The organism is Mucilaginibacter sp., assembly GCF_028288225.1.
In the GTDB taxonomy this organism is placed as follows: domain Bacteria; phylum Bacteroidota; class Bacteroidia; order Sphingobacteriales; family Sphingobacteriaceae; genus Mucilaginibacter.
Map to the genome: position 1 here is coordinate 1 of NZ_JAQBOC010000022.1, position 57,671 is coordinate 57,671.

Below are 57,671 nucleotides of genomic sequence, written 5' to 3' on the forward strand. Positions count from 1 at the left end.
TGGCAAAAAGTATTGCCGGCAGCATTATTAAATGGCAGCGCTTACTGGCGGCAGTATTGAACACACGGATCAACCGGTATTCAAAACAACGGCAGAAATGGCTTTTGGCAATCTTCTGCGGCTTATCAGCTTGCGGGCTGAGCATTTGCCTGGTCATTCCATCCGGACAAATAGCGATGCAGCGGCAAAATTTCCAACCTACGCATATCGGCCTGCCATCCGACCTGCCAGCAAAAACAACCCGTTCCAAACTAACAGATTCATTAACCACTAAAGAATAAACATTATGGAAAATCAACAACAAGGCGGCTTGACGCCGATACACACCGAAGCGTTCCTGAAAAAGCGCAAGTTTTACCTGGCCATACCCCTATTGGTCCTGCCGTTTATGACGATGGCGTTCTGGGCATTAGGCGGTGGAAAAGATGCCGGAAAGTCGGCAACCCTGATACCTGACCGCGGCATTGATATGGTGCTCCCTTCCGCGCAGTTTAAGGACACCAAAGCAAAGGACAAGATGGACATCTACCAGTCTGCCGGAAAGGATACGGCGATAACAAAAGACGGGGTTTGTAAAAGCTTTATCCAGGCAATGGGTTTTGACCCTAAAACGGTTGCACATGCCGATTCCGCCAAGGCAACTAAAACGACAATCCCGGTTTATGGCAACAACGCCGACCAGCAATCGGCAAAGATCGAAGCGAAGCTGGCGCAGCTCAACCGGCAGATCAGCCAACCACAACGGTCTTCTTATGCCAGCCCGGCACCCGACCCCGAGATTAAGCGACTAAATAAAATGATGAAAACGATGAAATCATCGGGCGATGAAGATCCCGAAATGAAGCAGCTTAACAATATGCTGACCAAGATCCAGGCCATCCAAAACCCGGAACTAGCGAAAGCGCCAACGCAGAAAAAAAAAGAAAGTGACAGCGCCTTCAGGGCTATCCCAGCTGTCATCGAGGGCAAGCAAAAAGTAATGAACGGCGGTACCGTACGCTTAAAGCTGACGGATTCTATTAAACTGAAAGGGGTTTTGCTGCCAAAGGGACAATTACTGTTTGGTGCCTGCCAGGTCACTAACCAGCGTCTGCTGCTCAACATCCAAAACATCCGGGTTGGTAAAGACATCCTGCCGGCTGATCTTACCGTCTTCAGCCTTGATGGCATGCCCGGTATCCCCGCGCCGGAGGCAGAACTAACCGACGCTGCCGGGAACGGCGCGGACAATGCCCTATCAAACATGCAGTTCCTGAGCATGGACGGGTCGATCGGCGGCCAGGCAGCTGCGGGCGGCATCAATGCCGCTAAAGGCCTTTTTAGCAAAAAAGTAAAAAAGGTCAAAGTGAAATTACAAGACAATTTTGCGGTCCTGCTCCGCGATAACAGCCGCAAAAAGTAACCATCAAATCAATTTTTAAACAAGTAAATTAAAGTACCATGAACACACAGAATTTAGAATTTTTAAAGAAAAACCTTTTGAACCTTGGATTTGGTGAAAAAGTAAATGCAGACCTGGAAAAGCAGATCAGCAAAAAAGTGCCGGAGTTTGCTCTCCCGGCACAGCATGAATTCAACCAGCAAAAAGTAGATTATAACCTGTATTTCAAGGCTGGTGACAACCAGGAAATGTACTTTTTCAATAAGTTCGACGCCACGCTCAATAAGGGCAAAGAAAAAGAAGAAAATCAAACTTTTTATATCAATAAAGGCAATGGCATTACGGCCAAAGAAGCCTTTAACTTAATGGAAGGACGTGCGGTGCATAAGCAGTTATACAATAAAGAAGGGGAAGGCTACCATGCCTGGCTGCAGCTGGACAATGATAACCTGACGCAAAAAGGCAACAAGGAGATCAAACGCTTCAATGAAAATTACGGCTTTGACCTCGAACAAGTCCTTTCCAACAAAGGCATCAAAGAATTGGCAACTGCCGAAGGCCAGGATAACCTATTCCGCTCGTTAAAAAAAGGCAATCCCCAACAAATCACGGTTGAGCGCAACGGCGAAGAAAAGAAATACTTTATAGCTGCCAGCCCGCAATATAAGACAGTAGATCTTTATGATCACCAAATGAAAAAGATCAAACGGGAAGAATTACTACAACCCGAGCAAAAACAAAGCAATTCTCAAAAACAAGGTAAGCAGCAAAAGGAGGAGCTGCCTGCAAAAAAGCAGTCAAGGAAAAACAAGATGGCTATGTAAAATAGTTTGACCGAACCGCAAGGATGGGTACTCGAAATGAATCTAACCGTCAATCTTTTGATCCTTGGTTCGAGCCCAGGTGGGGCGCACAAAACGGCCTTACGATATCGTAAAGGCCGTTTTTATATTTTATCGATTTTACAATCTACGTTGTAAGCACCTGGACGCACTTTTTGGTTCGAGCACAACAGGGTTGCACATCTTAGAAAAGTCTTTTAACAGTAAAGAGATGATATGATGGATATTTTCCATTTCCGTTCATTCTCAAGTTTCGTTTTACACTATCCGGCATAATTTACCCTGCTTTTTTTATCAGTCTCTCCTGGCATCGGAGCTACTAGTTTGGGGACTTTTATTTATCTTAGCTACTTTACCGACGCTCATGAAAAGATATTATCTGTTGCTGTTTTTTGCCCTGACCTGCACCAGTATCAACGCACAAACCATCAACGCAGCCTATGTCAAAGCGCTGTATAAAAAATATCTTACGCGAAAATCCGATCTCTGTCCTTCCTGTAAGCTTTGGGTCAATCCTTATTATAAATCCGTAGCGGATACTGACCGGCACATGCCTTTGGTGACGTATTACATTTATACCAAAGCGCATCGCCTGGAACAAGAAAACGCAAACGTCCCACGCAACGGTGTTTACGCCGCCTGGCATTCCGCCTACGGACAGTCCGACGAAACCAAAGTATATAAGCAAGCCAATGTAGAATCCCCGGATATGATCGCCAAGGGACATTGCCAGGCCTGGATCTTATTAGCTTATGATGCAGACGGCGCGATATTATCCGATACTTATACTTTTAACGCCGGCATGGAATACCGGGGCCAGAATATTGGGACGGAAATCGCTACCGAAGAACTATGCCGTAAACTCACCAACCAAACCGACAGTGTGCGGATCTGGTGCGGTACTTCTGGCAATCAACGGACGTATACTAAAAATACTGTTACCGTTACCATGCCCAGCCATTATTACAAGATCATAAAGTATAATAATAAATTGCTCTGTTACTGGATGCCTAATCTGCCTACGGAGAAACGGGCATTGCTGACGCAAAGGATGGTTAACCACGAACAACTGGTGGCTAACCTGGGGTTTGACCCAATGATGGTTTTTAAAGAATAAGATTACTGACCATTATAAGCCCTTTGCAACACGGCCAGGTCGATCTTTTTCATCGGCATAAAGGCCTGCGTAACCCGGTCGATCTGTTCACGCGTGCCGTTCTGGAATACTTCCTCCATTAAGGTAGACGACACCTGCCAGGATACCCCATATTTATCCTTCAGCCAGCCGCATTGCTCGTCTTTGGGATCAGCGGAAAGCGCCGAGAAATAATAGTTAATTTCTTCCTGGCTTTCGCAGGAGATCAGCAGCGACACCGCTTCGTTAAATACAAAACCATGCGGATGCGCGCTATCCATAGCGGCCAACCAGGTACCATTGATGTAAAAATCAGCGTACATTAACGTACCTGCTTTATCGGGCCCCATATCCTCCGGGCGCGGCGCGGTCGTACCCCGTTTGCTCTCTTTGAATACGGAACAATAAAAGTCGATGGCTTCATTTGCTTTACCCGCCATTGCTTCGGTGAACATTAACGATGGAACGATCACCGGTCTTTTTTCGCCCTCAGGGTTAGCAAGCATCAACTGCCAGGACACCCCGTATTTGTCGGCCAGCCAGCCATAGCGTTCATTGAACGGATAGTTGTCCAGCGCCATCATGACCTTGCCGCCTTCGACCAGTTGATGCCAAACTTGATCAAGTTGTTCGGCGGTATCAAAATGAACCATAAAGGAAATCGACGGATTGAATTGGAACAACGGCCCGGCGCTGATCGCCATGAACGGCTGCCCGGCTAAAGTAAACTCCACGATATCACAATCGCCCGATGGCGTATGATGCAACTGGCTAACGTAAGTGACCGCCGAATCCGGCAGTAAGCCTGTATAAAATTCGGCAGCTTCTTTGGCCTGGCTGTCGAACCATAAGTGTGGTTTGATCGGTAGCATAGGTAATGATTTTAATTTTTAATACGTAAAGTTAATTAGTTTCGGGAAGTTAAGTCAGGGGCATACGGGACATTTTAGGGATGAATAATGACCTATAGACAATTATAATTCATGCCGATTCAATGAAAGGTAGGATCTACATTCCTTAAATATTATCTGCGCGTCAAATCTAAGATGATCACCCCTAGTTGCTTGGCCCCTTTAAAAAGTAATAACTGGTACCTGAGACTTTAAGCAGCCTGTTTTACTTTTGATTTTCAAATCTAAAAAAATGAAAAACATCTCAGGAATCGCTCAGCTTATTTTACGTCTTGCGCTTGGAATCGGGTTTTTAATGCCCGTAATGGACAGGATAGGTTTAATAGGCCCTTATGGGTCTCATGGAGTTTCCTGGGGTGATTGGAAACACTTCGTTAGCTATACCCATACTCTTGTGCCATTTGCCAGTGGGTCGATTACCAATATTATGGCTTTACTTGCCACAATAGGTGAAGGTGTATTCGCAGTTTGCCTTATCGTAGGTTTCAAAATTAAAGAAGCTGCTTTCGGTGCAGGTATCCTGACAATGGTATTTGGCTTATTTATGGCAATCTTTTTAAATATAAGAGCTCCCTTTGATTACCCGGTTTTTGTTTTTACTGGCGGTGCATTACTGCTTTCAGGCATTGATAATTACAAATGGAGTGTTGATAATTATATCCAGAACAGGAGTTGAATGAAATTTTGTTTTAAATTATAAGAATAATTATGGAATGCAAAAAAGCCATCACCAAATCTGATATCGAATTTTGTAAAGAAGCGATCCTCGAATTTCGACCAAATCTGGATCCCGAAACGGTAGTTGACCAAGTTTTTAATATGATTAGCCAGGAAGAATTTGAACTGGTTTTCCTGCCGAACGCGGACAATACCAAAGCAGGTGCATTTATAAGTTACCGAAAGTTGAACATGCTTCGTACGGGACGTATAATCTATGTTGATGACCTGTTTACGTTTGCGGAATGCAGAAATCAGGGGTATGCCGGCGCTTTGTTAGATTATGTCACTCGCCATGCTACCGATGAAGGAATGAAAAGCATTCATCTCGATAGCGGTTACACGCTGCACCCCGCCCACAGATTATATCTCAATAAGGGTTACTATCTTGCTTGTAACCATTTTGCTAAAGCGATCAATTAATTGAAGTCGACTCAGCGTTTAGAACTTGCAATTATACACTAAGCTTTATTATTGTATTAACCGCAGCAAAAGCTGCGACATGTTTTTGGCCTGTCCGATTTGCATTAAATTCCAAAAATGGTTCATGGCAAGTGCTTTGACCTTTCTTTCGGTCAAAATAGGAATTTCAGAAGGACATAAAACAGGTGGGTTAGCCACTTATTAACGGTACAGGTTTAAAGCCTGTACCGTTTTCTTTTTATTGGTACTTACTAAGCTGTGATCTCACCATTCGAGGCCATTTCGGCTATTTTAGAATAGACATATTTTTTGTTTTGCTCATATACCTGCTGGTCAAAGGCACTTCCATTTAGCGCTATCTGCTGAATGTCACTCAGTCCCATTACGTTAAAAACTGTTTTTAGGTAATCAGTTTGAAAATTCATATGCTCATAGTACTCGCCTTTTTCATAACCCGCGTTTCCTCTGCTTATTAGCAAATAAACTTTTTTATCCTTCAATAATCCTCTATACGGATTTGTCGGGTCGTCCGGACGCATTTTAACGGTTTCATTAGCCCTTATTACCTGGTCTAAATAAGCTTTTAATGCACTGGGAATTGACCAATTATACATTGGGGTTCCTAAAACGATTACGTCGGCGGCTTTAAGTTCAGCAATGTACTTATCGCTAGTTTTTAGTACATTGATCTCATCCTCCGTTCTTAGCTCTGCCGGTTTAAACGCCGCTGAAATCCACAGCTCAGTTACATGTGGTATAACTTCCTGGCCGACTTCTCGATGGTGAATAGTGGAATCAGGATTGGATTCCATCCACTTAGTACCAAACAATTTGGTAAAAGTTCTGGTAATTGAACGCTCGCCTCTTGGACTTGCATCGATGATCAATAAGTTTTTCATTTTTTATATTTATTATTCAAACAAAGGCTCGCCTTTGCAGTATCGCATAATTGGTTCATATGCTGATTGTAATATATTTGTGCACCACAAACTTAAATACGCATCTTCATAGCTTAGGGTACCAGCTTTTCCTAATCAGAGTGACCAGCGCAATTTGATGTTCGGTAATAAAACTTACTTTGATATTTATGCTTCCCTTTAAAACTTTATTAAAGATCGACAAGAGTAACCCCGAAGCCGTGTTCAAGCAACTTGCCTCACAGCTTGTGCTGTTAATTCAAAAAGGAACACTGATGCCTGATATGCAATTACCCAGTACGCGCTTGCTGGCAGCGGACCTAGGTTTGCACCGGAAAACCATAATGGCTGCCTACAATGATCTTATTACAGAAGATTGGATTATCAGTAAAGAAAGAAAAGAGTATAGAGTTTCAACCCTTTTGCCTATTATAAAGCCCCGAAGTTACGCGGACAAAGCTAAATCAAGTTATAAGGCCAAATCGGCAGTTTCGTTTGACAAGCTGGAGTACGTGCCATCATTGACCAAAATAAGCGCGAACTATAAAGTTATTGTAAATGACGGTTTCCCTGATGTTAGTATATTTCCCATCGAACGTGTCTCGGCCGAATACAGGAGACTGCTTACGCTTCAGCATTTAAAAACAGCTTCTGCAAGTTTGAATATTGACGGTTGCCCGGTTTTTAAAGATGCCCTCTCCATATTTTTAAATGATACCCGGGGGCTTAATATTGAGCCCGACAACCTAATGGTTACCAGGGGCGCTCAAATGGCTATATATATTGCCGCGTCAATGATAATAAAACCGGGCGATAAAGTATTGGTTACTACACCCAGCTACTTTTTAGCAGATGCTGTTTTCAGGCAATTGGGTGCTGAGCTGATAACTATCCCGATGGATGATGATGGGGCCGATGTCGATGCCATAGCTGAGGCATTGCAATACAATAAAGTTAAACTACTTTACATTATACCGCACCACCATCATCCGACAACAGTTACACTTAGCTCACCGCGCCGCACAAGGTTGTTAGAGATCATAAACGCTCATCAGCTAACAGTTATTGAGGATGATTACGATTACGATTTTCAATACCAATACAGTCCGTATTTACCCCTTGCCAGTGGCGCACATGGCGGCAATGTGATATATATAGGTTCGTTGACTAAAGTATTGGGCCCTAATTTCAGGATTGGATACATGATTTCAACTCCTGACTTTTTGAGGAGTGCCATTAAATTGAAAACATTAATTGATATGAGGGGTGATGTTTTAATGGAGGAGATAATAGCATCGCTTATGCAAAGTGGTGAGTTTTCAAGGTTTATTATGAAAGCGAACAAACTCTATCGGCATAGGTGTAACTATGCTGCAAACCTCCTAACCAATGAACTAGCCCACCTTGTAGAGTTTAAGAAGCCACAAGGAGGCATGGCGCTTTGGCTGAAGTTTAATGAAAAATATCAGCTTGCCCATATAATTAAGAAATCCGCCGGTCTGGGATTGCAATTTACCGGACGAGGCTATTTTAAAGGCAAAGATTTAACTTATGATGCTATTCGCTTTGGATTTGCCGCGATGAATGAACAGGAAATAGAATTTGCTGTTGATATACTAAAAAAAATCACACGCTGAACACTGAGGTTGTGGCCGGAAACATAAACGCCGGTTCTGTCCTTTGTTTCCCCCAACACTGCGCATTCAATTAATCGTAGGTCGCCACAATCTTTTACAACTGAATTTCAGGCTTTGTGTCCGCTCCCGAAGACGGAAGTGGCTGGCGTCATTTCCAAGGTTCAACAACAGATCAACTGAATAATTTCCGATGCTAACTGCTGGTACAAAGGGCGATACTTTCTGCTCTTTGTAAATGAAATGTCAATAAAGTTCTCAATCCTAACTGGTCCCCGTTACATTTTAAATCTGGTCCGCCAAGCTATTCAACCGGCGGCATAATTTTACCCAACATAAATTATTATCCACTTTACTATTAAAATTATGACCAACGCTGTTATTGACACGATCCTGAGCCGTAGCTCCGCCAAGTACTACGACACTACAGCTACGCTTACCGACGACCAAATCCGCGAGCTGGTGCAAATTGGCACAAGCGCACCAACGTCTTTTCACTTACAAAACTGGCGTTTTATCGCAGTTCGAACGGCTGAAGCTAAAGCGAGATTACGACCGATCGCCTGGAATCAGCCTGCGATCACTGATGCGGCAGTTACTTTCATCGTTATCGGCCAATTGGTTGATACCAGCGTGATACCAAGCCGCCTTGCACCACTGGTGGAATCGGGCGTTATGCCGGAAAGCATGGTACCGGAATGGGAAATTCCTGCACGCGATCTTTACATGCCCTACCCGCAACGCCGGCGGGACGAAGCTATACGCACCGCTACGTTCGGTGCGGCGGCTATCATCTATGCAGCTCGCTCTCTTGGCCTGGGTTCTACACCCATGATCGGGTTTGATTTCGAAGCTGTAGCCAACGAGTTTGGACTTGGCGAGGACGAAGTACCGGTCATGCTATTATCCGTTGGCCCGGAACGCACCGGCAACTGGAAGCAAAAGCCCCGCCGTCCCCTTGAGGAAGTTCTTGATTTAGTATAACTTATATAACAAATAAACTTAAATACGATTACAATGCCTAGAATTGAAGCGCTTAAGCCGGATAATGTGCCGGCTGATTCAAAACCCACTCTTGATGCGTTCACCAAGAATATTGGGTTCACTCCAAATATGATGGCGACCTTTGCGACAAGCCCAATCGCGTTCAACGCATGGGCCGCCCTGTTTAGCCTTATGAATAAGGCGCTCGATGTGAAGACTCGCGATAGCATCGGCCTTGCCGTCTCCGAAGTTAATGGCTGCAACTACTGCCTGACTGTTCATAGTTATACCGCCAAGCATATGGCAAAGCTGGAGGCCAATGAAATCATTCTCGCTCGTAAGGGCCATGCAACCGACCCGAAGCGTGATGCAGCCGTTCAGTTTGCGCAAAAAGTGATCGAGACCCGTGGCAAAGTCAGTGATGCCGATTTTGCGGCAGTACGGGATGCCGGCTACACCGATGCCAACATAATAGAGATTGTTGGCCTTGTGGCGATGTACTCGCTGACGAATTTTATCAATAACGTGTCCGATCCTGAAAGGGACTTTCCGCCGGTAACGCCAGCTGGCTTGATCTGACCGTCAGACTGGAAATCTTATTTCGGACGTTTTATGATAACCGTGAATTCTTAATCTTAAAAAATAAAAACAGTAACTTACAGTAACATCACATCATTAAGCTGGTGTTTGCTGATTAACAAAAAAGGAGGTGTATGATGAAAGCAATTGTTGTAAAAGACCAAAATGCGGGATTAGCAGGAATGAAACTCGTGGAGTTTCCTGAACCGTCGGCAGCAATAAACGATGTAGTTGTTCAGGTTTATGCGGCCAGTATTACCGGGGACGAGCTTTCCTGGCCGTCGACGTGGATCGATCGTGCCGGCGCGGAAAGGACGCCGTCAATTCCCGGCCATGAGTTGGCCGGAGTGGTAACAGCCCTGGGCTATGGCACGACAGGGTTGTCGGTAGGACAACGGGTATTCGGCCTTCAGGATTGGTATCGAAATGGTTCGTTGGCAGAATATGTTGCTATTGAGGCGCGCAATCTTGCGCTATTACCGGACGATATTGACTTCAATGATGGTAATGCGCTCGTGATGCCAGGCTTAACAGCATGGCAGGGGCTGTTCCAGCACGGCCAACTTAAGTCGGGTCAAAGAGTCTTGGTACATGGCGCTGCAGGTATCGTTGGTTCGATGGCTGTTCAACTCGCACGCGAGGCTGGTGCATATGTAATTGGTACCGGACGCGCCGCTCACCGTGAGACCGCACTCGACTTTGGTGTAAATGAGTTTGTCGATTTGGATGGCAAGGCATTAGAAGATATCGACAAGGTCGATGTGGTTTTTGATGTCCTTGGTGGTGATATCGCAAAACGATCTTTGGCTGTAATTCGCGCAGGAGGAAAATTTGTTTCCATTACCGGCTGGAATGAGGAACAAGTTGACGGAGTTCAGAATATTGATTTTGTTGTCGAAGCAGACCGGTCTCAATTGCTTGAGATCGCAAAGACATTCCGTGAGGGCCGTTTGAAAACGAATGCTGGCAGCGTCGTTACGCTTGACGATGCCGTCGCAACATATAACTCGACGGATCGGGTTAAAGGTAAGACGATTGTCCGCGTTCGCCCGTATGCTCGATCTCAATTTATTTCATGACAGAAAAAGACGGTTCTATCTTTACGCGTTTCGTATCAGCGCTGATAAAAATCAAAAATCAGGATTGTCCCTTGATGTAAAACCTAACATCCTCTATACTTAAACTAACAAGACATGAGATTTATAACCAAAAAAATACACGCCTATTTGGATTATCAGGTAGCTGTGGCACTAATAGTATTACCGTTTGTGTTAGGATTGGGAAATGCTAACCCGCTTGCCTTATAACTATCGGCCGGAACAGGCATTGGGGCTTTTATGCTCACATTACTGACTGAACATCAATTGGGAATTTACCGAATTATTCCTTACCAAGGACATTTAGCGGTAGATGCGCTGGCAGGAATTGTTGTTTGTGATTGCACCGTTCCTATTTTCGTTTCAAGGAGTGGATGCCTACTACTATTGGATAATCGGCGGATCGGTTTTAACGGTAGTAAGTTTACCTAAGGCGGAGACAGCAGTAAGTTTGCAAACGCCGGCGTAGGCTGCTTCTAATTATTCGGGTAAATTTCAAACGAAAAGAAAACACTTGAAGCATCAACTTCAAGTGTTTTACGCTTATATAAGATGGACAAAATACTTTCAGAAATTAGAAATTGTACGGTTTGCAAAGAATTTTTGCCTAATGTTCCAAGACCGATTATTCAAGCGAGCAGTATTTCAAAAATTATAATAATAGGTCAAGCTCCAGGGCAAAAAGTTCAAGCTAGTGGTATTCCGTGGGATGACGCCAGCGGTAACAATTTAAGGGAATGGTTGGGGGTCGATAAACAAACATTTTATAATGAAAAGATCTTTGCACTCATCCCAATAGGCTTTTGTTTTCCGGGTAGTGGAAAATCGGGCGACTTGCCCCCGAGACCTGAGTGTGCTCCCTTGTGGCATCAACAAGTTCTAAAATCAATGACCGAAATAAAATTGACCTTATTGATCGGACGATATGCCCAGAACTACTATTTGAAAAACACTGCTAAAATTGCTTTAACAGAAACAGTAAAAAACTACAAAGAATACCTGCCAAATTATATTCCATTGCCTCACCCGTCACCTCGGAACAACATTTGGCAAAAGAAAAATAATTGGTTTAAGGAAAGTTTAATACAAGTGTTACAAGAAAAAGTAATATCAATTCTGGACGACAACGAATTAAGCAAGATGGGTAACATTATATAAACGTAACGTGGATTGAGTTAAAGCAACCTTTTTTTGTATCAGCCTTATGTTCGTCAATGTATAACGATCCCCAGCTGATAATAAACAATTCTTCCATTCAGGAGAATTATATTTGCAATTCAAATTACTGAATACCAAGTGTATATTTACATATTATCTAAGCCTCTCTTTTTTAATGGATATAATTGCCCGAATAAAACCACTTTATGATGACCTTATCGCCATTGGGTTTCCAACCTTGATGGAGGATAATGAATTTATTCGGATCGCCAATGATACCGGCTTCACCAATGAATATGCAGAAGCAATAAATGAAGCCACGTCCAAACAACAAACAAACTGGCTCGGATTAATAGATGGCATTTCATATCAGGATGTTTTAGCTATTTTTTTAAACCGGCTCTATAATGCAGATGCCACCAAATTAACCGAATTGTTGACCCCGGCAATTTGTAAATGCATTGACTTTAGTTATTTTATTACCTCGATTAATAATCTGAAACGAGATCTCCAGCTTTTGGGTGCGACCAAAGAACAATTAGATAAGATAATGGCCGCGTGGGACGAGGTATCCAAAAACTATTATAAAAAGGTTATGGTCTTAAAAAGCCTGCTCACATCGCGGGCAACCGGTGGTGATGGAAACGAGGAATATTTCCAGGTTATTCGCAAAGATTTGCTAGCACACCCGAAGCTAAAAGTTCATGTTCCTGGATATGTTCAAAAAAGCAATAATTTATATGAATACTGGCAATTTATTAAACACCACCTACCATCTTATGCAGAGCGCCGGTTTTTTATTAAAGACACTTTTGAGGGATTGGTCGATGCTTCATTGGAATTAAACGGCCACGCGCCACACGAAACCCATGTCAATGAGGTTGTCCAAACCGTTAACGAGCAATACATTTCAGAAACATGGAATAAGGCTTTGCAGCGAATGCAAGATGATCCTGAAGCCGCTATTACATCCGCAAGGGCCTTAGTTGAAGTGGTTTGCAAACATATTCTTGATTCACAAAATCAGGTTTACGATGATGGTTTGGAACTACCCAAACTGTACAAACAAGTCGCAAGTATATTAAATTTGGCACCAGATCAACACTCTGAATCCATCTTTAAACAAATACTTGGTGGTTGCCAAACTGTGGTTGAAGGATTGGGAGCACTTAGAAACAAATTAGGAGATGCTCATGGAAAAAGTAAAAATAAAGTAAAACCTTCAGCGCGGCATGCGGCATTGGCCGTCAATCTTGCCGGCTCTATGTGCAGTTTTCTTTTACAAACCTACGATCACATACAAGAAACTAGCCCTGAAACAAATTGATATACCGAAATTTTTTGCCATCTATGAAGAATTACGATGACGCGGATGTCGTTATAAAGCCTTTTGCGTAATGTTAACTTATGGGTGATTTAAAATATACAAACCTCGTCATTCCTAATCTTGATACCTTGATCGATGAATTGCTGGAAACGGCCCGTGTAGCCCAGGGGTTGACTTTCGAGCAAATGGAAAAGGCGTTGGCAGATGGTAAAATATTCGAAATGATCGAAGATACCTTGCCAGATTTCATTATCAATCAACATAATCATAAGTATCTTGACAATTGGCTGGGTATTTTCGGGCGCAACCAAAAAAAAATTATTGAAGAACATTCGGCCATGTTCCTGAATTACAATTTATTCGTTCATTCGGCACATAATCTGTTTGACCGTCTGAAGGAATTAATGAATAAAAAAACCGTAGGAATAGCTGATTTGGTGCGGATGACTATGCTCGGAACGCTTTGCCGAATGGCGGATGAAGTGGGTGTTTTACTCTCACATGGCTCGACACGCACAGCTTTGGCTGTTTATCGTTCCGTGTATGAACATGCGGTGGTTGGCGTTTTTCTTATGAAACAAAGCAATGCGGTGTTGTATAAGAAATTTGCTGATTATGGCCATAAAGATACGAGAAAAAAAGCGGACTCGTTAGATAACCTTTCGAAGTACTTAAATTCCCGCCTCTTGAAGCTGAACGCCGACGTGACATTGATAACCGCACAGCTGAGTTAAAACAATTATACGGTAAAGGCTTTTTTGATGACTATGGCTGGGCGAAAGACCATTTGTCTGAACGTCCTAGCTTTTGGGCTATTGAAAAAGCGGCTGGCTTGGAAAAATACCGCCCATTTTATATTTGGGCCAGTCAATTTACGCACCCCAGCTTTCAAACATTAGCTAATATTAAGAACGAAAAAGGGCAAATGATATTGGATAAACTCACGCAACAGACAACGGAGCGAAGTAGCTTTATCGACCCTATGCAGTTAACGACGACAGCCCTATATATTTTCATTGATTTTTTATTATACGAGTATTCAGTTGAACAACAGTATCCCGCTAATATTCTAATGTTTCGAAAAATGCTTGAGCGGCTGATGAAGAGCTTTAATGATGCGAATAATGAAAAAGGAAAATAGTTGCGTGTTATTAACCTCAACCCGTAGATGCTAAAAAGCCTATAACATTATTTAAAACCTAAACTTATAAACTAATGGAACACCACGATTTATCAAGACCCGAATTTTATGCCAGTTCCGCTTGGGGCACCTATTATCCAAATAGATATTATTTTACCATTGCCGTAGATAAGACGCGCGAAGCTGCAGGTTTGTCGGATACAAAACACGACCTGACTATTGCTGAACAGCGTCAACTGCAATGGGAGAATTATCCGGCAATCCTTCATGAGTTTTTACACTACATGCAAGATTTGAGTACAATGGTTGGACAGGCCTGTTTATTTAACCAGGTGTTAATGAAATCGATATTCACCAAATACACTACACCTGGGATGTCTTCTGCCGCTTCCTTGGGAAATCAAAAGAATACTTCTTTTGATAATGATTTCTACAATGCATTTATGTTTAACAGAACACTCGAAGGTGGAGGCGTCTTGATCACCAAAATGCACCAGATATCCAAAATTGAAAATAGTGATGAAGCGATTACCGCCAGGAATGGTAGTCAATTAGTGACAAGAATGTTCTCCATTCCGGAAATCCACTATGTAGAAAAGACAGGTAGCGGTGATATTTCCGCATCTGTAAAATTGGGAAGTTTTTATCTTTTTGAATGTATTGCCCATGAAATCGATCAGTTGGTTAGTAAACGGCAGAATCATATCATGGCGGCCAGCAATTCCCGTAAGGCAACAGAGTATACCGTAGGTCGTATGGTGGCGCAATTTCTTTATCCACATATCGAAATCAAAAACATTATTCGTTTGGCCGTCATGGCCCTGCAATCCATGAATTGCGGCGATGCTTTTATACAAATGGTCAATGAGTTAAAAAAAAATGAATCGAACGGCATCAGCCAAGAACAATCTGTATTATTAATCAAGCAAAAAATACAACAACAAATGAGGCAAAATGAAGCCAATTTTGTTGCCCTGTTGAATGAATATGTACGGATATTTCAAGGCCGTACACAACTTGAAAAAGCTTTTACGTATTTGACCAAAGTAAGTATCGAACTGTATAGGGAACGAATCAAAGACCCTTGCTTTGATATTGAATGGATCTACGATGACAAGATCGATGAATTACTGGATAAAGTTCAGTTGTGTGATTTTCTATATATATTCGATCACACCCTGCCACTCTCTTTAGACCCGGGTTTCAACCGAGACTATATTGGTACTGCATTGCAAGATATGGATACTAGCGTTGCACTAAAGGCTATGGTTGCTTTTGATCATTATTTTTCCATGCACTATGCCCAGACAACCGTATTGGTAGAGCAGAAGATAAAAGACAATTATTGTTGCCCATTTTATAACTGTTGCTCATTACATTACAGGAAAGATCATGCCAATACTTGCCAGACTAAACCGTGGCGTATTTATGAATTGCAATACGCCACTGATCAGGAATATTGTTGGTATGGTAGTGGTGTTTTGGAAACAAAGGGGCTGAGCATACCAAAAAAAATGAGGCCTTAATTGCCTTTTAATATTTATAGTTTCACCTGATAATAGCCCCACCCTCATGAAAGTTTTTAATACCGGATTAAACACATTTTACCGGAAATGCCTAATCAAAAATCCCAACGAAAATGGTTGCAAAATATCGTACAGCAGGGTTTTTTAAAAAAAGGAATTAATCACTTTTAAATTATAACTACCATGAACATCTTATTTTCTCAAAACAGTCATTTGCCAGTACTGGACATCTTACTATTACTTTTCGGCTTATACGTCCGTTATATTATTGGACGGCGCAGGTTTAACCGCAGGGGTATTGCAGGAATACAAGGCTTTAAATCTTACGGTTATGCGTAGTTACCATAACCATTGAAAAACTAGCTAATGTTTTAGCAAAGCTTTGTATCCTATTGGCAATTATTTTATTAATGATAAAATAAGACCGCCCGCCGGGGGCTTAAGTCGCCCGGCGGTTTAATATTGCCTAAACTATGCAAAAAGACCGCCCGGACTACTTTTCTTTGTTCAGGCGCCACAAAGAAAAGTAGCAAAAGAAACCGGCTTAAATGTCAATCACCTAAATGAATTAAATTCCTGAACATATAAGTAAAAAGTAATCATACATTTACTTTGAGCATTTAATTGCAGGAACTCAATACAAGCATGGACAGGATCAATTGGCTGAATTATACTTCTACGGATTTTCAATACTTTTGCAACGCCTTATTGAGCTTTGAAATTTCTAAACAATTTGAACCCTTTGCGGCCCCAGGAAGGGATGGCGGAATAGACGGAAGCTATGAGGGACAATATTCACAATTTATAGGTAAATGGCGGTTTCAATATAAGTTCCATGTTACTGCCAGAAAGCAAGCTTTTTCAAGTATCAAAGCTGAATTAAGACAGGAGTTATTTAAGGTCGTGAACGAAGATATATTCGTTTTACTAACCAATATCGAACTTCTGCCGCAAGAGCATAACGAACTTAAACAAATTGCCCAAGAGGCCATTCTCGATAAACAACAATTGAGAGAGGTTCTGATTTGGGACGGTGCTAAAATATTTACCATTTATCTCAAATATCCTCTTTTAAAAATATGGCTAGAGTCCGGTTTTAATACTGCGCAACTACAGCCATATGCTCTGTTTTACAAATCATTAATTGAAGCGTCAACCAAAGACCCATTTACCCTTAGTAATCATTTCGTAGCAAGGGAAGAACAACTTCAACAATTAGGCGACTTTCTGAAAAATCCTGCTTTAAACGCAGTAATGATAACAGGGGAAGCCGGCATGGGCAAAACCAGGCTCGTTATAGAGTTTTTCAAAAAAAAAATTGACCATAATGAAGATTGGCTGGCGCTGGTCTTGGCAAACTACAGCATAGACTTCGATAAATTAGTCAAGTCTACCAGTGGCGATAAAAATTATATCATTCTTGTTGATGATGCGCATCAATATAGACCTGAACAGATTGCTGATCTTAAACGGTTTGCAGCCTTAAAAAGAGCCAACCAAGTCAAAGTAATTTTTACGTTTAGAAATATCGAATTTAATCAGGCCACCCAACTTGTTAAAGAATATGAAGAAGTGGATACCTTGTCGATGCCGTTAGGACAACTTAATGAAACAGATACGCGGCTTTTATTTGAAGAAGAAGTTAAAAACACATATCTAGAATACTACACCGCTCAATTGGCGCAAATCTCAAGGGGACGGCCGATTTTAATTGTGGCTATTTTGAAAGCTGCGGAACTACAAATACCGGTACCTCAAATTAAGTCTGCCAAATTCCTTTATGACTATGTAAATAATTACTTCAGATCATTTATTTTAAGGATAAAGGAAAAAACGAATTTGAGTGAAGTTAGAGCAACTAATTTTCTCAGGTTAATTTGCTTATTGGAACCAATTAATATATTAGATAATGAGTGGATAGATCAATTGTCGCAAAGTGAGAACATAGAGACGGAGACTATCCGATATATATTTGAACAGTTGAGTGAGCAGCATTTCTTAAGTGCAAAATTTCAAAGCGAAATAAAACCAGATTATTACAGCGATATATTGCTTATGGGGGCCGAGCCGTCCTGGCTGGCACAGAAAATTGATCTGTATTATAATTCAATCGACAACATCATAAAAAATCTGGCTACAGTTGATGAAGTCAACTCCAATAAAGACAGATCTCAGACCTTACTCGATCAATTGCTGGAAAAGTACATCAAGAATTTATCATCTACTGACAGTTATGAGGAATTCACCCGAATTTTAAAAACGATATATTCCTTAAATGGTTACAAGTCGGCTAAAGCAATTGAAGCTGTTAATTGTTATTATCACATACTTACCAACCCAAGCCATCATTTCCATGAACGCCTTATCGGCATCACCGGGGCGAAGCATTTTGGCATATTTCAGGAATACGTATCTGTTAAAAACATTTTGCAAGATTTACTCCATAGAACGGAGCATTTGGACTATGTATTTGAGATGGTATTTAAGTTTTTTGCAATAATACCGGACAAGGACATTTTTAAAGCCACGTTCGATTTTACCTACGTGGAAGCAGTTTATCGTTTTGCATTAGTAAAACAGCTTTTCTATGTGCAAAAATCAAGTCTGCTACTGCATGGCGGAAATAATGCGGTTACCAGGCTCATTTTGGATAGTTATAAAGAACTACTAAAATTGAATTTTACAAGCCATTCGATGGATGCCTACGGCAAAGCCATAACGATCAGAAGATATTATCTGCCGGATCAGCCGAGTGTGCATGAATTAAGGGCATCAATTATCAAGCAACTTGATGAGCTATATTTTAAAACGGACGATATAGAAATCAAAGAAATAGCTATTAAACAGTTATTGGATATTCCCCGCGAGATCGCATCGTCAAAAAGAGAAAAATTCGCCTACAATCATCCGGGCGACACCATTGCTGTGCTAAACTTTTTAGAAAGGGCTATAACTGATCTACCAATTAATTTTCAAGGAGATGTTTTGGACAAATTGTACTGGTTTAAAAAGTGGAATATAGGTGATGAGTACCTGGAGCCAATCCGGGCAATTGAAAGTAAGCTTGTCCCGACTACGGTAGTTGAGGAGCTGATTTTTTTATTTAGCAAAGCCGAAAACGATATCGATAGTGACGCTAATCTGGTAAGAGAAAATCTAAGGGAAAAAAGCAGGGAGCTTATTTCAGGATATTTGGCATTGGAAGTCGCCGAAGGCATAGCCGCTCTTTTTAAGACATCAAAAGAAATTCCGTTTAATTTTTGGGATTTTACCAATGTGCTGTATCTTGAATTTCCTGCGCAGCTTAGGACGATATACGACTACCTATGGGATAACGAACGGAATATACTATTTCAATTGGGATCAGGTATGCTACAGGCCCTCTATTTTGTTCATAAAGACGAAGACTTTTACTGGAAGAAGATAAAGCAATTGCTGGAGGAAGGAAGCTTTCAGGCGTTTAATATTATTCTCCATATTTACGCTTTCAGAAAAGAAAGATCTCCCATAAATTATAAAGACGCCGACCTAATCCTACAGGTTTATAATAACCGTTTTCCTGAAAACAGCACTTGGCTTTCACTTTCGCTGTTGAATATTTTTTATGTAGATCGTGAAAAGGCCCTAACCGTGATCGGTGATTTTTTGGAGGAGTGTTCTCAAAAAGATGGAAGTCAATTGTTTATGTATTTGTTTGATGGCTTCGAAGATTATTATACCGAAGCGCGGGCGTTATTACTGGAGCATAGCTTGAGATTTTCCCTTGAATATGAAATAGAAAATGCATTAAAGGCGGTGATAAGAAAAGAAGGATTTACTCCCGTCTTTAATTATTTAAAGAACCGAATAGCCCTAAAAGCGCAAAATATCAGCGAAAATAATATCAATTCAGGTTATGAAGCCATCCCTTTTGGTGAAGGGCGATTATTAACATCTTTTGACTCGGAAGCCAAGGCAAATATTTTGATGGATGCCTTCGACTGGTATATCCATTTGGATTTTAAAGAGGGAATGGAATATTATGCTTCTGTTTTGCTGGATTACCTCAATTCAAGTAAATTGTTAATAGAACCGGTTTATTCGGCGATAATTGATAAGATAGAACAAAATAAATCCGATAAAATTCGCCTAAACCGGCTGGTGCAATGTTTAAGCATATTTGAACAAAAAAATGAGTATTTGATTGAATCAGTTGAAATAATATATGACTACGTAAGCAAAACCTATGAAAATGATTATGATTATTTTCAAAACTTCAAATGGAATTGTAGCCAAGCAATAACCTCAATGGGGGTAAAAAGTGGCACCTCCGGCGAGCCTTTTCCTGCCGATTTAGCGTTAAAGAAGCTTCTCGAAAATTCGATAGAAAAATATAGTTATAAAACCCCTTTTGCAGATTTTTTAACCCGTCTTTTAACAGGCGTAAATGACGAGATTAACCGAACCATCGATAGATATAAAAATGAATGGTAACAACAATTAAAAAGGAATTAACGGATTTACAGGTGTTGAAAGGCAAATTGCTTGTCGCTATCGAAAAGAAAATTATCGGTAATCAGGTAGCTCAAACCAATTGGATGATCGATAATTGGCTAAAGATTGAGTATGGCAGTTTGAAAGACCTTTTAAATTCTATTGAAAATAGACTGCGTAAATGCGAAGTTATCTATTTCACTTACTTTGAAAATATAAACCACTCTGTACTTGACGGTTCCTCCGCCGATCTTCCTGTCGGCACGAATGCTTTATTTTATTTTGGAACTAACCAATTAAAGTCGGTGTTTGAAGTAAATGACGCGGCATTTTACAAGGAGCTAATTGACATAAATTTTCAGACCTATATTTTATCACTGGCCACGCTTTTTGAAAATATTGTCCGCCTTGTTGAAATACTTATAAAAAAAATCATACTGCATATTAAAGGGAAACGGCCTACAAGCTCTCCTTTGACGAGTTTTCTTGACCACTACGACTCATTAATAAGCCTGGAATATAAAAAGGAAGATGATTTATATAAGTGCTTTATCCTCTACGAGCCCTTTTTTAAAAAATATTTGATCACCATTAATGAGTTAAGAAATAGATATATACATGGTTATCAAACATACTTAGGTTCAAGCGATGAGGAATATAAGATCATCGAAAAATTTGATGATAAACAATTTAGTAAAAACTCGCCTGAGCTTAATGTTGACGAGTTTATTAAAGCTACGTTGAATATGACCAAGAATTTAGTTGCTGATTTACTGAATTGCCTAACGATTATTGTTGAAGATCCCGTCGCGACAATTCCTGCATAATATCGATCATCTTTTATCCTTACTGCTTTTATCAAACGCCACCAGGTTGAACATTTCCCGTAACCTTGACCGCACCCGGTTGCCATAACATTGCTCCAGTTCAGAACTGGTTAAGTTGGTAATTAAATAAGTTTGTGCTATCCGGCTGACAAACAGATCATATCGGCTCAATGGAATTTCGCCCATCACATTACATTCATTGCCGTAATATTTCAGGTTGTTTTCAGAGATGCAAGTTGATTATCATTAACTCTGAATATAACCGGCCTGATAGTGATCGGCTACTTTGGTTTAATCGAAGTGTTTTGGATTTAGTATCATCTAAAATTCCTTCCCTTATGAAAAACTTCCCTGCTGTCCGGCGCAGGAGCTGTTGTCTCATCTGCGCGTGCCAATGTTAGAAGCGGCAGATCATTTTCATTTGCTACGGTCAAACCGCGCAGCAGGCTATTCAAATTAAAACAGCGCCTGGCGACTACATGGATCACTTCGCCCTCGATCTGCAATTTTCCTTCTACCATGAATAAACGGGATTGGATGATTTCCTTACGGTACTGATCAAACAGCTTTTCCCAGACGACGATATTAGCTGCGCCTGATTCATCCTCCAGCGTCATAAATAGTATGCCTTTAGCCGTGCCGGGCCTTTGACGAACAGTGATCAGCCCGGCGACCTTAACCGCATTGCCATCTTTCATGGTTTTTAAATCACCGATTTTGGTATTGCGCAATAGATCCAGTTTTTCACGCACTAATGCAACCGGGTGATTTTTTAGGGACAACCCTGTCGATGAATAATCCTGCACCACATGCTCACCCTCGGTCATTAGTGGTAATTGTATTTGCACTTCTTTGACACTTTCTGATTGTTGCCCCTCAAACAGCGCCATTGGGCGGTCACCTAAAGCTGCTACTTCCCATAAAGCCTGGCGGCGGTCTGAGCCCAATGAACGGAAAGCATCTGCATCACTTAATTTTTCTAAAGCCGCTTCGGGAACACCTGCGCTCCGGAGCTGATCAACATGAGTGTAAAACTGATTGCGGGCCGCTATTAACAATTGCATATCTTCTTCACCTAAGCCCTTGACCTGCCGGAAACCCAAACGTACTGCATGATACTCACCATCTTTTTCTTCTAACGTATTATCCCAAAAAGAATAATTGACATCCACCGGCAGTACTGTAACCTGGTGATCCCTTGCATCCCGGACAAGCTGAGCGGGCTGGTAAAAACCCATCGGCTGGCTGTTCAATAATGCGGCGCAGAACACATCGGGGTAGTAATATTTCAACCAGGAGGAGATATAGACCAGTAAAGCAAAGGAGGCTGCATGGCTTTCCGGGAAACCATAACCTTCAAATCCTTGTAGTTGCTTAAAGACCCGCCGTGAAAAGTCTTCTTCGTAACCACGAGCCACCATGCCGTCCACCAGCTTCTTTTCATACAGGTGCAATTTACCATTGGCCTTAAAGGTGGCCATACTGCGCCGTAATTCATCCGCTTCGGCTGGCGTAAACCCAGCCGCCACAATAGCAATCTCCATTGCTTGTTCTTGAAAAAGCGGCACACCCAATGTTCTGCCCAATATTTCCTCTAATTCTTTGGACGGGTATTCCACGACTTCCTCGCCGTTACGGCGGCGCAGGTATGGATGCACCATATCGCCTTGTATCGGCCCCGGCCGCACAATAGCCACCTCGATCACCAGGTCATAAAAGCAGGTGGGTTTGAGCCGCGGCAGCATGGACATTTGTGCCCGGCTTTCGATCTGGAACACGCCAATGGTATCCGCATGGCAGATCATTTCGTAAACCTTCGGGTCATCCTGTGGAACATTGGCCAGCGTTAATTTTTTACCATAATGCTGTAACACCATATCAAATGCCTTATGGATCATGGTCAGCATACCCAAACCTAATACATCCACTTTCAGGATACCCAAAGCTTCCAGGTCATCCTTGTTCCATTCCAGTTGGGTGCGATTTTCCATCCTTGCATTAAGTACAGGGCAGAGGTCAGACAGCTTGCCATCGGTAATGACGAACCCGCCGGTATGCTGTCCCAGCTGCCGCGGAAAACCCATCAGCAGCGTGGTCAGTTCCAGTACCTTGTAGATCAGCGGGTCGCGTGGGTTCAAACCCTGTTCGCATAACCGTTTCCCATCAAAACCTTCATCACTGAAATCCCAGATGGTGGCGCCGATCCGTTTAATGGTATCTTCTGATAGTCCCATCGCCTTGCCCACATCCCGGATAGCACCCCGGTGACGTTCCTGCGTAACCGTAGCTACGATGGCCGCACGGTCACGGCCATAATCCTCGTAAATATATTGGATGATCTCCTCGCGCCGTTCGTGCTCGAAGTCCACGTCAATGTCGGGCCATTCTTCCCGCGCATCGGACATGAAACGGGAAAAAAGCAGCCGCGACTTCATGGGGTTGACTGCAGTAATAGCCAAACAATAACAGACCGTCGAATTCGCTGCGGAGCCGCGCCCCTGGTGCAGGATACCTAGTTCTTCAGCTTTTTGGGTGTATTTATATACCCGCAGAAAATACGGGGCAAGCTTGCGGCGCTCGATAAAGGCCAGCTCAATTTCGAGCTGCTTTTTGATTTTGTTTGGAATGATCTCTCCAAAACGTTCGTGTGCCCCCGCCCAGGTATGTTTGATCAATCGTTCCTGTGGTGTCAGGCCATCAATCATTTTTTCTTCCGGCTCGATGTATTTAAGGGTATCCAGTGAAAAGGTACAGGCTTCCGCAATTTCCAGCGCGTTGCCGATAGCCTCCGGATACCCCCTAAACAGGCGCTGCAGTTCGTCTATGGGCTTGATAAACCGTTCCGCATTCGCATGCAGCCGGAAGCCCGCCGTATGGATCGTGCATTTCTCCCGGATACAGGTTAAGATATCCTGTAATTCGCGGCGGTTAGCTTCATGGTAATGCACATCGCCAACGGCCGCCATCGGCACACCCAGCTGCGAAAGGCGATACAATCTTTTGGCATCATCACCGCTGTAGGAACGGGTAGCTGCCACATACAAGGAATGGCCCAATGCTGCACGGTATTCCGCCACCTGTTGTTTGAATTCATCGTCATAGTCAAACCGTGCGTTCAGCGTATCAGGCGGAACAACAATGAATTTGATACCTTCTTTGTGTGTATAAACATCCGCCCGATACAAATGGCATTCTCCTTTTTTCGCCCGCAGGTTCCCCACGGTTAGCAGCGCCGATAGCCTGCCATAAGCATCCCTATCTGTTGGGTAAGCCAGCAAGCTTGGCCCATCTAATAAATCCAGCCTGCAGGCCGGAATAAATTTAACAGGCAACTTTTTAGCCGCAATATGCGCACGCACGATACCTGCCAGGCTGTTGCGGTCAGTTATGGCGATAGCCGCATAGTCATAGCCTGCAGCCTGTTCCACCAGCTCTTCCGGGTGCGACCCACCCCGCAGGAAGCTGAAATTGCTGGTCGCCTGTAATTCTGCGTATCTCATAACTTATGCAAAAAATCCGTGTAAATACCATTGCGGCGCGGTATCATAATGCCCGGAACGGAACAACCAGTAACGCTGCCCGTCCGAATCCTCTACAGCATAATAATCCCGGTGCTCACCTTTGTCCCGCCACCATTCCCGTTCTATACGTTCCGGCCCGTCCGCTTTTTCGACCACATGCCGCCTGCCTTTGTAAGTAAATACTTTTGGCGGGTAATCCGGCAAAAGCGCCATAACTTCAATGGGTTCCGGGCGGCGCAGCATCCGCAGGGGGCGCGGCCTGTCTGTACGCCATTTGGTTGCAGGCACTTCTTTTAAAGAGGCTGCTTTCTTAATTGAACGTTCCGGCCAGTAGTGTTCCACCGGCAGGTAACGGTGAATAGCGTTCGGGCCAACCCTGCCCGCCAGTTTGTCCAGCAGTTCCGCCAAAGCGGTGTCCTGTAAACCGGGATTTCCTGCCCATAATTTTTCCTGTACCGGGTCAATATCTTCCACTTTCGGCACTTCCAGCAGGAATAACTCGATACCCAGGGCCGGTTCTATTTTGCTGATCTGTAATTCGAACAGTTTAAATAAATGCGAAACGCTATACGAGCCGCGATTGGTGGTAATACCGGCTTGTACCATTTTACCATCAACACGGTAACATTTGAGCAGGGCTTTGCGAACGCCTTTGCCCTCAGCCTTTAGCCTTGTACATAAGCCTTCCAGTAATTTTTGAATAGCAATTTCAATCGCCTTGACGGTTCTGACCGGTTCCAGGCAGGGCAGCCGTTCCATATAGGGTACCGGCGTAACCAAAGGCGTTAGGTGTTCATCATCCAAACCCAATGCCTGCGCCAGTTTGAATAATAGTCCTTCGCCAAACCGTCTGCGCAATACGGAACGGGGTAGCTGTATAAAGCTTTTGATGGTAACGAAACCCAATTTTTGCAGCTTTTCCAGCACGATGGGTTCCAGCCGGAGCGCAACAGGAGGTAAATTGAGCAACGCCCGTGCCTGTCTGCCGCTCTCAATGATAGGTGTCGTTTTTCCAAAGCGAGCCACCGCCCAGGCAGCACCGATGGTATCGGCTATGGCAGCCCTTGCATCATAGCCGGATGTGCGTAGCTTGTTAACGATCTCTTTCAAATAACCCCGTTCGCCATCCCATAAATGCGTACAGCCGGAAATATCCAGTACCAGTCCATCCGGCAGATTGACCGCCACAATAGGCGTATAACGGATACACCACAAACCCAGTTGCCTTAATAGCCTGGCTTCTTTCCCGGGAATATGATCAAATAGTTGCAGGTTTGTTGTAATGGCTTTGGCGTCGGCCGCTGCCATGCCGCGGTAGACACCCTGTGCTTCCGCCACCTGATTAGCGGCGGTGATAATGATGCGGTTGCGTTCCGGGGCCGCAAAAACAAAAGGCATGTCTTTTAACTCCGGTTTTTGAAGTGCCAGCCAGTCTGTCGTCAAATGACGAAACCCTATAGCCATGAAGCGCTTTTGCATTGCTCAACCCACCATTAATTTTTGCTGTTTAACCATTTGTTTGCTGACCGATGTAAATTTACTGTCCAACCATTCGATTGTCCAATTGCCAGGCTGGCCGTTGCGTACCCGGAGCAATTCGACCTGCCAGCGCGGGAAACCCAGGCCGGGCAAACCATCTACCGGTTCACTTGGCAACGGTGTAATTTCCCACCTGGCAGCACAGGCTGTTGAACCCATTTTCTCCGACTGGTTACGCAGGACAAAACCGGTCACATGACTTTGTTCAACGGCCAATTGTAAGCGGCGTGATTGTTTAAAGTCCATCTCCCGCAGTTCGCCGACTACCGCAGCCAGTCCCGCGCATTTTAATGCTTCCTCCATCACCCAAAGCACATCCTTATCTTTAGTGAGATTGACGAAGATTACCCGGTCAGGCTCAACGCCAAAGGCTTTGAGGGCTGAAGGGAACAGGTTTCCGGAAAGCCCGATCCATAAACAGGCACCGCCATTTCGCATCAGCACCGAAAGCAATCCGCTTACAAAGCCGCCGCAGGCAGTAGCCTGTTCCGTATTACCGCAGACCAGTTCATGTACCGCGCCTATTGGAAAAACGCCATTTGGAAAGGCAGCTTCCACCGGGCCCAGGCCAACCAGTTCCCGCGTACCGGCAGGTGGCTGCCTGTAGCCCTCCCATTGCAAAATGTCCTTTTGCAACCGGCTGATGAGTTCTTTTCTATCGGGCGCAGCGGTCATTATCATTAATTATAGATCGGACAGTAAAATTAATGCTAAAAATATTAGTATTCACTATGTTTTTTAAATTATTTAAAGCAAGTGTTAATGGGGGAGAGACTTGGAATGAATGCGGGGCAATTTATTGAAACAGGCCGATGGCTCAGCCGCTTTAAATTATTTGGTAAATACTTACCAGTCTGGCGTTAATTATACATAAATAAACGAGTATGCACGGCAAGCGTTAAGATTTGAGCGAAGACTGGAATTTGCGATGGAAAGATATCATTTCTTCGACCTTCATTAATAATTGTTAATCATATATATTATGTGTAAATTTATTATAACAATTAACCTAAGTGATAATATTTTATGGCAGTTAGAATTTTAGACATTTATTTTGTCCTTACCTGGGCCCTTTTATTGAAGATAATTAAGCTGTTTGCCACCAGGTAAGAAACGCCACCAGATCAAATAAATCTCTATCTCACATTAAAACTTAAGCAATATGAATAAGATTTTAATTTATGCAGCTTTACTAAGTTGCTTGATTTTAGGATGTAAGAAAAAAGAAAACTCATCTAAGGCGGGCCAGGCAGGTGTATATGAGCTTGAAAAACAAGTGATCACTGGCAGAGGCAAAGACTCTACGATTAAGAGAACTCAAATTAAAATTTATACAGATCGTTACTTTATGTATGCCAGTATGGTGCCTGATTCATCTGTTGGATTTGGTGTTGGCACCTATACGCTTGACTCAGGTAACAGAATTACGGAACGCAGTATTTATACCAGCAGAGCGCTTGACTCATCCCTAACTTATAAGCTTGAAATTACGGGAAAACCCAACGGTTATATCCAGAGTATTCCGGACTATACTACAGCAAAAGGTGTAAAATATGTGTTGAAAGAAGACTATAAAAAATTGGCATCAGGTGATACCTCTATACTTGATGGTTTGTGGAAAATGGAAAAAACTTATACAATAAAAGGCAAGGATACTATAGCAACGAAAGTAAGGCAGTATAAAATATTCTGGGGAGGGCATTTTATCTTCATACACAGGTTCCCTCAGGATAAGGCAGAAACCAAATTTAAAAATGGTTTTGGTACCGGGGTATTTACTTTTAAGGATGATATGCTTAGGGAGGAAGAGCAAATATCAAACTACGCTCTTCTTCGCAACCATAAATTTGCTATTAAGATCACATTAAATGGCAATGACGAATATACCCAGGTGATCAACGGTGCTAATGATGAACAATCTGTGGAAATATACAAACGGGTCAAGTAAAAATTTCTTATTTTAAAAAGGTGTCTAAAAAGGCGGCCTTTGCTGATTTTATTAACCATTCACAAGGTTCCCGAAAAGCCAGCTCCATAAACAGGCTTTGTTATTTTGCATCACCACCGAAAGCAATGCACTAACAAAGCCGCCACAGGCCGTAGCATGCTCCGTATACTGCATATCAGCTTTGTGCCGTATCTAATGGAAAAATGCCCATTTGGAAAAATAGCTTCGACTGAGCCAATCAACTGCTGTGTACCGGCTTGAGCGGTTTATAGCCTTTCCAAAGCAAAATGTCCTTTCGCAGCCGGCTGATCATATCTCTTTTGGTATCAGGCAAACACTTTCAATTAGGACTATAAATATGTGCTAAAAATATTAGTATTTTATATAAAAAATTACAAAATATTTTCGACTTTTGTTTAATGATGATGAGTAACGCTTATTTAGTTAACAATGCAAGAGCCTGGGTAAAGCGCAAAAACGGCCCTGATAAGGTCATCCGCATCGTATTGGATTTGGAAAGTAAGGACGCGGAACTTTGTTATCGATTATTTACAGCCTATGATGAGAAGCCGGACTACATGGGCAGGATATTATTTGATGTGCAGGGTTTTTGGATATATGACGGCGATATACTCATTGTTGCCGAACAGGAACAGGTGGCAAAGTTTATCATAAATTACGTGGAGGTATTATAATGGAACAGTTGAGCATTTTTGCGGAAGCAGGACAAAGCAAAGGATTGCCCAAAGAATTACTGGAATACAGGCCGGGTTTATTCGATCAGGCAGAAAGTGATGAGTTATTGCATCAATTTATAACAGAAGCACCCTGGAAGCAAACCGTGAAAAAAATGTATGACAAGGAAGTGATCACACCCCGGCTTACTGCCTGGTACGGCGACCCTGGCACCGATTATTCTGCCGCGGGGGAAGTGTCAAATCCGGTACCCTGGACACCTGAATTGCTAATGATCAAAAATAAGGTAGAGCCATTCGCAGGCATCCAATTCAACAGCGTATTATTAAATTATTATCGCGACGGCAATGATTCTGTCGCCTGGCATAGCGACCGCGAAAGCGTTCTCGGCAAAAACCCGATCATCGCTTCGGTAAGTTTCGGACAGGTCAGAAGTTTTGACATCCGCAATAAGGCCGATCACAGGGAGAAATATTCCGTCAGGCTGGAACACGGCTCATTCCTGCTTATGAAAGCGGGCTTACAAGAACATTGGGATCACCGGATTGCTAAATCTATAAAACCCATGAAAGCGCGGATTAATTTAACATTCAGAATAGTTATCTGATCAACCTGTTTAGGTTACTTTAAAAATTAATTTTGAAACCATGACCGATCCCGTATTGCCCGTTTCCTGTCTTGATTTTATGCGCACACTGAAAACGCATAATAACCGCGAATGGTTCGCTGAACATAAAGAAGCTTATCAAAAAGAATTTGATTATGTTGAAAGCTTTGTCCATATATTGCTACAGCATTTGAATACACACGATGTGATCGAAACGCCTACCGGCAAGAAGAGCCTTTACCGCATTTATCGCGACATCCGCTTTTCTAAGGATAAAACCCCCTTCAGCACTTATTGGGGTGGCCGTTTCCGCCGTGCAGGTAAACAACGGCGGGGTGGTTACTATTACCATTTGGAGCCTGGAGATAAGAGTTTTGTGTTGGGTGGCTTCTGGGGGCCAGATGCGCAGGATCTGAAAATGATCCGGGATGATATTGCTTTTGATCATTTGCCGCTGAGGGCTATTTTAAATAGTGAGGCATTTATTTCAACCTTTGGTGTTTTACAGGGCGAAAAGTTGAAGACCCGGCCCAAAGGCTATGATCCGGCGCATGAGGCCATCGATTTATTGCGATATAAGCAATTCCTGATCATCCGCCGCTTTACGGATGAGGAAGTGTTAAGCGGAAATTTCTTTGAAAGTGCCTGCCGGGCTTTTAAAAACATGCGACCCTTCTTTGATTATATAAGCGAGGTGCTGACTACTGATATGAACGGGGTTCCCGGTTAAATTTAAACCGGCCTGATCGTCGCGACCGTATTGATAAACTCACCGTCGGGATGTGTCCAGTTCATATATACGGCTCCCTTTTCATGATCCTGGATCTGAGTGATCGTATTCCCATTTTTTTCTTTCCAGTTAAGCATCCAGATAGCAGGCCGTATCTCGGTTAATTTAATTTTGACCGTTTCAGTTTCGTTCATTTGCTTGCCGTCTTTTTCTGTGATGGTAAAGGTCAGCCTGGTTTCGCTTTCTGTCTCTAATATGGCTTTGGCCATGCCGAAGTCTATTAAATATTTGTTCCCGATGATATCCATAATTAAGCTAACATTTTATGGCCTGTTTAGTTTACACCTATCTTTATATTATGTTACAAAATCGTGTCGGTTCGCAGGGAATATCATCAAAACAAGCGCCACCCCGCAACTATTAAAAAATGACCGGCGACGACTTTAACCGGCAAAAAAACAAACGTGACTTAAACTAATTCAGCCCGTTTGATAAGATCCAGCGAAAAGCTCGTTCCGCAGGGAACGAATCAGCCGAAAATTCCGCTTTCAATAAGGTGACCTGCACAATCCCGATGGAATTTGTGGTTTCCGGTAACCCAATGAGCTCTTACTTAAGGCCATATACCGGAAGCGTAAAGTAAAAGCAGGTTCCAGTTTGTGAATCGTTTTCCTGCACCCCAATGAGCCCGCCATGCCGGATTATGATCTCAGCGCTTAAGAATAAGCCGATGCCAAAACCCGGTATGTTTTTTGGCGTGGTGGTTGCGCGATAAAACTTTTTAAATACTTTCTGATGTTCACTCGCTGCCAAACCAATGCCATAATCTTTAACTACCACTTTGACTTCATTGTTATGCGTTTCGATAGCCACTTCCACATTCTTACATTCGGGAGAATATTTGACGGCGTTATTAACCAGGTTGGTTAAAACCTGCCCGATGCGGTACCGGTCCGCAAACACAAGACTATCTATGTTTGTAGTGGATACTTGTATCCTGTAATCAGGATTGATCAGCATGGCATTACCGGCAATTTCTTCGCCAAGCGCATTCAGATCGAAATAATCTTTAGCTAACCTGATCTGGTTGGAGTATAAGTTAACGGGGTCAGCCATTTCATTTAATAACCTGGTGATCCGCTCTACAGAACCCAAAGCTCTTTTAGCCACCTGGGCAATTTTTTCATTGCCCAGGCCCGCAATAAAACGGTCCAAAAGCTGCAGATAGCCTTTTACTGCTGAAAGTGGCGTTTTTAGTTCATGGGTGGTTACATTAAACAGTTCGTCCCTTAAAAGCTCAAGGTCTTTCTTTTCGGTAATATCTACCATTGTTCCGATGATACGGCAGGGAACTTCAGCTTCAAAAAGAACCGTGCCCTTCGCATCGATCCAATGAATACTTTGATCGCTATGCCGGACGCGGTACTCTAAGCTATAAATGCCATCAGTTGATTGTATCGCTTTGATGATAGCTTCGGGCATTAATGGCCGGTCTTCAGGTAATATGCACTTCAATAACGTATCATAATCCAGCAGATCATCTATCAATATTCCGATATTGGTTTTACACTTGGAAGTGCAATTCAACTTATAATTGTTCAGATCAAGTTCCCAGAAACCTAACTGAACCTGGTTAAGCGCAATGCTGAAATGTTCCTGTGTTACTTCAAAGGTTTGTTCTTTATAACGTAAAGCTGATGGCATAAGAATGGATAAGAAGGGTCAAGCAAACAATATACGTAATTGTTTATGTATTTAGTGTCATTTATTTAAGTACATACTTAACTGGCGATATCAGTTAAGCACGAGATGATCTAAAGGTAAGCTAAAACAAAAGCTGCTGCCTTTTCCTGGTTTGCTTTCGATTGAAAAGGTTCCATTGTGCTTTTTAATGATCTCGGATGCAATATATAGGCCAAGGCCCACACCCTGGTAAAGCATTGCTGTTTTACTAACCCGGTAAAATCGCTGGAATAGTTGATCGATATCTTCTTTTGCGATACCTATTCCAAAATCCTCGACATGAACTATAACGTGACCTGCATCTATTTTCGCTTTCACAATAACCTGGTTAGCATCAGGAGAATATTTGATGGCATTGTTCAGCAGGTTGATCAGCACCTGTTCTATCCGGAACTGATCACCAGTATAAAGCAGGTCAATGGAATTTTCAAGCAGGATCTCATGTTTGCCGGAGATCAGTTGCACATTGGAAATACTGTTTGTCAGCGCGTCTGAAAAATAGAACGCGGCGATATTAAGATCTATTTGCCCTGAATTGATCTTGGTTACGTCTAATAAATCAGCTATCAGTTTTTCCAGGCGTTTAATGCTATGGTTCGCGTTGACAATAAAAGGATAAGTTTTATCAGTCTTGTCTGTTTTTTTTTCCAGGAGCTGATTGATGGCCTTAATATTGGTCAACGGTGTCTTGAATTCATGACTAACCATGTTAAAAAACTCATCTTTCTTTGCTTCCGCCGCTGCCCTTCTTTCTTTCTCCTGCTTTTGAACCAATACCTCCCGGTTGGCAATGATTAGTTCGGCAGCCCTTTTCCCTTTTTCTTCATCCTGGAAATCCAATTCCTTAAGGGCGGTAATTAACTCCGCTGCCCGTTTTTCTTTCTCTTCGTCCTGGAAGTCCAATTCGATATTTGCTATAATTAGCTCAGCGGCGCGCTTTCCTTTTTCCTGGTTTTGAAAGACGAGTTCTTTGTTAGCGATGATCAGTTCTGTTGCGCGCTTTTCTTTTTCGAGGTTTTGGAAGATCAGTTCTTTGTTGGCGATGATCAGTTCGGCGGCCAGTTTTTCTTTTAAATGATTTTGTAAGACCAGCTCTTTGTTAGCGATAATTAATTCCGCGGCGCGTTTCTCCTTTTCCTGGTTTTGAAAGATCAGTTCGGTATTGGCTAAGATCAGCTCGGCGGCACGTATTTCCCTCTCCCGGTTTTGCAGATTCAGCTGGGTATAGGCAATAACCAGTTCCGCCGCGCGCTTTTCTTTTTCGGAATTTTGAAAGACCAGCTCCCTGCTGGCGATAATTAACTCCGCTGCCCGCTTTGCTTTCTCTTCATTTTGAAAATCCAGTTCCTTGTTGGCAATGATCAGCTCCCGGGCTCGTTTTAGCTTCTCTTCATTTTGAAAATCCAGCTCGATATTGGCAATGATCAGTTCTGCGGCACGTTTCCCTTTTTCTTTATTTTGGAAGTCCAACTCGATATTAGCGAGGTTGAGTTCAGCAGCCAGTTTTTCTTTTTCCTGGCGGACAATGACAAGCTGGTCCATTAAATTTTTGGTATCCATAAGGGTTGCCGGGGCAACTGTTGATTAATGACGATGAATTTTAAAATCGGATTATACAATAGTACACATTAAACGTTGTAATTCTTAACCCGAATCAATACAATACAATAATCACTCCAATAAACTACATTATCATATGCCCGGGTTTAAATCAGGCTTTGGCTTTTGCTGCAATTACTGATAATGACGGCATACCAGGTTCCCGATCGTAATAAAAATAAACTTTGGAAACCATTTATTAAATAAATTGTTTTGTGAGAAAGTTGTGAAGGGAAAATGAGCTTCGCTATTGCTGTTTTAGAAAGTTCGGGCTTATTGTACATTTTCACATGTGGTTTTGTCCTTTTTAAATAAATCATCTTATGTCAGTAGTAAAAGTGGTTGAAATAATGGCCGGTTCTCCTACAAGTTGGGAGGACGCTGCGCAAAAGGCTGTAGCAGAGGCAGCAAAAACATTGCATAATATACGTTCCTTTTATATTAAGGAACACCATGCTTCAGTTGAAAACGGAAAAATTACAGAGTACCGTATTACGGGTAAGCTGGCCTTTGAACTTGATCATGGTGCAAAATAGAGCTATAGTTCATCTAAGTAAGGAGTGAACCGTTTAGCAAACAGGCAATCAACGCGGCCTCATGCGGCTCGGGTTAGTACATTGTGGCCCTGGCTATCCGTTTTCGACGTGCTGGCTTTGTTCTGTAATATCGCGTAAAAAACAGTTTACCCTAGTGACGCCCTGTTTATGCTCACGGATAGGGTTAAAGCTCAGTTCCCCGAACCAGACAACTGGATCAGATGCAAGTTTTAGACGCAAGCTATCTTCGGTTGTCAGGCCGTTGAATATTTTTTATGGATGATGTTTAACAGATTTTCTCCGGGTATTTCCATTTGAATTTTTTAAGGTCACCTGTTTACCGGACGCCATGGCCCTTCTCCTGCCAATAAATCAATTCAATATATATTTTATTGAAAATAGCCAATTCAGTTCTTTTCTTTTCCAGTTGCTCCGCACGCTCCTTTTCATCCACCCCGGCCGCAAAGGAGAGGTAGCCGATAATATAACCGGTACCGGAATTGATAAACTCGTAGTGAATAAGCGCATCTTTCATGTGTAAGATCAAATGGTGTATAATTACTCCTGGGATCTGATAGCTGAAATAATGGCCAATAGTAATCTTTCATCAAGGCCATAACCTAAAAGTATGGCCCAGCCATGCACACGCGGCTGCAGCCAGCAAATCCTGGTACCGGGACTTATGTCGCTATGGAGTGCTATCTTATAAATAGATTCATTTGTCCTGTAAATTACTTTCTGCACCTTCGTGTAATATAGCTTTTGTAAATAACCGAAAGTTATAGGGAATATCTTTGAGGAAGAAAGTGCATTTTTTGTTATAAGCGACGTTTCTCTTTTGGACAATAACAGGTTATCCGTTTTAACGGATTGTTTTGCTTGGGATAGGGTTGGGAAAGTTGGGGAGGGAATACCGGAACCCAGGATTGATACTTTAGGATTTGTCGCTTTCTGTGTTCGCGCATCCCTCAGTCTATTAAACGGAGTAGTTACAGGTTCATCAGATGCAGAAGCTAACATTTTATTAATTATTAAATTTATTAACCGGACCGGCGTTGTATTCAGGTATTAGCGAAAGACCGGTAATCACCGGCATACGGGCGGAATAAACACCCCACGTTATTTTAATAACCTATTTTTATCCGATTGGTTTTCAACTAAGTTAAATAAATAAACTGTTAGATTAAGTGTTTTTTGAACCGGTGTATGATTTATGTATCCAAACAGATGATTGAGACATGGTGGTAATACCTGGTTTTACAGTAAGCCTGGCAAGCTTACAATATTTTATGTAGAACTGCCGGTAGAAAATCCGTCTGAAATAAAAACAGTTAAACCGCTGGTTAGCCGTTCTAAATGGCTTTGGTTGTATTATATTACTTTAGGTGATTTTTTTTGATATGATCAGATACCGGCAGCCTGTTGCCCGGACGGCACCAGGCTACATCTTTAAGCCCGGCCAACATACTGAACGTTTCCTGATTATGACAAACAATGAAAATAAGCCTGGTCTTCGGCAAGGAAGACAAGGCTTATTAGTTTCAATCAATGCATTGAATTACATCGCTGAAAGCGTCTTCTTTAAAGCAGCAACAGCAGCAGAATTACTTTTAGATGAGGCAAACAGGGATTTCGAAGTGGCACTTGCCCCATAAAAGCGCGTATTAGCGCTCTTATCAATGGCAATGTTAGATCCGTTAATACTTAAACCTGCAAAAAGACCCTTACTTCGTGAATAGGAATAAACTTCTGCATCCAGTTTATAATCTGTACTGGCACTGGAACTGCGGCCCACCGGACCCGCTGCCGCGGATATATCACCGCCAATGGTAAAATCACCATTCTCCACTTTTGACAGAACACTATTATGTTTAAATACCAACACCAGATCAACAGCCTGAACACCCGCCTGGAAGCCCACACTCCCTCCTGTAAAAGTAACAAACACAGGATTGCTCCATTTTCCATTACTAAGCTTGACCATTGCCACACCACTGCCTCTTTTTCCAGCAACGATCAGTCCGGCATTGATCATTTTAGGAATAATAACAATGCCCTCAGCCTGTTGTAGCAGTTGTGAAGGAATACTTTCTTTCATTTTGTAAAAATCCTGCAATACGGTAGTGGATTTTTGAATCCGCTCTTTTTCCTTTCCGGCCTGTATCGTTGAAGTCAGGACAAATACCAGGCTTAGCAGCACTGGGATAGTTAATTGTTTTAACGTTTTCATAGGGTAATTAATTAATGTTAATAATCAGATCTTGAATCATCAAATCTGAAAGTCAGCAAGATTATATCAGCCCTTTCCCGTTGATTTTTTTTGACTGCTGATCAAACCTTTAGGTTCCAGACCTCACGTCCTATTTATCACTTAACATTTAACAATCGCCTCATTTTTTGGTTTTAAAAAACGGATGAAAATGCATTGCGATTAATAACTTTATTTATGACTGTGAATTTTACTATAAAACAAAATTTAATTATTTATCCTCTGGTTTGTTATGTTGTAAAAAGTCAGTCAGTATAAGGACTTGCCCGCGGATTGATAATGTTCAAAAATAGATAGAAATTGCCCGGAAGGCTGTATATAAAGAACCGCTCCATTGGCGTTATATATGCGGTACGGTATTGAGCGCCAATATATGCGCGGCATTTGCGTTTATTTTTTTCCCTGGTTCTTTTAGCCACGCAGCATATTTTTTTGATAGATTAAAGAAGCCGACAATGACAATTGAAGAAGCAGAATCCCTGGAGACCGAGTTGATCAACTATGTTGCAGATGTTGGCATAGGGAAGGATTTCACCAAGCTATCGCTTGCTATCAGAGGCAAGATCGATGAAATAAATGCCCTGATTGACCTGGCGATCGGTAACGACATGGTAGATGATTTTAAAATACTGGTGAGCATTAACTACCAGTATTACAAACTGATGTATGGATAATAACCTCAATGATCCTCGCTCAGGGACTTATTATGACCTTGTGCCGTCCTATAAAAGTTGACTAAAATTAAATCAACATAAGAAAGTTCAACGATTTAAATCAAAAAATATCATCCCTAATTCCCGCTACCCGGAGGCATTCCATCCCGCTAAATGGCGACATCGTTAATGTTGACCGCCATTAATCGGCAGGATAAATAGTTTTTACTTCTGACAATACAGAAGCGCAAGGCATGAAGCTTAATATCTCCAGGTGCAGATAAAACAACGGGTTCCTGTCAAAATCAAGCCAGACAATAACAAACCATCAAATTATTTAAACTTTCATTAAACCGGATTGTTTATTTATTAACCATAGATTAAATTGAAATGAAGCTAAAGAAGGAGAAAAAGATCGGAAACATGTTATCTGTCGCATTGGATAAAGGGGGTAAAGACCGTAAAATGGAAACCGGTAAAGCGACCAACGAGGCAAGTGTAGCGGCTGAGTTAAAAAACAGGGAGCATGACAGCGAACAGGCGGCCAGGTAACCTATCAACTTAATAAATTGTCTTATTTATGCATCTTGAAGTAAAAGATCCATCAACAGGTGCTTTGCTTCGGCTGGAAGCAAAGCCCGAACAGATAGCGGGAGAACATGGTTTTCGTATCCGCCATCCAAATGGTTCAAGTTTTTTCATTGCCAACCGCTCCGGCACATGGCGTTCCGCGGATGATCATGCTATTGATGAGGAATTCCTGGTTAATATCGGGCTGGCGATGGAAGGTTATAAATTAAAAGAACAGATAGTTCATTCTAATAAACTATAAAAACATAAGGTCATGAAAATTTTTGTCGCCAATCTCCCTTACCATATCAACAGCGAAGGCATCAGCCAGTTATTTGGGTTATTTGGGGAAGTTATTTCCTCCAGAATTATCACACAAAACGGCAGGAGCAAGGGTTTTGGATTCCTGGAAATGGAAGATGATCAACAAGCACAAAGGGCAATCAAAGAACTGGATGGATCTCCTATCGGCGACCGCAATATTATTGTCCGCCCTGCTGATAACCAGTCTGAACCTGAAAAGCCACATAAACGTCCCTGACTAATTGTGATATTCCAAATTACCAACGTATGTTAAAAAAATAACCCTGAGCCCCTTTTTAAGTTCTTTGAAAATACTCGCTAACGGGAGAAACAAACAGCACCATAAATTCTTTCGCTGTGGCGCAGATTAATATGGGTATCGCCTGAATAATAATCCACTTGTTTTAATAAAATTCTTCAAATCTTTAAAACCAACGTTTTTGTATTTTGTTAGATTTATATCTAATTGGTTTAAAAAATTAATCTAATATTAAATAAACGCCATAATAAATTAAATTAAAACTCATGGAAACTCAAGTTCAAACAACAAACGATTCAAAACTAAAGGATTTTTTCATTAATCAGTTAGAAGATCTTTTATGGGCAGAGAAAAAACTAGTTAAAACATTGCCAAAAATGCAGGAAGCGGCCACTTCTTCGCAATTAAAGGATGCTTTCGGCAACCATTTAACGCAAACCCAAAATCATGTCAGCCGCCTTGAACAGGTATTTGGTATCATCGGCGAAGATGTAGATACTACCAAATGTCCGGCTATGGCAGGCATTGTTGATGAAGGTGAAGATATTATAGATGACACTGAAGCGGGCTCTGCCCAACGAGATGTTGGCCTGATCTTCGCCGGTCAGAAAGCGGAGCATTATGAGATTGCCACTTACGGCGGTATGGTCACCCTGGCGAAAACTTTAGGATATAACGATGCTGCAGATATTTTAAGCCAGACACTGGCTGAAGAAAAGGAAGCAGACATACTATTGACTAAAATTGCTGAAAATGACATTAATTACCAGGCCAGCACAGAACCTAAAAAAGAAGGTTTATTCTCTTAAATAAAATAAAAAAGCCGTCTCATACAGATGTATGAGACGGTTTATATTTTCCGTTGCAGGATCTTTAATGAAAGTCCACCTAATCCTAAGTAAAAAAGATTTAGCCGCAATCTTTTATTAACTACAGAGGTATTTCGAATAATCCATAATTTTCTATATACATTCAAACTATTAAGTGTTTCTTATTGTTATGAAGTAAAATCAATTAGAACCAAAGTTTGAACAAAAACAGAACTATAGAAACACACCCGCCCGGCCCGAATAAAAATTTGTTTGAGCAATTTGCCAATGCAGTAACCAACTGGACGGGCAGCTCCGCAGCATTTATTTTAGCCGTGGCTACGGTCGTGGTTTGGGGGGCAACAGGTCCGGTTTTTCATTATTCCGAAACCTGGCAGCTGGTGATAAATACCGGCACAACGATCATTACCTTTTTAATGGTGTTCCTAATCCAAAAATCACAAAATAAGGAGTCCAAAGCTATCCAGCTAAAGTTAAACGAGCTGATCGCTGCGAACCGGTTTACCAGTAACCGGATGGTAGATGTGGAGGATCTTACGGAGGAAGAACTGGATGACCTGCGCGCATTTTATGCCAAAATATCCGCGCTTTCAGAAAAAGACCGGGATATTCACCAATCCCATTCCATTGATGCAGCGAAAAGTTTAGAGAATAAAAAAAAGCGGATCAAGTCTGGAACCGAAAATAATAAAAGGCCGGGCCCCGATCGTGTGAAGGGTCAGTAAACCCTGGCAGCCGCAGCCGGCATTATCCTGGCTGATACAGAAATACCCGCTATTGCCTGGCAGAATTATCTTTGCTGAAAAGATGAGGATACATTTAAGTAACAAAATTCCGTTATAACTCAATCTTTATCCCCAATACTTTCAGGAATGCTCCGATAAATTTTGGATGGCCGGGCCATGCCGGTGAAGTTACCAGGTTCCCGTCTACCACCGCTTCGTTTGCAGGTACAGATACAAATAATCCACCTGCCAGGGTAACTTCAGGGCCTACAGCCGGGTAAGCTGTCAGCTTTCTGCCTTTTAAAACACCCGCCGCAGCAAGTATCTGCGGGGCATGGCATATAGCTGCAACAGGCTTGTTATTTTCCATAAAATACTTGACAATACCTAACACATCCTCATTCAGCCGCAGGTATTCCGGGGCGCGTCCGCCTGCAATAACAAGCCCCTCATAATCTGCTGTATTTATTTCATCAAAAGAATAAGTAAGCAGAAAATGATGCCCTGGTTTTTCAGAATAGGTTTGGTCACCTTCAAAATCATGGATGGCAGTTTTTACTGTTTCTCCTTTTTTCTTTCCGGGGCAAACTGCATGCACTTCAAACCCAATCATCTGAAGCATCTGGAACGGAACCATAGTCTCATAATCTTCGGCAAAATCACCGGTAAGGAAAAGAATCTTTTTCATACTTTTTTTTGATTAAATAAATTTGGAACAAATGCCAATGTATAAAGCTGTACTTTTAATAGAAAACACCAGGATTATAAAAATAGTATAATCAATGTTTCATTTGTTACGGGCATTGTTGGTTCCCGGGTAAAGATCAACCCGCTTACGTTGTTAAGCATTATTACCGGGTTGTCATTAAACCTGAAATTTTTAACCGGGAATTTGATCTTCCATTTTCAATATAATAAGTACCATCGCGGGTTAGTCCTGTTAATAGCAATGATTAAGGAAATCATCGTTGCCGATCTGGGGCAAATCACATTGTCGTAAATTATAATTATAGCAACACTTAATTATTTCCAACCGCCGGATCTTGTGCAAAGATTATGCATAGTTGCCGGTATATGTCCGGGTGTTTTATCGCGAATTGATCCGGTTTTTCAAAAAAGTATTCAGATGCTACCGCGAAAAACTCGGCTTCATTGGTCAAAGCATAAGGATTGATATCTGATTGGCCGGTTTCAATCCGGCGCATTTCCTCGTGCATCATATGAAGCCAGGGTGCAACATATTCATGAGCGATGAGGTTTTCGGGTATACCATCGGTCGCTCCGTCAGACTTATCCAGCAAATGCACAAATTCATGAATAGCCGTATTCTCTTTATCCGCATTTTTTGAAAATCCTTTTGCCAAAGCGGCACGCGACAATAACATTTGACCGTTCATATAACCTGAACCTACCATGCCACAAATATTACGGTTGCTGCCTTCAAACTGGAACTCCCCGTCAAAAGTATCAGGGTAGAGGATAACATTCGTCAGGTTTTTATACTTCCATCCGGAAAAACCAAAGATCGGAATAACAGCGCTGGATGCGATCAGTACCCGATCCAGTTCTGTGACTTCAGTGCCAACTCCTTCAATACGTGTATCATTTAAAAAGTCATTAACCAGCTTTTTAAATTTAACCTTACTTGCAGCATCCAGTTTCTGATAGTAGGCAACCTGATTCTCCAATAGCGAGTTGTAATTCCCATCCGGCAAAAGTGCAGCTGTTCTTTTTTTCTTCAGCAGAAAATAGGATGTCAGCGCGATCAATAAAAGGACAAGAGCTGTATACATGGTTTTATATAATCACTAAATTAAACAGGTTTCTATTTATGCCCTATTATTTAGACCGTGTCAATTTAGTAAAAACGGAAAATAATTAGCAATATTTGCAGTAGAATTAAATTTGCATGACCAAACTATTTGTTGTAGGCATCCCCAGGGACATGGATGAAATCGAGCTTCTGGAACTTTTTAGCGCCCATGGACAAGTGCGGATAGTTACCGTCGTTACTGACAGAGATTCTGGTGAAAGCAAGGGTTTCGGCTTTGTTCACATGGAGGACGGAGCAGGGGCGGAGCGGGCCATTGCTGCGCTGGATGGTGCAGAAATAGATGAGCGAAAGATCAGTGTAAGGATCGCGGAAAATAAAGAAGCACCAGCGGACCAAACTGTCAAAAAAAAGCGCCCCAGGATCCGGTAAAAAACATTGCCTGTCATTTTTCCACATAGATTGCATCACCACACTGATTTACCTACTTTCGCCGGGTATGAAAGTGATCATTGCAGAAAAGCCATCTGTTGCCCGTGAGATTGCCAAAGTGTTTGGGGCCACCGGGAAGAAGGACGGTTATATGGAAGGTAAGGGATACACCTTTACCTGGGCGTTTGGTCATTTGCTGCAGTTGGCCGCACCGCAGGAATATGGCTTTTATGGCTGGAACGTACAAAACCTGCCGATGCTGCCGCAAAAATTTAAGCTATCCATTCGTAAGGTTAAATCAAAAGACGGCATGATCGAAGATCCGGGTGTGCGCAAGCAGCTGGATATTATCAAAGCATTATTTGATGAAGCGACAGAGATTATTGTAGCAACTGATGCCGGGAGAGAAGGTGAACTCATTTTTCGCTATATCTATTACTATTTAAAATGCAAGAAACCCTTTAAGCGTCTTTGGATCTCCTCCCAAACCGATGAAGCCATTAAGGACGGGTTCAGGAATTTAAAACCCGGCTCGGATTACGATACACTATTCAATTCTGCCCATTGCCGGTCGCAATCAGACTGGCTGGTAGGGATGAATGCAACCCAGGCTCTCAGTTTATCAGCAGGTACACGCTCCGTTTTATCACTTGGCAGAGTGCAAACACCTACGCTGGCCATGATCTGTTCCCGCTACCTGGAAAATAAGAATTTTGTTCCAGAGCCATTTTACCAGGTCAGCATTATGGTGGACAAGGACGGGCAGGTATTCCGGGCAATATCCGAAGAAAAATATAAAACTAAAGAAGCTGCGCAGCTTATTGTTGACCAGGTGCGGGCTATCGGGCATATACTGAATGTGGAGGCAAAACCCCGGAAGGAACCACCTCCCTTATTGCACGACCTAAGCAGCCTGCAGCAGGAAGCCAACAAACGCAAGGGCTTTACGGCCGATCAAACACTTACGCTCTTACAGAATCTTTACGAAAGTAAGCTCGTAACCTATCCAAGAACAGGCAGCAGGTATATCGGCGACGATGTGTTTGCAGGAGTACCGCATTTAATAGAAAAGTTTAAAGATCACCCGGAATTTGGTAAACAGGCAGCAATACTTGCTGAAGCAAAACTGAACAAGCGCAGTGTCAATGCAAAAAAAGTAACCGATCACCATGCAATTTTGCCAACAGGAGAAGCCCCTTACCAGTTGTCGCCGGATAAACAAGCTATTTATGACATGGTTGCCGGTCGGATGCTGGAAGCTTTTCACCAGGATTGCGTTAAGGAGATCACCAAAATTACTGTGGAATCCGGAACAAAATTCCTGGCAAGCGGTACTGTCATCAGCACCGCCGGCTGGCGCGCAGTTTTCAATGAACCTGACGAAGAAAAGAAGGACGAAGAAAATGCTTCACTTCCAAAAGTTAAACAGGGAGAAGATTTACCGGTAGTTGATAAAACCTTACTGGAAAAACAAACCAAGCCAAAGCCATTATATAACGAAGCCAGCCTGTTAAAAGCATTGGAAACGGCAGGGAAGGAAATTGATGATGAAGAATTGCGTTATGCTATGAAAGACAGCGGCCTGGGTACGCCAGCTACCCGCGCGGCCATTATAGAAACTCTCATTAAGAGGGATTATATTCTTCGGGAAAAAAAGAACCTCCTGCCTACGGCAACAGGGCTTGCAGTTTACAACGTTGTCAAGGATTACCGCATCTCACAGGCAGAGCTTACCGGGAACTGGGAAAAGCGCCTGGAAGAGATCCGTTCAGGAGCATCGGTAGCAGGCTTCCAGGAAGAAATTAAAGCCTATACCCGAACCATTACCCAGGAATTGCTAATAGCAGGTAAAGGAATGATAGTAGCTAAATAAACTATTTGAATGTGTAAACCGTAAAATCCTCTGCATCATAAATCGACCCGCCATCATTTTTACTTCCCGGTATACTACTTGCAAAACTTTATTATTTGACGGGATCGTAAGTGATTTATCAGGCCATTTGGTTTAACCTGGCCTCTGCGTCCCGGCTTTAAAAATAAGACGAAATCATACCGTTGAAAATTTGTTGAGTTACATCAAAAAATAATTATCATAATTTTTTGATTGTTAGCGATTTATGTTATACATTTAATGTAACAAACCAGTTACAAATAATTAAAACTTCAAACCATGAAAAAGCTTTTCATTTTCTTTTTACTGGCAACGCCATTTGTGGCAATGAGCCAGGCACACAGCGGTTATACTGCTAGTTATTCATCAAGTTTCACAATAGCTGATCCAAGTTATTCAGAAAAAATTCTGTCACTTTGGAAAGATTTTGAAAATAACACTTTGGATAATCACCTGGATATGTTCGCGGACACGGTAACCATGATGCTTGGAAACGGGGCAATGATAAAAGGTAAAGCAGAAAACCTTAAGAGCGCAAAGGAATACAGAAATTCAATGAAGAATTATAAGGCTACTTTAGACGCCTGGATGAGTGTAAAAAGTACAGACCGGAATGAAAATGTGGTTTGTGTTTGGGGAAATGAAACCCACATGGATAAAGATGGGAAACCAGTTAAATCACGTTTGCAGGAAGTATGGAAATTTAATAAGGACGGAAAAATTGACTTAATGTTGCAATACACTGCTCCGGGAAATATGTAATATCTTATATCTATAATATTTTAAAGGCTGCTTTCGGGTGGCCTTTTTAGTGAAATTACAATTAACGGATACTTTTTTAAATTGAACAAGCATGCCTGGGGACAGGCTTATTTATTTACCGGAAATAACATGTTTAAACATTCATTTCACATTCATATGGTTTTGCTGACACAACTTCAACAGTTTTATGAGATTAATATAACCATTTTTTATATATAGATGCCTTACTTTGCACCGGGATAATGACGAACTACGTGAAGCAGTTTAGGCATAATCCAACTGGATTTCAGCAAGGGCAATGCACCATTTAGGTAAACAGGCTGCTGCATCCGCCACATACATATATGAAAAATTATAAAAAACTTCATTTGAATAAAGCAATACTACTGATAATAACAATCTGCCTTTTTAGCTTTAGCTTCCAGGCTGTAAGTGCCCAGGAAAGTACCGTGGTTTCCGGTACTATCACCGATTTGAAAACCAGGCAGACCTTACCCGCTGTATCAGTTTCCTTTACCGGAACAACAACCGGAACCAGCGCTGATAATAACGGACATTTTACTTTAAGAGGAAGTGGCAAAATAACTTCGGTACAATTTTCATTTATTGGCTATAAAGCTGTTGTAAAAGAGGTCGTTCCAGGCAAGGAGCAGGTGATTAATGTTGCCCTGTCAGAAGACAGCAGACTACTTAATGAGGTGGTTATTAAATCAGGGAAAAAGACCAAATATCGTAATAAAAATAATCCTGCGGTTGAACTGATCCGCCAGGTGATTGCCCATAAAAAACTTAACAGGCTGGAAAGCTTCAACTATGCGCAATACCACCAGTATGAAAAAATGGTATTTTTTTTAAGTGACCTTTCAGATAAATTTAAAGAGAAGCGCATCTTTAAAAACTACCAGTTTCTTTTCCGTCAGCAGGACTCTACAGCCATTGGCGGTAAAAACTTACTACCAGTTTATATGGAGGAAAAGTTGGCCGACAACTATTTCCGGAAAAGCCCTTATGCCAAAAAGGAGATCATCCAGGCTAACAAACAGGTAAAATATGATGAAGGATTTATCGATAACGAAGGACTGAAATCCTATTTCAACAAGATGTACCAGGATATTGATATTTATGATAACAACATAGCCCTGCTGGGGAACCAAATGCTTAGCCCGATTGCGGATGCGGCACCTTCGTTTTACATGTTTTTTATTAGCGATACTATAAAGGATGTTAACCCTCACCTTATTGAACTAAGCTTTACACCCCGTAACAATACCGACCTGCTGTTTGCCGGTAAAATATACATTACCATGGACGGTAATTTTGCAGTTGAAAAGGCTGCCCTAACGGTAAACAAAAATATTAACCTCAACTTTGTCCGCCAGATGCAGGCCGTGCTTTCCTTTGATAAAGGTGACGAGGGTAAATATCACCTCAGCCAGAGCGATCTGAAAATTGATTTCGGGTTAAATAAAAAGAAAGGCGGAGGTGTATATGGGGAGAGGGTTGTAATGGTAAATAACTTTAAGGTAAATGTGCCGGCCCCTGACTCAACTTATACGGGTCCTGCTGAGGTTGTTGCACCCGGAGCAGCGCAAAAAGGAGAGGAATATTGGGAAGAGAACCGCCTGGATACTTTATCCGGAATAGAGGATAACATCTATAAAGGAATTGACAGCCTGCAGACCATCCCCTCTTTTAAGCGTACAATGAAAATTGCAACCCTGTTGCTGGCTGGTTATTGGAATACCGGCCCATTTGAGATCGGCCCAACCAATACCTTTTATAATTTTAACCCGGTTGAAGGTTTTCGCTTACGCCTTGGCGGTCGTACAACGTCTGAACTTAGTAAACGTTATTATTTTGAAACCTACGGTGCTTACGGGTTTAAAGATGAAAAATTCAAATACTTTTTAAGTGGTACTTATTCTCTAAACAATAAATCTATCTATTCTTTCCCCCAGCAGTACCTGAGGGCCAGTTACCAGCATGATACGAAAATACCTGGTCAGGAACTTCAGTTTGTTCAGGAGGATAATTTCTTCCTGTCTTTTAAACGCGGCGAAAATACAACCTGGCTATACAATGATATTTTCCGTTTAAATTATGTACATGAATACCTGAATCACTTTTCTTATAAATTCCAGTTCCAGACCTGGAACCAGCATCCGGCCGGAACGCTGTATTTTGAAAATGCAGAAAATGGCGTGTTAAATAATATTAATGGTTTAAAAACAACCGAGCTTTCTGCTGAATTCAGGTATGCCCCTCATGAAAAATTTTACCAGGGTAAATTATACCGGACTCCTATTCCTGATAAGTACCCGATATTCACCCTGCGCTACAACCAGGGGTTAAGTGGCGTGCTGGGTGGAAAGTATAGCTACGAAAACCTGACAGCTAATATAACCAAGCGCTTTTACCTTTCTCAGCTTGGCTATGCAGATGTGAGTACCGAAGGTGGTTACCTGTTCGGAAAAGTCCCTTTTCCATTGCTTGATATTCACCATGCCAACCAAAGCTATGCGCTGCAGCTGCAGTCATATAACCTGATGAACTTTCTTGAATTTGTAAGTGACCATTATGCAGCTATTAATATCGACCAAAACTTTAACGGCTTTATATTTAATAAGATTCCACTGCTGAAAAAATTAAAATGGCGGGAAGTGATATCCCTTAAAGCCCTATGGGGTGGTGTAAGATCTGAGAACAACCCGGCAAATGATCCGTCATTATACCAGTTTCCTGTTAATAGCGAAGGCGTTCCGACAACATACAGTTTAAATAACAAATTTTACACAGAAGGAAGTATTGGGATAGCCAACATATTTAAAGTATTAAGACTTGACTATGTGAAAAGGTTCAGTTACCTGGATCATCCGAATGCACCTAAGCACGGGATAAGGGCTTTGGTAATTATACAATTTTAATAACGATACTCAATATAATTAAGAGCAGCTTTTTAAGGAGCGGATGAAATTATATGCCTTGGTATGCAATTAGGTTGATTATCAATTATATATTCAGTTAAATACTATGATTTTTGCACCTTCATAAACTTATAGGAGGTAAATAACTTAAACTTTATAGGTGTCAGTTTGTTGGTAAGGATGATTATAAATGAATTATAATCATTTAAGATAAATCACATACTTATGAAAATTAAATTTTTGCTGCCGGTGATACTGCTGGTAGCGGTAGTAGCACAAAGTTGCGTAAGCAATAAGAAATATGCTGAATTACAATCGAACTATAATAAATCAATCGACACAAACAGTAAATTGAAACAAAGCTGGCAGGTTACCCAGCAAGAACTTTCCGGCTCGAGGAACAGGGTAACAAGCCTGGAAGAGCAAATTGCAACAGCAAAATCAAATGCGGCTGCTTTACAGGATGCACTTAATAAATGTTTAGCAGGCAGTAACCAGGGGAATGTGAATATTTCCAAACTGGCCGATCAGATAACTGCATCTTCTAAATATATCCAACAACTGGTTAACCTCAAAAATAAAAGCGACTCGCTTAATTTGATCCTAACCAATAACCTTACCCGCTCCTTAAACCAGGATGAGATGAAGGATGTTGATGTAAAGGTGCTTAAAGGCGTGGTTTATGTATCACTTTCTGATAATATGCTATATAAATCCGGCAGTTATGAAATTTCGGACAAAGCCGGAGCAGTATTAAGCAAAGTAGCCAAGATCATTAATGATTATTCGAACTATGATGTACTGATTGAAGGTAATACTGACAATGTACCTATCAAACAATCAAATATCCGTAATAACTGGGATTTGAGTGCTTTAAGGGGATCATCTGTTGTGCAGGCCCTGCAAAATATGTATAACGTTGATCCGAAGCGTTTAACAGCAGGCGGAAGGGGCGAATATAACACTGTGGCAGATAATAGCAGCCCTGCCGGTAAATCACAAAACAGGCGTACCCAAATTATTATTACACCTAAATTAGATCAATTTATGTCGCTTATTGGTAAAGATCCTAATAAGCCCACTGGTTAATAATATAACAAGCTTTTAACTAAAATCAATGCCTTCCAGGAAACCGGAGGGCATTTTTGTATAAAAAGGTTTTATGTAAAATATCAGGCGCTAATTTTTGCAACAAAAATGTATTTTTATAAATGACTTTTAATTTCGAAAACAAGAACGTACTTATAACCGGTGGATCAAGGGGCATTGGGCGTGTAACGGCAAAGCTTTTTGCTGAATCGGGTGCCAATGTTATTATCACCTATAAATCTAACCGGGAAGCTGCTGAAGAAACTCTGGCTGATCTTGAACCGGGTAAGCATAGCAGTTATCAATTGGATGTTGCAGACCCCGCAGCTGTTAAAAACTTCTTTAATTTATATGCAGAACAGTATGAAAAGCTGGATATTTTGGTTAATAATGCTGCCATATTTTTAGAGCATAAAATTTTAGCGGCAAACTACGAAAGCTGGCAGCGAAGCTGGGATGAAACAATTAAAGCCAACCTTACCGGTCCGGCTAATATGTGTTATTTTGCATCCCGTTTAATGATGAAGCAAAATAGCGGCAAAATTATCAGTGTTTCATCGCGGGGGGCGTTCAGAGGCGAGCCTGATCATCCTGCATATGGTGCCAGTAAAGCAGGGTTAAACGCAATGAGCCAATCGCTTGCTATCGCACTGGCGCCACACAATATAAGTGTACATATTATTGCGCCCGGTTTTGTTGAAACCGAAATGGCCGCACAGGTTTTAAATAGCGCAGAAGGCGAGCTTATTAAAAAGCAAAGCCCCTTTGGCAGGGTAGCCAAACCTGAAGAGGTAGCAAGGTTAATTGCAGTATATGCCAGCGAAGGCCTCGAATTTACAAGTGCCGGTATTGCAGATATCAACGGGGCTTCATATTTACGGAGTTAACTAAACAATTGTCATTACTTAAAATCGTTCCCGGTATAATTATTGCAGCAAATAGATTAAATCTAAAAATGATCTATTATGAAAACGCCACCAGGTTTTAAGAACAATAGCGTGCAGGGCGAGCCAACATTTGATCGCTCATACACTAAACAGAATGACAGGTTAAAAGAAAAAGGCATCAGCAATGCCGGCGGACAACGTTCCGATCAAACATCAAGTAAAGACAGTGCACACAAGCCGGAGAAGAAAAAGGCTTAGTAAATTTAAGGCGCCTTTCGGAAAGCTGAAGGGCGCTTTCGTTTTTATTTATTGATATTAATTTAACATAACTAAATGTTTGATGTTAAATTGTTATTATAATTTGATTTTTGTTGCGATATTTTTATAATTACCGTGCTTTATCTTATCTTTGATAATATGGGGTGAGTAAATTAACCCCTGGTTTGATAACAAAAAACAACGACAGATGAAACACGGACTATTGATAGATATGGACGGGGTGATATATAGCGGCGAGGAGTTAATACAAGGAGCAGATAAATTTATTGCCAAGCTGCTTGAAAATAAGATCCCATTTACTTTTATGACTAACAACAGCCAGCGAACGCGGTTGGAAGCTGTTCGTAAATTAAAAAGACTGGATATTGAAGTTACTGAAGAGCATGTATATACCAGCGCTATGGCTACCGGCAAATTTCTGGGTGATCAGGGTCCTGGCGGTACTGCTTATGTTTTGGGAGAGGGCGGTTTGCTTACCAGTCTGCATGAAAACGGCATTACACTTGTTGACACCGATCCTGAATTTGTAGTATTAGGAGAGGGAAGGAATTTTACCTTAGAAATGGTACAGCGTGCAGTTGATATGATACTGGCCGGCGCAAAGTTCATCACCACCAACCGCGACCCATCGCCCAAAAAACCAGGCTGGAATAACTTGGGTATTGCGGCAACTACCGCAATGATTGAAGAAGCTTCAGGGCGTAAAGCCTTTGTTACCGGCAAACCAAGCCCGGTAATGATGCGATCGGCACGCAAATACCTTGGCCTTGAAACCGCTGAAACAACAGTTGTTGGTGATACCATGGAAACAGATATACAGGGCGGTGTGCAAATGGGGTACAAAACAATTTTAGTGTTATCCGGCATAGCGAAAAAAGAGCAGCTTAGCCATTATGCTTTTAAACCTGATATGATTGTCAGTTCAGTTGATGCAATTGAATTTCCATTGAAGTGGTGGTAAGTTAGAGATTAGCGACTGGAGATTAGCGACCAGGGATTAGTGGTTAGTTAATGCAGAAAGCTGATTTGGCAATTTTTTCTGTCTGTGATTTTTACTAATTTCCAATCACTAACCCCTAATCTCTGGTCTTTAATCACTAAGTTAAAGTTTGTTAAATCATTTTGGTTAACCAGCTTATAGCAAGATCTTTAGGTCGACTAAAACCAAACTTTATGAAGCCCTTTATTGTAGCTACTCTTTTTGTTATTGTTGCGGTGCAAATATCCTGCAGCCAAAAGCAGGATGAACAATCCGCAAACCAGCAAAAGAAAATTAGTGACCAGGGTGTAAACATTGCCTATACTGATAATGGCAAAGGCGATACTACTTTGCTTTTTGTGCACGGCTGGTGTATTAACAAAAGCTATTGGGCAAACCAGGTAAGCCATTTCGGCAGAAAATATCGCGTTGTTACTATTGATCTGCCGGGGTTTGGGCAATCCGGGAAAAACAGGACGGTTTGGAATGCGATAAGTTACGGGCGTGATGTTGATTCAGTTATTTCGCAGCTAAATTTAAAAAATGTGGTACTCATCGGGCACTCAATGGCCGGCGATATTGTTTTAGAGGCTGCAGTTAACGCTCCGGAAAAGGTTATAGGTTTGGTAGGCGTTGATAATTTTAAGAACGTTAATAACTCCGCGCCTTCAAAAAAAGATACGGTCGCTTACGAACAGGCAATTAACCAGTTAAAACATAACTTTAAGCAGACTGCATTTCAATATTTTAACCAGGATTTGTTTTATAAAACCACTGCTGACTCTATCAAAAAAAGGATCCTGGCTGATGTTGCAAAAGCAGACACAGCTATTGCAACCGCTTGCATTCAGTTGACTGATTTTGATGAAGTTAAAAAGCTGATAGCTTCGGGAAAGAAACTTTATTTGATTAACAGCGATGTGACGCTCACAAACTCCGCCGGGCTCAGGGCGAATAGAATTCCTTACCAGGTTAAGTTTATCCATGCGGTGGGGCATTTTCCGATGATGGAGAAACCGGCTGAATTTAATAAGGCATTGGGGGAGATAATTGCGGGGTTGTAAATATAGTCAGGATAAAACTTCCGAAGTTTTATCCTGACTGTTACTGTGTTACTTTACCGATGCCAATGTTTCCGTTACTTTACCACAGGTCAGCATTTCACTACCGAAGTAAGGATTTTTGATCTGCTTACTTTCACTAAGCCAATAAGCCTTTTTCATAGGGCAATATTGCTCGTAAATAGGAACGGTGTTCATTTTAATGCCTTTTAAAACCTCATACATGTTTTTTGAAAGGCTGGCAAAATGTTCTCTTTGATGATCAACAGTTGTAGTTTCATTAATATGCCTGCTGTCATACAATAATTTTTCCAGGTGATCGATCAATATCTTTTGTTGATCTTTTGATAAGCCCTTATCTGGTTGGGATTTTAAGATATTGAACAACTCATTTGCCTTGTAATGGGCTTGTGTACCATCATTTGCAATTAATGCATTTTTGATACCCATATATGCATTAACAAGCGTGTCTATATTGTTTTTTGTATTATGTTTTTGTGCGTTAACGGCTGTTGCACAAAATATTGTAAATATAATAATTGAAAGTGTTTTTACTGTTTTCATGACTGGTTTTTGTTACAAATTTATAAATAATTAAGTCGTTATTTTTTACATCAAACTCGGATAGATCCTCAAAAAAACCTCGCCACCCATTGGCCCTGCACCATATAGGCTGTGCAGCCTGGTATCAACTCCGTAGTAAGTAAGCTGCCCGCCTGCTGCTACATTAAACTGCCCGATTTTAAACAGGTCATAATTAAGTCCTAATGTAATGGCATTTACCGGAAAGATAGTATCATCGCCATAGATCAGGGGGTTTAAAACAAGCTCTGCCGTGGTTTTTTGCACAAACTCATAGCGGGTATAAAGATCAAGTTTTTTCATGCGAATATCACCTTCAAACAAAGCAGAGTTATCTCCACGTTGTCCCGGTATTTTATTCAAACCCCACAAGGCCGTGGCATTAAACGTTTTCTGATCGCCCAAAGGCAGACTATAGGTTGCCGATGCGGTAGTCCGGTAAATATTTTCATCCGGACTAAGTGCCTCCGGACTTTTAATAAACGCATGCGATACTTGCAGCGCCCAGTTAGCTGAGGGATTATAATCAAGCCTGGTGCTCCATGAATCAAACTTAGGTTTATCAAAATTATAGCGGTCCTCATCCGGCTCCCGGCCTGTAAAGGATGAGCCTTCAATTTTAAACTTGTCATACCTGAAGCCAATAGTAGCAACGCCAAACGTAATATGTGTAGCATCAGACCAATGGTGACCTATCGGCGCATCAGGATCAGACATGGCCGATGGGCGGTGCATAAACGCCACGGGCCCTATTGCGGGTTCGCCGGGATAACCTACATAGATGCTCAGGTCGGTTTTTTTGGAGAAAGCATAAGTATAGTTTGCTGCAACTTCCGAGAACAGATCGTGAGGGTGTTGCCTGTCAACCAAAGGTTTCCCTTTCCAGCTTTCGCCAGTTTGGAATAGTAATGGGTATCCATAACCTTGTTCAGTTAATGGGTCTAATGACATCATTAAATTCAAGCTCAGCAAGCCGTTTTTACCAACGGGGCGCTGGGCCATTCCCATAAACCAGTTAGGTGCATCAACCTTATTGCCTCCGCGGTTACCTTTGTTTGTAAAGTCATGGCTGGTATATCTGAAAGAAACATTGCCATGCAGCATATACATCCATTTGCCGCCATGCAGCATAAAGCCATACATTGGCGAAGCATCAGGAAGCCAGCTGGTGCCCGATCCGTTACGGCCCATAGGCAGGTTTTTTGATTGAGCGCTGCTCATCATATCCATCCCTCCCATATCCATTGACCCGCCGCTCATATCCATCCCTTTCATGTCATCTTTCTTTGCGGGCATTTTCTTTTTTTTATTCATTTTGGATTTCACTGTATCCTTCATCACCATACGATGGTGTTTGGAAGTATCGCTCATATCCATTTTTTGCTGCGCAGAGGCAGTATATATCAACCCAAAACACAGGGTTGATATAGCTATTACATATTTCATATCGGAAATTTTAGATGGCAAGCCACCTTTATAACAAGAATTTATTAATTAAAGTTTTAATAAGGACGAGTATGCCCCTGCCGTAAGGAAACGACTGAAACTTTGATCAGATAAGAAGGGAACAATTTTGAATAGATATGGCTTTACCCGATCTTCCGGGTGGTGCATTGCTTTCTTCCCACGAAGTATTTTGAAAAACGGGGTTATTTAAGAGGAAAGCGGCAATCTCAAAATAATGGATCAATATAGCCGTTTGTGCATACTGAACATCAGTTGCAGGTTTTATATTTTCCTTGATTATGTAGTTGCCGTGTTTTTTACAGCAATCGCAATCCTTTTTACAGGCATCATCTTTCCCATGATGTTCCATGGATTTCGCCATGAGCAAACCCGGTTTTGTAACCAGGCCTTCAGCAGCGCAATGTACTATGCAAACAAACATCCCTGTTGTTAGCAACAGGTAAAATGCTGTAATACTTAATATGGCAGCCTTTTTCATGCGGAACAAAGTTACCTATTAATGAAATACGATTGTTATAGAATAATGTTTAAATGTTGTAAAATTAAGCCAGGATGGCTTGTTAAATCTTCTTAAATTTGATTTTATTGTCTTGCTCCCACACACAAAGTGTTTTATTACCAGGCAAATGGATCGACTTTAGGAAGCTTCCTTTACCTATAACCATTGCATTTTTGTTTTTAAGTGAGATTAATTTAACAGTATCATTATTTTGAAGAGCAATTAATGTATTATCGGCATCGGTTCCTGAAATGCTGCATGTTCTACCGTTTGCAATATAAATTTCCGGTTTACCAGGTTGGCTATAATACACCATTCCCTTACGTTGCCAGGTTGTTTCAACCAAACCGGTATTACCAATAACAATCCCGCCACCATCCATCGGGCAGCCATTAAGCTTCCATGAATCCTGGCCGAGTTTTGCTGCCGGTGCAAATGATTTACCACTATTTGCAGATTTTGTTAAGTACAGGTCTCTTGATCCATCTATCCAGTTTCTGAACATTATAATAACATCAGAGCCTTTCACCGCAATATTTGGCTTACAGCATTCGCAAACATGTCCATCAGGCGAGCGATAAGCCATTATATTTTTTGACCAGCTAATTGCTTTGCCAGATAACGATGAAAAATAAATTTGATTACTGCCGCCTGTCCGGGTATCCAACCAGGTTGCATAAAAATTATCTTTATTATCTGATGCTATACCCATTAAACCTTCAGGGGCACTTTTGCTAAGGTCATTAACTGTTCCCATATCTTTCCATGCATTGGTTTTGTGATCAAGTCTAAACCAATGAATATTGCCTGCCTGATCCATGGCCGTTATAATTGAAAACTTGTCAGAGCTTGCAATCTGCGGCCCGCGCGACATTCCTAAGTGCATTTTCGGCACTTTAGCTACCAGTATAGGTTTTGAAAATGTAACTCCTTTATCATTTGACGTAACGCAAAATATTTCGTCCTGCCGCCCAAATATTACTCTTATAATTCCCTTGTTATCAGTACTGATTTGCGGCTGCTGCCCTTCTGCTGTTGCATCAGGTACAGGCCCTGACCATGAAGCTGAAAACAAGCAAATAATTGCCGATAAAATAGTTAACAATGTGCTTTTCATTTTTTTTAATATAAATAGTTATTAAAAGTTATTTTTCAATTTCAATATTATCAACTGTTTTGCTGCCCGCGGCATCAATGTTCCAGCCGTTTACTAAAATGTAAGGTTCACCTTTACCTGCAACCTTACTTTCGTAGCTGCACTCAATGATGCGGGTTTCACCTGGCGCTAAAGATAGGTAGTTATCTTCAAAAATAACCGGGAGGATATCCTCACCTCCTTTTTCTTTCAAAGCCCGTACATGCACAAAAAACGCAACCGATTTACCGGTATTGGTTAAAGTGATGCTGTGTGAAGCCCCGGTTCCTGTTTTGGCTAAAGTCTGTTTTATGTTTAAAGTTGTTTTAGGCATATTTTTTAATGCTCCATAATCTGCAAAAGCCGATTGAGGTGTGTAATACCAGGTCGATTTTTTCCAGTTCAACTCGTCTTTTTTCCCGGAGAGCCAGTACCAGTTAATACTTTCAACCTTACCCTTTGCGTTTTTTAGCTCTAACCGGACAAAATAAACATCACTTAAGTTATCAAGTTGCGGCAAAATAAAGCATTCCTTTATGCCGTCTTCAGTTATATCTGCCGCTGCTTCTTTGGTGAATTTTAAAGTGCCGTCAAGATTATAAACAGTTGCTTTTACCTGTAAACCACTAAATGATTGCAATGTGGAGTTAATGATATTCACACTGTTTGATTTGTATGAATACATTACATGTAATGGCTCCATCGATTTTTTCATACCAAAGTAGGTTCCGGCAGGGTACAGGTAGTAATCGTAAGTGTGCCAGATCAGGCTTGGCCATGGGTTGCTCAGCATCCATTGTACAACACCTGTTGCGTTGCTGTACTTTTTCAGGCCATAACCTTCCATCATTGCACGGTGTCCCTCGTAGTTTTGAAGCTGGGCTTTTGCCAAGTAATCCATCATGTTTTCAGGCTTACCATAACGGGCGTACAATGCTGTATCAAAAATACGGGTATTACCAAACTGCATTGTGCCGCAATGGTACAACCAATCAAGGCTTTTATTATTTATGGAATCTTTTGGAAGGAATTTTATCAGGCTTTCATAAGGTGGGATGGATGGGCCCGGGGAGATCTCTGTTGCAAAGCTCCAGGCACCGCCATATTTACCGGTATCCGCTTCCCAATATGCAGGCGGAACCCAGTCGTATGGGCCGGCCATTTTAACACCGGTAGGGCCTGACACCTTTGACGGGGTTTCATTGGCGCTGGCTATGGTAGGGTTGGGCCATTTAAGGTCGGCTTCAATTGCCAGCCAATCGGCCTCAACCTTTTTATCACGTGGCGGCATATCGCTGCCGTTAAGCCAGGTAAGCATCGATGGTTTATTCCTCAGCCAATACATAACGCTGCTGTCTGATGCCATGGCTACGTTTCTTTTAGCTGCATCCCATCTTTCGGGATACTGCCATGCACCGCAGCACATCCAGCCACTCATCACCAGTAATCCTTCTTTATCGCATATTGCATAAAAACTGTCGTCTTCAAGCTTGCCTTCAGAGCGTACAATATTCATGTTCATATCTCTAACTAGCTTTAGTTCCTGCTCCTGGCGCTCTTTTGAACGGCGCTGAAATATATCCGGCGACCATGCCGCACCACGCAACATAATTGGTTTACCGTTAATGATAAATTTTCGCGCTTTATTATTATCAATTAATACTGATGATACCTGCCTGATACCGAAGTTTTCACTAAGGTCATTGCTCAATTGGTTATCACTGATTAATGAAAGCTCAATCCTGTTCAGTTCAGGTTTGCCATATTCCCACGGCCACCAAATGCGTGGTTTTTTTACGTTAAGCTGAGGATAATGAGCCGGACTGAAAGTAACCTGTTTCTTTTCGCGCGGATTAAGGTGAACTTTCTGTTCAAAGTTTATCGTGCCATTAATTTTACCTTTAACTATTGCATCTTGTTCTTTATCTGTATAATTAACTACCATTGCATCAACCTCTAAATGAGCTACAGCTAATGAAGGCAAATCGAATTTTGTAGTAACCAGTGGATATTCAACACCAACCTTGCGGAATGTTTTTACCTCGACATTGTTGATGATGCCATTATTAAAATCGGGTGGGTAATGGATCCAGTCGGCATAATCAATAGCAAGGTCGCCGCCTCTTTTATTGGGGTTGAAGGGTCGTTTTACTTCTACAGCTAATACGTTTTCGCCTGTGTATTTTATATTTTTAGTGATATCCAACTCAATTATACGGAACGGCCCTACTATTTGGGTTGAATCGGCAATTAGCTTTCCGTTGAGCCATACGTTGGCTTTATAATTTACCCCTTGCAGCTTTAGCACTACAT

The 57,671-nt window shown here is 41.8% G+C and carries 58 protein-coding genes (1 of these 58 running past the window's edge); 38 read left to right on the forward strand and 20 right to left on the reverse strand.

Annotated features, from left to right (window positions below; all coding sequences use genetic code 11):
• The 4 genes from JWQ54_RS06585 to JWQ54_RS06600 all read left to right on the forward strand — a co-directional run.
• On the forward strand, positions 1 to 281 hold a 281-nt coding region (locus tag JWQ54_RS06585), incomplete at its 5' end, for a hypothetical protein (protein WP_299581917.1).
• A 29-nt stretch (positions 282 to 310) separates the two neighbouring features.
• Positions 311 to 1,402 carry a conjugative transposon protein TraM gene (gene traM / locus JWQ54_RS06590; RefSeq protein WP_299581920.1) on the forward strand — a complete coding sequence of 364 codons (1,092 nt, stop codon included), beginning with the start codon at positions 311 to 313 and terminating at the stop codon, positions 1,400 to 1,402.
• Between the two features lie 38 nt (positions 1,403 to 1,440).
• Entirely contained in the window at positions 1,441 to 2,205 is a 765-nt protein-coding gene (locus JWQ54_RS06595) for a hypothetical protein (protein ID WP_299581922.1), read from the forward strand.
• Positions 2,206 to 2,587: 382 nt separating this feature from the next.
• Entirely contained in the window at positions 2,588 to 3,340 is a 753-nt protein-coding gene (locus JWQ54_RS06600) for a DNA/RNA non-specific endonuclease (RefSeq protein WP_299581925.1), read from the forward strand.
• A gap of 2 nt (positions 3,341 to 3,342) precedes the next feature.
• On the opposite strand, the gene JWQ54_RS06605 is transcribed toward JWQ54_RS06600, so the two are convergent.
• Positions 3,343 to 4,230 carry a VOC family protein gene (locus tag JWQ54_RS06605; protein WP_299581928.1) on the reverse strand — a complete coding sequence of 296 codons (888 nt, stop codon included), beginning with the start codon at positions 4,228 to 4,230 and terminating at the stop codon, positions 3,343 to 3,345.
• 271 nt (positions 4,231 to 4,501) lie between these two features.
• On the opposite strand from JWQ54_RS06605, the gene JWQ54_RS06610 reads away from it, so the two are divergent.
• Both JWQ54_RS06610 and JWQ54_RS06615 read left to right on the forward strand, forming a co-directional pair.
• Positions 4,502 to 4,945: a hypothetical protein gene (locus JWQ54_RS06610; protein WP_299581931.1), complete on the forward strand. Its 444-nt coding sequence runs from the start codon at positions 4,502 to 4,504 to the stop codon at positions 4,943 to 4,945.
• A 32-nt stretch (positions 4,946 to 4,977) separates the two neighbouring features.
• Positions 4,978 to 5,409, forward strand: a complete 432-nt coding sequence (locus JWQ54_RS06615; RefSeq protein WP_299581934.1) for a GNAT family N-acetyltransferase — start codon at positions 4,978 to 4,980, stop codon at positions 5,407 to 5,409.
• Positions 5,410 to 5,660: 251 nt separating this feature from the next.
• Here JWQ54_RS06615 and JWQ54_RS06620 read toward each other — a convergent pair whose 3' ends face one another.
• The gene (locus tag JWQ54_RS06620; protein ID WP_299581936.1) at positions 5,661 to 6,308 is read right to left on the reverse strand and encodes an NAD(P)H-dependent oxidoreductase; all 648 of its coding nucleotides are present in this window, start codon (positions 6,306 to 6,308) and stop codon (positions 5,661 to 5,663) included.
• Between the two features lie 188 nt (positions 6,309 to 6,496).
• On the opposite strand from JWQ54_RS06620, the gene JWQ54_RS06625 reads away from it, so the two are divergent.
• The 12 genes from JWQ54_RS06625 to JWQ54_RS06680 all read left to right on the forward strand — a co-directional run bounded on the left by JWQ54_RS06625 (position 6,497) and on the right by JWQ54_RS06680 (position 21,072).
• A complete protein-coding gene (locus JWQ54_RS06625; protein WP_299581938.1) occupies positions 6,497 to 7,963 on the forward strand; it encodes a PLP-dependent aminotransferase family protein in 1,467 nt (488 codons plus the stop codon).
• 363 nt (positions 7,964 to 8,326) lie between these two features.
• On the forward strand, positions 8,327 to 8,944 hold the full coding sequence (locus JWQ54_RS06630; RefSeq protein WP_299581940.1) for a nitroreductase family protein: 618 nt from the start codon (positions 8,327 to 8,329) through the stop codon (positions 8,942 to 8,944).
• Positions 8,945 to 8,977: 33 nt separating this feature from the next.
• Positions 8,978 to 9,523 carry a carboxymuconolactone decarboxylase family protein gene (locus JWQ54_RS06635; RefSeq protein WP_299581943.1) on the forward strand — a complete coding sequence of 182 codons (546 nt, stop codon included), beginning with the start codon at positions 8,978 to 8,980 and terminating at the stop codon, positions 9,521 to 9,523.
• Between the two features lie 134 nt (positions 9,524 to 9,657).
• Positions 9,658 to 10,602: an NADP-dependent oxidoreductase gene (locus tag JWQ54_RS06640; RefSeq protein ID WP_299581946.1), complete on the forward strand. Its 945-nt coding sequence runs from the start codon at positions 9,658 to 9,660 to the stop codon at positions 10,600 to 10,602.
• A gap of 570 nt (positions 10,603 to 11,172) precedes the next feature.
• Positions 11,173 to 11,778, forward strand: coding sequence for a uracil-DNA glycosylase family protein (locus JWQ54_RS06645; RefSeq protein ID WP_299581949.1), 606 nt, complete (start codon positions 11,173 to 11,175; stop codon positions 11,776 to 11,778).
• 175 nt (positions 11,779 to 11,953) lie between these two features.
• Positions 11,954 to 13,105, forward strand: a complete 1,152-nt coding sequence (locus JWQ54_RS06650; RefSeq protein WP_299581952.1) for an abortive infection family protein — start codon at positions 11,954 to 11,956, stop codon at positions 13,103 to 13,105.
• A gap of 80 nt (positions 13,106 to 13,185) precedes the next feature.
• Positions 13,186 to 13,839 carry a DUF5677 domain-containing protein gene (locus JWQ54_RS06655; RefSeq protein WP_299581955.1) on the forward strand — a complete coding sequence of 218 codons (654 nt, stop codon included), beginning with the start codon at positions 13,186 to 13,188 and terminating at the stop codon, positions 13,837 to 13,839.
• Positions 13,815 to 14,246 carry a DUF5677 domain-containing protein gene (locus tag JWQ54_RS06660; RefSeq protein ID WP_299582309.1) on the forward strand — a complete coding sequence of 144 codons (432 nt, stop codon included), beginning with the start codon at positions 13,815 to 13,817 and terminating at the stop codon, positions 14,244 to 14,246. The genes JWQ54_RS06655 and JWQ54_RS06660 overlap by 25 nt, the downstream gene beginning before the upstream one ends.
• A gap of 74 nt (positions 14,247 to 14,320) precedes the next feature.
• On the forward strand, positions 14,321 to 15,772 hold the full coding sequence (locus tag JWQ54_RS06665; protein ID WP_299581958.1) for a hypothetical protein: 1,452 nt from the start codon (positions 14,321 to 14,323) through the stop codon (positions 15,770 to 15,772).
• A gap of 183 nt (positions 15,773 to 15,955) precedes the next feature.
• Positions 15,956 to 16,111 carry a hypothetical protein gene (locus JWQ54_RS06670; RefSeq protein WP_299581961.1) on the forward strand — a complete coding sequence of 52 codons (156 nt, stop codon included), beginning with the start codon at positions 15,956 to 15,958 and terminating at the stop codon, positions 16,109 to 16,111.
• A 306-nt stretch (positions 16,112 to 16,417) separates the two neighbouring features.
• Positions 16,418 to 20,245 carry an ATP-binding protein gene (locus JWQ54_RS06675; RefSeq protein ID WP_299581964.1) on the forward strand — a complete coding sequence of 1,276 codons (3,828 nt, stop codon included), beginning with the start codon at positions 16,418 to 16,420 and terminating at the stop codon, positions 20,243 to 20,245.
• A complete protein-coding gene (locus tag JWQ54_RS06680; protein WP_299581967.1) occupies positions 20,239 to 21,072 on the forward strand; it encodes a hypothetical protein in 834 nt (277 codons plus the stop codon). Before JWQ54_RS06675 ends, JWQ54_RS06680 begins: the two co-directional genes overlap by 7 nt.
• A gap of 6 nt (positions 21,073 to 21,078) precedes the next feature.
• On the opposite strand, the gene JWQ54_RS06685 is transcribed toward JWQ54_RS06680, so the two are convergent.
• The 4 genes from JWQ54_RS06685 to JWQ54_RS06700 form a co-directional block, all read right to left on the reverse strand.
• Positions 21,079 to 21,258 carry a hypothetical protein gene (locus JWQ54_RS06685; RefSeq protein ID WP_299581970.1) on the reverse strand — a complete coding sequence of 60 codons (180 nt, stop codon included), beginning with the start codon at positions 21,256 to 21,258 and terminating at the stop codon, positions 21,079 to 21,081.
• Between the two features lie 131 nt (positions 21,259 to 21,389).
• Positions 21,390 to 24,572 carry an error-prone DNA polymerase gene (locus tag JWQ54_RS06690; RefSeq protein WP_299581972.1) on the reverse strand — a complete coding sequence of 1,061 codons (3,183 nt, stop codon included), beginning with the start codon at positions 24,570 to 24,572 and terminating at the stop codon, positions 21,390 to 21,392.
• A gap of 3 nt (positions 24,573 to 24,575) precedes the next feature.
• Entirely contained in the window at positions 24,576 to 26,072 is a 1,497-nt protein-coding gene (locus JWQ54_RS06695) for a DNA polymerase Y family protein (protein ID WP_299581974.1), read from the reverse strand.
• Positions 26,073 to 26,075: 3 nt separating this feature from the next.
• Entirely contained in the window at positions 26,076 to 26,807 is a 732-nt protein-coding gene (locus JWQ54_RS06700; protein ID WP_299581977.1) for an Error-prone repair protein ImuA, read from the reverse strand.
• A gap of 487 nt (positions 26,808 to 27,294) precedes the next feature.
• Here JWQ54_RS06700 and JWQ54_RS06705 point away from each other — a divergent pair, with 487 nt between their 5' ends.
• The gene (locus JWQ54_RS06705; RefSeq protein ID WP_299581980.1) at positions 27,295 to 28,080 is read left to right on the forward strand and encodes a hypothetical protein; all 786 of its coding nucleotides are present in this window, start codon (positions 27,295 to 27,297) and stop codon (positions 28,078 to 28,080) included.
• Between the two features lie 51 nt (positions 28,081 to 28,131).
• Here the strand turns inward: JWQ54_RS06705 and JWQ54_RS06710 are convergent, their stop codons facing one another.
• Positions 28,132 to 28,254 (reverse strand): hypothetical protein, encoded by a 123-nt coding sequence (locus JWQ54_RS06710; RefSeq protein ID WP_299581983.1) that lies wholly within the window; start codon positions 28,252 to 28,254, stop codon positions 28,132 to 28,134.
• A gap of 245 nt (positions 28,255 to 28,499) precedes the next feature.
• On the opposite strand from JWQ54_RS06710, the gene JWQ54_RS06715 reads away from it, so the two are divergent.
• From JWQ54_RS06715 to JWQ54_RS06725, 3 genes are read left to right on the forward strand one after another with little or no spacing between them, the layout of a single operon-like run.
• Complete coding sequence (locus JWQ54_RS06715) at positions 28,500 to 28,775, forward strand: hypothetical protein (protein ID WP_299581986.1); 276 nt, start codon at positions 28,500 to 28,502, stop codon at positions 28,773 to 28,775.
• Complete coding sequence (locus tag JWQ54_RS06720) at positions 28,775 to 29,383, forward strand: alpha-ketoglutarate-dependent dioxygenase AlkB (protein ID WP_299581989.1); 609 nt, start codon at positions 28,775 to 28,777, stop codon at positions 29,381 to 29,383. Before JWQ54_RS06715 ends, JWQ54_RS06720 begins: the two co-directional genes overlap by 1 nt.
• Positions 29,384 to 29,423: 40 nt before the next feature.
• Positions 29,424 to 30,113 carry a DUF2461 domain-containing protein gene (locus JWQ54_RS06725; protein ID WP_299581992.1) on the forward strand — a complete coding sequence of 230 codons (690 nt, stop codon included), beginning with the start codon at positions 29,424 to 29,426 and terminating at the stop codon, positions 30,111 to 30,113.
• Between the two features lie 2 nt (positions 30,114 to 30,115).
• On the opposite strand, the gene JWQ54_RS06730 is transcribed toward JWQ54_RS06725, so the two are convergent.
• The 3 genes from JWQ54_RS06730 to JWQ54_RS06740 form a co-directional block, all read right to left on the reverse strand.
• Complete coding sequence (locus JWQ54_RS06730) at positions 30,116 to 30,421, reverse strand: hypothetical protein (protein ID WP_299581994.1); 306 nt, start codon at positions 30,419 to 30,421, stop codon at positions 30,116 to 30,118.
• Between the two features lie 301 nt (positions 30,422 to 30,722).
• Entirely contained in the window at positions 30,723 to 31,817 is a 1,095-nt protein-coding gene (locus JWQ54_RS06735) for an ATP-binding protein (protein ID WP_299581996.1), read from the reverse strand.
• Positions 31,818 to 31,907: 90 nt separating this feature from the next.
• Positions 31,908 to 33,416: an ATP-binding protein gene (locus tag JWQ54_RS06740; protein ID WP_299581999.1), complete on the reverse strand. Its 1,509-nt coding sequence runs from the start codon at positions 33,414 to 33,416 to the stop codon at positions 31,908 to 31,910.
• Positions 33,417 to 33,778: 362 nt separating this feature from the next.
• Here JWQ54_RS06740 and JWQ54_RS06745 point away from each other — a divergent pair, with 362 nt between their 5' ends.
• Positions 33,779 to 33,991: a dodecin family protein gene (locus tag JWQ54_RS06745; RefSeq protein WP_299582003.1), complete on the forward strand. Its 213-nt coding sequence runs from the start codon at positions 33,779 to 33,781 to the stop codon at positions 33,989 to 33,991.
• Positions 33,992 to 34,328: 337 nt separating this feature from the next.
• Here the strand turns inward: JWQ54_RS06745 and JWQ54_RS06750 are convergent, their stop codons facing one another.
• The 3 genes from JWQ54_RS06750 to JWQ54_RS06760 all read right to left on the reverse strand — a co-directional run bounded on the left by JWQ54_RS06750 (position 34,329) and on the right by JWQ54_RS06760 (position 36,221).
• Positions 34,329 to 34,526: a hypothetical protein gene (locus tag JWQ54_RS06750; protein ID WP_299582005.1), complete on the reverse strand. Its 198-nt coding sequence runs from the start codon at positions 34,524 to 34,526 to the stop codon at positions 34,329 to 34,331.
• A 23-nt stretch (positions 34,527 to 34,549) separates the two neighbouring features.
• Entirely contained in the window at positions 34,550 to 35,011 is a 462-nt protein-coding gene (locus JWQ54_RS06755) for a hypothetical protein (RefSeq protein WP_299582007.1), read from the reverse strand.
• Between the two features lie 538 nt (positions 35,012 to 35,549).
• Entirely contained in the window at positions 35,550 to 36,221 is a 672-nt protein-coding gene (locus JWQ54_RS06760) for a lipid-binding SYLF domain-containing protein (RefSeq protein WP_299582010.1), read from the reverse strand.
• Between the two features lie 494 nt (positions 36,222 to 36,715).
• Between JWQ54_RS06760 and JWQ54_RS06765 the strand changes: the two genes are divergently transcribed.
• From JWQ54_RS06765 to JWQ54_RS06790, 6 genes are all read left to right on the forward strand, one after another.
• The gene (locus tag JWQ54_RS06765; RefSeq protein WP_299582013.1) at positions 36,716 to 36,934 is read left to right on the forward strand and encodes a hypothetical protein; all 219 of its coding nucleotides are present in this window, start codon (positions 36,716 to 36,718) and stop codon (positions 36,932 to 36,934) included.
• Positions 36,935 to 37,303: 369 nt separating this feature from the next.
• Complete coding sequence (locus JWQ54_RS06770; protein WP_299582016.1) at positions 37,304 to 37,465, forward strand: hypothetical protein; 162 nt, start codon at positions 37,304 to 37,306, stop codon at positions 37,463 to 37,465.
• 28 nt (positions 37,466 to 37,493) lie between these two features.
• Entirely contained in the window at positions 37,494 to 37,745 is a 252-nt protein-coding gene (locus JWQ54_RS06775) for a hypothetical protein (protein ID WP_299582019.1), read from the forward strand.
• A gap of 12 nt (positions 37,746 to 37,757) precedes the next feature.
• Complete coding sequence (locus tag JWQ54_RS06780) at positions 37,758 to 38,024, forward strand: RNA-binding protein (protein ID WP_299582021.1); 267 nt, start codon at positions 37,758 to 37,760, stop codon at positions 38,022 to 38,024.
• A 287-nt stretch (positions 38,025 to 38,311) separates the two neighbouring features.
• Positions 38,312 to 38,854 (forward strand): ferritin-like domain-containing protein, encoded by a 543-nt coding sequence (locus JWQ54_RS06785; protein ID WP_299582024.1) that lies wholly within the window; start codon positions 38,312 to 38,314, stop codon positions 38,852 to 38,854.
• 218 nt (positions 38,855 to 39,072) lie between these two features.
• A complete protein-coding gene (locus JWQ54_RS06790; RefSeq protein ID WP_299582027.1) occupies positions 39,073 to 39,600 on the forward strand; it encodes a low affinity iron permease family protein in 528 nt (175 codons plus the stop codon).
• Positions 39,601 to 39,712: 112 nt separating this feature from the next.
• Here JWQ54_RS06790 and JWQ54_RS06795 read toward each other — a convergent pair whose 3' ends face one another.
• Both JWQ54_RS06795 and JWQ54_RS06800 read right to left on the reverse strand, forming a co-directional pair.
• The gene (locus tag JWQ54_RS06795; protein ID WP_299582030.1) at positions 39,713 to 40,288 is read right to left on the reverse strand and encodes a DJ-1/PfpI family protein; all 576 of its coding nucleotides are present in this window, start codon (positions 40,286 to 40,288) and stop codon (positions 39,713 to 39,715) included.
• A 331-nt stretch (positions 40,289 to 40,619) separates the two neighbouring features.
• Positions 40,620 to 41,393, reverse strand: coding sequence for a zinc-dependent peptidase (locus JWQ54_RS06800; RefSeq protein ID WP_299582033.1), 774 nt, complete (start codon positions 41,391 to 41,393; stop codon positions 40,620 to 40,622).
• A gap of 116 nt (positions 41,394 to 41,509) precedes the next feature.
• Between JWQ54_RS06800 and JWQ54_RS06805 the strand changes: the two genes are divergently transcribed.
• From JWQ54_RS06805 to JWQ54_RS06845, 9 genes are all read left to right on the forward strand, one after another.
• Positions 41,510 to 41,803 (forward strand): RNA-binding protein, encoded by a 294-nt coding sequence (locus tag JWQ54_RS06805; protein WP_299582035.1) that lies wholly within the window; start codon positions 41,510 to 41,512, stop codon positions 41,801 to 41,803.
• A gap of 67 nt (positions 41,804 to 41,870) precedes the next feature.
• Positions 41,871 to 43,676 (forward strand): DNA topoisomerase III, encoded by a 1,806-nt coding sequence (topB, locus tag JWQ54_RS06810; RefSeq protein WP_299582038.1) that lies wholly within the window; start codon positions 41,871 to 41,873, stop codon positions 43,674 to 43,676.
• Positions 43,677 to 43,973: 297 nt separating this feature from the next.
• Positions 43,974 to 44,456 carry a hypothetical protein gene (locus JWQ54_RS06815; protein WP_299582041.1) on the forward strand — a complete coding sequence of 161 codons (483 nt, stop codon included), beginning with the start codon at positions 43,974 to 43,976 and terminating at the stop codon, positions 44,454 to 44,456.
• A 344-nt stretch (positions 44,457 to 44,800) separates the two neighbouring features.
• A complete protein-coding gene (locus JWQ54_RS06820) occupies positions 44,801 to 47,380 on the forward strand; it encodes a DUF5686 and carboxypeptidase-like regulatory domain-containing protein (protein ID WP_299582043.1) in 2,580 nt (859 codons plus the stop codon).
• 225 nt (positions 47,381 to 47,605) lie between these two features.
• Positions 47,606 to 48,469: an OmpA family protein gene (locus tag JWQ54_RS06825; protein WP_299582046.1), complete on the forward strand. Its 864-nt coding sequence runs from the start codon at positions 47,606 to 47,608 to the stop codon at positions 48,467 to 48,469.
• Between the two features lie 122 nt (positions 48,470 to 48,591).
• Positions 48,592 to 49,356 carry an SDR family NAD(P)-dependent oxidoreductase gene (locus JWQ54_RS06830; protein ID WP_299582049.1) on the forward strand — a complete coding sequence of 255 codons (765 nt, stop codon included), beginning with the start codon at positions 48,592 to 48,594 and terminating at the stop codon, positions 49,354 to 49,356.
• A gap of 78 nt (positions 49,357 to 49,434) precedes the next feature.
• Entirely contained in the window at positions 49,435 to 49,614 is a 180-nt protein-coding gene (locus tag JWQ54_RS06835; protein ID WP_299582052.1) for a hypothetical protein, read from the forward strand.
• 208 nt (positions 49,615 to 49,822) lie between these two features.
• Positions 49,823 to 50,596: an HAD-IIA family hydrolase gene (locus JWQ54_RS06840; RefSeq protein ID WP_299582055.1), complete on the forward strand. Its 774-nt coding sequence runs from the start codon at positions 49,823 to 49,825 to the stop codon at positions 50,594 to 50,596.
• 212 nt (positions 50,597 to 50,808) lie between these two features.
• A complete protein-coding gene (locus tag JWQ54_RS06845; RefSeq protein ID WP_299582057.1) occupies positions 50,809 to 51,678 on the forward strand; it encodes an alpha/beta hydrolase in 870 nt (289 codons plus the stop codon).
• Between the two features lie 48 nt (positions 51,679 to 51,726).
• On the opposite strand, the gene JWQ54_RS06850 is transcribed toward JWQ54_RS06845, so the two are convergent.
• The 5 genes from JWQ54_RS06850 to JWQ54_RS06870 all read right to left on the reverse strand — a co-directional run.
• Positions 51,727 to 52,239 carry a DUF3347 domain-containing protein gene (locus tag JWQ54_RS06850; RefSeq protein ID WP_299582059.1) on the reverse strand — a complete coding sequence of 171 codons (513 nt, stop codon included), beginning with the start codon at positions 52,237 to 52,239 and terminating at the stop codon, positions 51,727 to 51,729.
• Positions 52,240 to 52,284: 45 nt separating this feature from the next.
• Positions 52,285 to 53,703 (reverse strand): hypothetical protein, encoded by a 1,419-nt coding sequence (locus tag JWQ54_RS06855; RefSeq protein ID WP_299582061.1) that lies wholly within the window; start codon positions 53,701 to 53,703, stop codon positions 52,285 to 52,287.
• A 106-nt stretch (positions 53,704 to 53,809) separates the two neighbouring features.
• On the reverse strand, positions 53,810 to 54,202 hold the full coding sequence (locus JWQ54_RS06860) for a hypothetical protein (protein ID WP_299582064.1): 393 nt from the start codon (positions 54,200 to 54,202) through the stop codon (positions 53,810 to 53,812).
• 82 nt (positions 54,203 to 54,284) lie between these two features.
• Entirely contained in the window at positions 54,285 to 55,340 is a 1,056-nt protein-coding gene (locus tag JWQ54_RS06865; protein ID WP_299582067.1) for a hypothetical protein, read from the reverse strand.
• Between the two features lie 28 nt (positions 55,341 to 55,368).
• Positions 55,369 to 57,671, reverse strand: the 3' portion of a protein-coding gene (locus JWQ54_RS06870) for a hypothetical protein (RefSeq protein ID WP_299582070.1). The gene runs 346 nt beyond the window's last position; 2,303 of the gene's 2,649 nt are visible here — the last part of the coding sequence; its start codon lies off the right edge, out of view — the gene reads right to left on this strand; it ends in the stop codon at positions 55,369 to 55,371.

Excerpts from the sequence above, each read along its gene's own strand:
- JWQ54_RS06755 (WP_299582007.1), bottom strand. The coding sequence starts at position 35,011 with ATGTTAGCTTCTGCATCTGATGAACCTGTAACTACTCCGTTTAATAGA.
- JWQ54_RS06855 (WP_299582061.1), bottom strand. The coding sequence starts at position 53,703 with ATGAAATATGTAATAGCTATATCAACCCTGTGTTTTGGGTTGATATAT.
- JWQ54_RS06815 (WP_299582041.1), top strand. The coding sequence starts at position 43,974 with ATGAAAAAGCTTTTCATTTTCTTTTTACTGGCAACGCCATTTGTGGCA.
- JWQ54_RS06805 (WP_299582035.1), top strand. The coding sequence starts at position 41,510 with ATGACCAAACTATTTGTTGTAGGCATCCCCAGGGACATGGATGAAATC.
- JWQ54_RS06650 (WP_299581952.1), top strand. The coding sequence starts at position 11,954 with ATGGATATAATTGCCCGAATAAAACCACTTTATGATGACCTTATCGCC.
- JWQ54_RS06620 (WP_299581936.1), bottom strand. The coding sequence starts at position 6,308 with ATGAAAAACTTATTGATCATCGATGCAAGTCCAAGAGGCGAGCGTTCA.
- JWQ54_RS06840 (WP_299582055.1), top strand. The coding sequence starts at position 49,823 with ATGAAACACGGACTATTGATAGATATGGACGGGGTGATATATAGCGGC.
- JWQ54_RS06725 (WP_299581992.1), top strand. The coding sequence starts at position 29,424 with ATGACCGATCCCGTATTGCCCGTTTCCTGTCTTGATTTTATGCGCACA.
- JWQ54_RS06605 (WP_299581928.1), bottom strand. The coding sequence starts at position 4,230 with ATGCTACCGATCAAACCACACTTATGGTTCGACAGCCAGGCCAAAGAA.
- JWQ54_RS06835 (WP_299582052.1), top strand. The coding sequence starts at position 49,435 with ATGAAAACGCCACCAGGTTTTAAGAACAATAGCGTGCAGGGCGAGCCA.
- JWQ54_RS06645 (WP_299581949.1), top strand. The coding sequence starts at position 11,173 with ATGGACAAAATACTTTCAGAAATTAGAAATTGTACGGTTTGCAAAGAA.
- JWQ54_RS06600 (WP_299581925.1), top strand. The coding sequence starts at position 2,588 with ATGAAAAGATATTATCTGTTGCTGTTTTTTGCCCTGACCTGCACCAGT.
- JWQ54_RS06680 (WP_299581967.1), top strand. The coding sequence starts at position 20,239 with ATGGTAACAACAATTAAAAAGGAATTAACGGATTTACAGGTGTTGAAA.
- JWQ54_RS06615 (WP_299581934.1), top strand. The coding sequence starts at position 4,978 with ATGGAATGCAAAAAAGCCATCACCAAATCTGATATCGAATTTTGTAAA.
- JWQ54_RS06630 (WP_299581940.1), top strand. The coding sequence starts at position 8,327 with ATGACCAACGCTGTTATTGACACGATCCTGAGCCGTAGCTCCGCCAAG.
- JWQ54_RS06705 (WP_299581980.1), top strand. The coding sequence starts at position 27,295 with ATGAATAAGATTTTAATTTATGCAGCTTTACTAAGTTGCTTGATTTTA.
- JWQ54_RS06715 (WP_299581986.1), top strand. The coding sequence starts at position 28,500 with ATGATGATGAGTAACGCTTATTTAGTTAACAATGCAAGAGCCTGGGTA.
- JWQ54_RS06675 (WP_299581964.1), top strand. The coding sequence starts at position 16,418 with ATGGACAGGATCAATTGGCTGAATTATACTTCTACGGATTTTCAATAC.
- JWQ54_RS06655 (WP_299581955.1), top strand. The coding sequence starts at position 13,186 with ATGGGTGATTTAAAATATACAAACCTCGTCATTCCTAATCTTGATACC.
- JWQ54_RS06760 (WP_299582010.1), bottom strand. The coding sequence starts at position 36,221 with ATGAAAACGTTAAAACAATTAACTATCCCAGTGCTGCTAAGCCTGGTA.
- JWQ54_RS06610 (WP_299581931.1), top strand. The coding sequence starts at position 4,502 with ATGAAAAACATCTCAGGAATCGCTCAGCTTATTTTACGTCTTGCGCTT.
- JWQ54_RS06690 (WP_299581972.1), bottom strand. The coding sequence starts at position 24,572 with ATGAGATACGCAGAATTACAGGCGACCAGCAATTTCAGCTTCCTGCGG.
- JWQ54_RS06765 (WP_299582013.1), top strand. The coding sequence starts at position 36,716 with ATGACAATTGAAGAAGCAGAATCCCTGGAGACCGAGTTGATCAACTAT.
- JWQ54_RS06770 (WP_299582016.1), top strand. The coding sequence starts at position 37,304 with ATGAAGCTAAAGAAGGAGAAAAAGATCGGAAACATGTTATCTGTCGCA.
- JWQ54_RS06700 (WP_299581977.1), bottom strand. The coding sequence starts at position 26,807 with ATGACCGCTGCGCCCGATAGAAAAGAACTCATCAGCCGGTTGCAAAAG.
- JWQ54_RS06595 (WP_299581922.1), top strand. The coding sequence starts at position 1,441 with ATGAACACACAGAATTTAGAATTTTTAAAGAAAAACCTTTTGAACCTT.
- JWQ54_RS06845 (WP_299582057.1), top strand. The coding sequence starts at position 50,809 with ATGAAGCCCTTTATTGTAGCTACTCTTTTTGTTATTGTTGCGGTGCAA.
- JWQ54_RS06665 (WP_299581958.1), top strand. The coding sequence starts at position 14,321 with ATGGAACACCACGATTTATCAAGACCCGAATTTTATGCCAGTTCCGCT.
- JWQ54_RS06735 (WP_299581996.1), bottom strand. The coding sequence starts at position 31,817 with ATGCCATCAGCTTTACGTTATAAAGAACAAACCTTTGAAGTAACACAG.
- JWQ54_RS06785 (WP_299582024.1), top strand. The coding sequence starts at position 38,312 with ATGGAAACTCAAGTTCAAACAACAAACGATTCAAAACTAAAGGATTTT.
- JWQ54_RS06750 (WP_299582005.1), bottom strand. The coding sequence starts at position 34,526 with ATGAAAGATGCGCTTATTCACTACGAGTTTATCAATTCCGGTACCGGT.
- JWQ54_RS06830 (WP_299582049.1), top strand. The coding sequence starts at position 48,592 with ATGACTTTTAATTTCGAAAACAAGAACGTACTTATAACCGGTGGATCA.
- JWQ54_RS06800 (WP_299582033.1), bottom strand. The coding sequence starts at position 41,393 with ATGTATACAGCTCTTGTCCTTTTATTGATCGCGCTGACATCCTATTTT.
- JWQ54_RS06825 (WP_299582046.1), top strand. The coding sequence starts at position 47,606 with ATGAAAATTAAATTTTTGCTGCCGGTGATACTGCTGGTAGCGGTAGTA.
- JWQ54_RS06820 (WP_299582043.1), top strand. The coding sequence starts at position 44,801 with ATGAAAAATTATAAAAAACTTCATTTGAATAAAGCAATACTACTGATA.
- JWQ54_RS06635 (WP_299581943.1), top strand. The coding sequence starts at position 8,978 with ATGCCTAGAATTGAAGCGCTTAAGCCGGATAATGTGCCGGCTGATTCA.
- JWQ54_RS06640 (WP_299581946.1), top strand. The coding sequence starts at position 9,658 with ATGATGAAAGCAATTGTTGTAAAAGACCAAAATGCGGGATTAGCAGGA.
- JWQ54_RS06850 (WP_299582059.1), bottom strand. The coding sequence starts at position 52,239 with ATGAAAACAGTAAAAACACTTTCAATTATTATATTTACAATATTTTGT.
- JWQ54_RS06625 (WP_299581938.1), top strand. The coding sequence starts at position 6,497 with ATGCTTCCCTTTAAAACTTTATTAAAGATCGACAAGAGTAACCCCGAA.
- JWQ54_RS06720 (WP_299581989.1), top strand. The coding sequence starts at position 28,775 with ATGGAACAGTTGAGCATTTTTGCGGAAGCAGGACAAAGCAAAGGATTG.
- JWQ54_RS06740 (WP_299581999.1), bottom strand. The coding sequence starts at position 33,416 with ATGGATACCAAAAATTTAATGGACCAGCTTGTCATTGTCCGCCAGGAA.
- JWQ54_RS06865 (WP_299582067.1), bottom strand. The coding sequence starts at position 55,340 with ATGAAAAGCACATTGTTAACTATTTTATCGGCAATTATTTGCTTGTTT.
- JWQ54_RS06860 (WP_299582064.1), bottom strand. The coding sequence starts at position 54,202 with ATGAAAAAGGCTGCCATATTAAGTATTACAGCATTTTACCTGTTGCTA.
- JWQ54_RS06695 (WP_299581974.1), bottom strand. The coding sequence starts at position 26,072 with ATGCAAAAGCGCTTCATGGCTATAGGGTTTCGTCATTTGACGACAGAC.
- JWQ54_RS06670 (WP_299581961.1), top strand. The coding sequence starts at position 15,956 with ATGAACATCTTATTTTCTCAAAACAGTCATTTGCCAGTACTGGACATC.
- JWQ54_RS06745 (WP_299582003.1), top strand. The coding sequence starts at position 33,779 with ATGTCAGTAGTAAAAGTGGTTGAAATAATGGCCGGTTCTCCTACAAGT.
- JWQ54_RS06710 (WP_299581983.1), bottom strand. The coding sequence starts at position 28,254 with ATGCAGTATACGGAGCATGCTACGGCCTGTGGCGGCTTTGTTAGTGCA.
- JWQ54_RS06775 (WP_299582019.1), top strand. The coding sequence starts at position 37,494 with ATGCATCTTGAAGTAAAAGATCCATCAACAGGTGCTTTGCTTCGGCTG.
- JWQ54_RS06780 (WP_299582021.1), top strand. The coding sequence starts at position 37,758 with ATGAAAATTTTTGTCGCCAATCTCCCTTACCATATCAACAGCGAAGGC.
- JWQ54_RS06730 (WP_299581994.1), bottom strand. The coding sequence starts at position 30,421 with ATGGATATCATCGGGAACAAATATTTAATAGACTTCGGCATGGCCAAA.
- JWQ54_RS06795 (WP_299582030.1), bottom strand. The coding sequence starts at position 40,288 with ATGAAAAAGATTCTTTTCCTTACCGGTGATTTTGCCGAAGATTATGAG.
- topB (WP_299582038.1), top strand. The coding sequence starts at position 41,871 with ATGAAAGTGATCATTGCAGAAAAGCCATCTGTTGCCCGTGAGATTGCC.
- JWQ54_RS06685 (WP_299581970.1), bottom strand. The coding sequence starts at position 21,258 with ATGGGCGAAATTCCATTGAGCCGATATGATCTGTTTGTCAGCCGGATA.